Below are 57,671 nucleotides of genomic sequence, written 5' to 3'. Positions count from 1 at the left end.
GCGCTGGTATTCCACCACCGGGTCGCGCTGGGCGTACGCCCGGAGGTTGATGCCCTCCTGGAGGTAGTCCATCTCGTAGAGGTGCTCGCGCCACTTACGGTCGATGACCTGGAGCAGCACCATCCGCTCGAGTTGGCGCACCCCCTCGGTGCCGACCTGCTCCTCGCGCCGGTCGTACGCGGCGTTCGCGTCGTCCTTGAGGCGGGAGACCAGGAAGTCGGCGTCCATGCCGGCCCGGGAGCCGCCGGCCTCCTCCTCAAGCTCCTCGATCGTCACGCCGACCGGGTAGAGCTGCTTGAGGCTGGACCAGAGCTGCTCAAGGTCCCAGTCCTCGCCGTAGCCGTCGGAGGTGGCACCCCGCACATACGCCTCGACGGTATCGTCGATCATGTTGCGGACCTGGTCGGAGAGGTCCTCACCGTTGAGCACCCGGAGCCGCTCGGCGTAGACGACCTGGCGCTGCTTGTTGAGCACCTCGTCGTACTTGAGCACGTTCTTGCGGATCTCGGCGTTCTGGCCCTCGATCTGGGCCTGGGCGCTCTTGATCTGCCGGGTGACCATCTTCGACTCGATGGGCACGTCCTCCGGGATGTTGAAGCGCTCCATCACCGCCTCGACCGCGCCGGCCCGGAAGCGCCGCATCAGCTCGTCCTGCAGGGACAGGTAGAACCGGGACTCGCCCGGGTCACCCTGCCGGCCAGCGCGACCGCGCAGCTGGTTGTCGATCCGCCGGGACTCGTGCCGCTCGGTGCCGAGCACGTAGAGGCCACCGGCGGCGGAGACCTCGTCCGCCTCGGCGTCGCAGGCCTGCTTCCAGTTGGGCAGGACCTCCTCCATCGCCTTGGCGTACTCGTCCTCGTTTTCCAGCGGGTCGAGGCCGCGCTGGCGCAGCTCGTTCGCGGCGAGGAACTCGGCGTTGCCGCCGAGGAGGATGTCAGTGCCACGGCCGGCCATGTTGGTGGCCACGGTGACCGCGCCCTTACGCCCGGCCTGGGCGACGATCTCGGCCTCCCGTGCGTGGAACTTGGCGTTCAGCACGTTGTGCGGGATGCCCCGCCGCCGCAGCAACTGGGAGAGGATCTCGGAGTTTTCCACCGAGACGGTGCCGACCAGCACCGGCTGGCCCAACTGGTGCCGCTCGGCGATGTCCTCGATGACCGCGTTGAACTTGGCCTTCTCCGTCTTGTAGATGACGTCCGGCCGGTCCTCGCGGACCATCGGGCGGTGGGTCGGGATCGTCACGACGCCGACCTTGTAGACCTTGTTGAACTCGCCTGCCTCGGTCTGCGCCGTACCGGTCATCCCGGACAGCTTCGCGTAGAGGCGGAAGTAGTTCTGGAGGGTGATGGTGGCCAGGGTCTGGTTCTCCTGCTTGATCTCCACCCCCTCCTTGGCCTCGATCGCCTGGTGCATGCCCTCGTTGTAGCGGCGGCCGTGCAGGATGCGACCGGTGAACTCGTCGACGATCAGGACCTCACCGTCGCTGACGATGTAGTCCTTGTCCCGCTTGTAGAGCTCCTTGGCCTTGATGGCGTTGTTGAGGTAGCCGACCAGCGGCGTGTTCACCGACTCGTACAGGTTGTCGATGCCGAGTCGGTCCTCAACCTTGGCGACACCACGCTCGGTCACCGCGATGGTGCGCTTGGAGTGGTCGACCTCGTAGTCGCCCTCGCCGTCGGTGCCGGCCTGAAGCCGGGCGACCACGCCGGAGAACTCGCCGTACCAGCGGGCCGAGTGCTCGGCCGGGCCGGAGATGATCAGCGGGGTCCGTGCCTCGTCGATCAGGATGGAGTCGACCTCGTCGACAACCGCGAAGTTGTGCCCGCGCTGCACCAACTCGTCCTTCGACCAGGCCATGTTGTCGCGCAGGTAGTCGAAGCCGAACTCGTTGTTGGTGCCGTAGGTGATGTCGCAGTCGTACGCGGCACGGTGGTCGGTGGCCGGCCGGTTGGGCAGCACCACGCCGACGGTCAGCCCGAGGAACTCGTGCACCCGGCCCATCCAGGCGGCGTCCCGCTGGGCGAGGTAGTCGTTGACCGTGATCACGTGCACGCCCTTGCCGGACAGCGCGTTGAGGTAGACGGCCATGACCGAGGTCAGCGTCTTGCCCTCACCGGTCTTCATCTCGGCGATGTTGCCGAAGTGCAGCGCCGCACCGCCCATCACCTGGACGTCGTACGGGCGCTGGCCCAGCACACGGGCGGATGCCTCGCGGGCCACCGCGAACGCCTCCGGCAACAGGTCGTCGAGGGTCTCCCCGTCGGCGAGCCGCTCCCGGAACTGTTCGGTCATGCCGGCCAGTTCCTCGTCGCTGAGGTTGACGTAGTCGTCCTCGATCGAGTTGACGGCGGCGGCGATGGCCTTCAGCCGGCGCACCATACGGCCCTCGCCTGCGCGAAGGACCTTTTCCAAAATCGACACGGATCAACGCTCCCCTAGACGGTCTCGAACCATCGTAGGCGCTCCATCGGCGTGATGGTCACTGGTAGCGGCGGTCCATGTCGCCGAACCCGACATAACTCACGTACCAGATGCGCCTCGGACGTAATCCGGTTACGCCGTCGGCGAACGTTGCGGCACGATGCACGAGTGGAGCCCGTCGAGATCACCGAGGACGGCGTGCTGCTGCGGCCCTGGCGGGACGCCGACGCCGACGCCGTGCACAAAGCATGCCAGGACCCGGACATTCAGCGCTGGACGACCGTGCCGCGCCCGTATCTACCCGAACACGCTCTCGGCTTCGTCACCGAGATGAGCAGGACGGCCTGGGCGGAGGGCACCGGTGCGCCGTTCGCGGTCTGTGATCCGGCGACGGGCGAACTGCTCGGCTCGTGCGGGTTGATCTCCATCGACCGCGCCGGCACCGGTGAGATCGGCTACTGGACGGCCCCCTGGGCGCGCGGCCGGGGAGTGCTGGTCCGGGCCACCAGGGCGGTGGCCCGCTGGTCCTTCGACACCCTCGGGCTGCGCCGGCTGATCTGGCAGGCCGAGGTGGGCAACCACGCCTCCCGGCTGGTCGCACTCCGGGCCGGCTTCCGGATCGACGGCCGGCTGCGGCTGGCCGACCCGGCGTTGCCGTCGGGCGCCGACGGCTGGATCGGCTCGCTGCTGCCCGGCGAGGTGCCCGCGCCCGGGTCGACCGGGCCGGCCGGTCCGGGCACCCTCGCCGCCCGGCGGGCCGCCGTCTTCGGCCGCCCGCAGCCCATCCTGTTCGCCACGGCCGGGGCTGGCGAGCTGCGCCTGCGGCCGATGGAGGAGCAGGACCTCGACGCCGTGGTGCAGACCTGCCGGGACCCCGACACCATCCGCTGGACGACCGTGCCGGACCCGTACGAGCGCGCCGACGCGCAGGGATACCAGGTCTACAGCCAGGAAGCCTGGGCCCGGGGCGACGCCGCCTGCTTCACGATCGGCGACCCGGACGACCGGTACGCGGGCTCGCTCGACCTGCGGCTCTCCCCCGCCGACGCGCTGCTGGCCGACGTGGGCTTCATGGCCGCCCCGGCGGCCCGGGGCCGGGGCTACCTGCCGGCCGCGCTGGTCGCGCTCTGCGCCTGGGGCTTCAGCACGCTGGGCCTGGCCCGGATCGAGTGGAAGGCGAACGTGGGCAACAACGCCTCCCGCCGGGTGGCGGAGAAGGCGGGCTTCACGTTCGAGGGCACTGCCCGGGACGGGGTGCAGCACCGGGGCGAACGGGTCGACGTGTGGGTGGCCGCGCTGCTCGCCGGGGACCTGTGATGGCCCTGCGGCAGGTCATCGAGGCGTACGGGGTGCGGCTGCGTCCCTTTCGCGCCGAGGACACCGCCGACGTGGTCGACGGCTGCGCGGACCCGCGGACCCAGCGGTTCATCTCGGGCCTGCCGACGCCGTACACCGAGACCGACGCCCGCTGGTGGATCGACGCCGGCGCCCCGGCGGTCTGGGCCGGCGGCGGTGCCGCGTACGCCGTGGCGGACCCCGCCACCGACCGGATGCTCGGCGCGGTGGGGCTCAGCAACCCGGTGCCCGCTCGGCGTCAGGCCGAGATCGGCTACTGGGTGCGGCCGGCGGCGCGCGGGCGCGGACTGGCCGCCGCAGCCACCCGCGCGCTGAGCGAGCACGCCTTCGCCACCGGGACGGTCCGACTGGAGTTGCTCACCCACCCAGAGAACGGCCCGAGCCAGCGGGCCGCGCTGGCCGCCGGCTTCCGCTACGAGGGTTTGCGCTGGTCAGCGGGTTCGTCCGGCGACGCGGGCCGGCATGATCTGCTGGCCTGGGTGCGCCTCACCGACGATCCGGCCGGCCCGACCGCCCGACTGCTGCCCGACCTGCCCGGCGGGGTGCTCACCGATCAGGTGGTGGCCCTGCGCCGGCTCGCGCCCAACGATGCGGACCTGATGTACCGGCTGCACAGCCGACCCGACGTGGTGGCGAACCAGGCACCGCCCGTGCCGCCGACGCGGGAGGCGATCGAGCGACGCTGCCGCTTCACCGAGAGCGGCTGGCTGACCGGCGAGATCGCCCGGCTGCTGATCACGGACGTGGCCAGCGGGACGCCGGCGGGCAGTTGCGGGTTGTCGTTCACCGACGTGGCCGCTGGCGAGGCGTCGGTCGGCTACGCGCTGCTGCCCGACTGGCGCGGCCGGGGGTACGCGACACGGGCGGTCCGCCTGCTCGCGGGCTGGGCCTTCGGTCCGGCCGGTATGGCCCGACTGACCGCCGGCACGGTGCCGGACAACACCGCGTCGCATCGCGTGCTGGAGCGGGTCGGGTTCCAGCGTGAGGCTCTGCAGCGCGGCCGTCTGCCCGGGCTGGCCGGGGCCCGGCTGGACGACCTGACCTTCGCGCTGCTCCCCTCCGACCTCCGCTGACAGATCGTGGAGTTGTGGTGGGAGCTCCCACCACAACTCCACGATCAACGCGGTCGGCTACCGGTCAGGTGGCGAGGGAGATGATGCCGTAGTCGTACGCGTGGCGCCGGTAGACGACGCTGGGGCGGCCGGACTCCTTGTCCTGGAACAGGTAGAAGTCGTGACCGACCAGTTCCATCTCGAACAGCGCGTCGTCGATCGTCATCGGCTCCGCCGGGTGCACCTTCTCCCGGGCGATGTGCCACGGCTGCTGGTCGTCGTACTCCTCCTCGACCCGCTCGATGACGGTGGTGCCGGCGCGGGCGCCGTCACCCGGCGCGCTCAACTGTGGGGTGGCCACCAGGTCCGCGACCGGCAGGCCCGCGGTGGCCTCGGCGACGGAGATCGGCGCGTGCCGACCCCGGTGTACGCGGCGGCGGTCGGCCGCGCGGCGCAGCCTGGTGTCGAGCTTCGCGATGGCCGCGTCGAGCGCGCTGTAGAAGTCGTTCGTGCAGGCCTCGGCCCGCATCACCGGGCCCCGCGAAACGCAGGTGATCTCCACCCGCTGGCAGTGGTCGGCCTGGCGCGGATTGCGCTCGTGAAACAGCTCGACATCGACTCGGATAAGTTTGTGGTCGTAGCGTTCGATCTTTGCGAGTTTCTCGGCTACGTGCACCCGGTAATGGTCCGGCACTTCGACGTTTCGGCCCTTGACCACGATGTCCACGTGACCTCCCTTTTTCGGACGGTCTTCGATCCAGTAACCCGGTCGCACCGTGGGGAGACCCGCTGGCGTCGACCGGTTGGTACGGCTACGCCTCCTTTCACCGCCGGAGGCGGGTGGAACAACTCCTACCCCCGACAACGAAACGCTAACTCTTGTTTGCCCGCCCGTCACCCCATGTTGCCGAGACCGCCCAGGAATTTTCGCAGCTCATACACCAACGGGTGAAACGGAAACACGAACGGTTACGAGAGGTGTCTCTTCTCGGTCGCGGCGAGCACCACGGCGACTCTCGGTGCCCACCCGGTCGCCGTCAGCACCCTGGTTGCGGCGGCCAGGGTGACGCCGGTGGTGACGATGTCGTCCAGCAGCACCACGACCGGTGCCACGCCCGCGGCACGACCCCAACTCGGCGTGGTGGAGCGGGGCTGGAACGCGGCCTCGGCCGCCGCCGCCCGCCCGGCGCTGTCCAGGGTGACCGAGTCGGGCCGGGGCAGGGCACGCAGCGGACGGTGCACCCGCACCGCCCAGCCGCCCCGGTTGAGCCGGGCGGCACAGTGCCGGGCCAGCCGGTCCAGGTGATCGCCGTAACGGGACCGGGCCGCCGCCGCAGTGTCCGGGACCGGGACCAGCACCAGCGGACGAGCCACGCCGACCGCCGCCGCGACGGCCTCCGCGAGCAGTGCGCCGAGCGGGCGGGCCAACCCGTGCCGGCCGTGTTCCTTGTACGCCAGCAGAGCCTCCCGCAGCGGGCCGGCGTACGGGCCGAGTGCGACGCAGGACGGCAGGCCCGGAGGGGCGGGGGTGGGGCGGACCGATCGTGGGCGCAGCGCGCCCAACGCCGCGACGCAGGCCGGGCAGACCCCGTGCCGCAGGCCGGGCCGGCGCTCCCGACAACCCGCGCAGTCGGCGGGGAGTACCAGGTCGGCGAGGTCCGCCCAGAGCCCGCTCACGACATCAGTAGAGGAAGAACGGTGCCGACGGGTTGCTCGGGCGGACGCCGTTCGGCACCGGGGCGATGCCCCGCATACGGTCGGGCTCGATCCGTTCGAACGGGCTGCTGCGGTAGGCGACCCCGTTCGCCTCGTACATGTAGGCCCCGCTGGGCACCCGCACGCTGCGGCTGGTCGGGAACGCCGTCAGGTGGTTGACCTTGGCTCCCACGTCGGTCCGCAGGGGCGTCTCCAGGGCGCCCTCCACGCTGATCTCGTAGATCGCCTGCTGGCCCGCCGACCCGGCCACCACCAGCCGGTCCTCCCGGCCCCAGTCGACCGCCGTGAGGCCGGTCAGCGAGGTGGCCAGTTGTCTGGGCGGGCCGATGGAGACCCCGCCGCCGTCCGGGTTGACCGCCGCGACGTAGAGCCGGCCGCCGCCGATCAGCGCGACCCGCTGGCCGTCCAGCGCGGCGGCCACCGCGGTGACGTCGGCGGAGGCCAGGTTGAGCGGCACCGGGTACATCCGGGCCGCCTCATCGAACCGGAAGAGCTGCCCGTCGGCCACGACCAGGCCGCGGCCGGGGCGGGAGTCAACCGTACGCAGCCAGACCGGGCGGCTCATCGACGAGTACTCGGTGCCGCTGCGGCTGATCACGGAGACCGGTTCGGCGCCCGTGCCCACCGCCAGTCGGTACCGGTTCTTGCTGCTGCCGGTCACCACCATCGCGGCGAGGATCCGCCGATCCTTGCCCAGCGCGAGGTCGGCGGAGACGATGTTGCGGTTGACCTCGGGCGCCAGCGGCACCACGCCGCTGAGTTCGCTGCCGAAGTCGATCGGGTGGATCGCGCCGTCGTACACGCCGAACCGCTGCGGGCTCGCGGTGTTCGGGTAGAGCTGGTGGGAGTTCCGCCGCTCGTCCAGGTCCTGTACGGGCTGCGAGTTGTTGCGGATCTTCAACTCCACCTCGCCCGGCAGGTCGCCCAACGACCAGGCGAGTTGCGTGATCAGCTGGTCGATCCCGTGCTGGTCGTCACCGGACATGTCCAGGTTGATCTCCCACCGACCGTTGGCGCCGGTGGCGTTGTTGATCAGCTCGGTGCGGTCGGGTAGCCCGACGACACCCGGGCGCAACCAGTCGGACGGACCGCCGACCAGCCATTTCACCACTTCGTTGACCCGGCGCTCGTTTGGCACCGCCAGCGGCCGGTAGCGCTGGTCGGGCACCAGCCGGGTGCGGTCGGAACTCCAGAAGTAGATCGACTCGTCCTGGTAATACTGTTTGAGGGCGTCGTCGCTGAGCAGCAGCACGTTCGGCGGGTTGAGGACGTACAGGCCGGCCCGCTCGTCGTTGGCTCCGTTGTCGAACGTCGCGCTGCGGAGCCCGAACTCGTACTGCGTCTCGGTCGCCACCGGCGGAGCCAGGATGCCGTTGGCCCGCAGCACCCCGATCTGCTGCACCGTGATCTTCACCGTGGTGGTCGAGTCGCTGTTGAGGGTGTAGACCGCCTCGCGCAGCCGGACCACGTTCAGCGCGACCTCGCTGCCCTTCTTGTCCTGCAGGCGGGGTTTGTCCTCCGGGGCGATGAACGCCTTGACCCGCTCGTACGCCCGGTCCGGCTCGCCGGCGGCGGCGGACAGGAAGTTGCGCACGAACACCTCGTTGAGGCTGCCGCTGGCCGTCCGCGTCGGCGGCTCACTGCCCGGGCCGTCGACCACGCCGGCCTCCGTCGCGGCCCCGACCTTGCCGTCCACCCGCACGTCGGACGCCGCCGGGATGCCGCAACCGGCACCCAGCAGCAGCAACACCACACCGAACGCCCCGAGCAGAGTCAGCCGTCTCACGAGCGCACCTCCGCCCGCTGCCCGTCCCCGCCCGAAGCTGGGCCGATCGCCAACGCCCCGTCGGTGCCGGGCCCGATGGCCAGCGGACCACCGTCGCGGGGGCCGAACGGCAGCGCGGCGTCGGCCGGCACCAGCCGCAACGGCGAGGTGGTCAGCCGGTCACCAGCCCGGGCTGGCAGCGTGAGTCGGAACTGCGCGCCCTGCCCGGGAGCACCCCACGCCTCCAGCCAACCACCATGCAACCGGGCGTCCTCCAGGCTGATCGACAGGCCCAGCCCGGTGCCCCCGGTCTGCCGAGCCCGGGACGGGTCCGCCCGCCAGAACCGGTTGAACACCAACTTCTCCTCGCCCGCCTTGAGCCCCACACCGCGGTCGCGAACGGTGATCGCCACCGCGGTCTCGTCGAGGCCGAGGGCGATCAGCACCGGGCGGGCCTCGCCGTGCTCGACGGCGTTGCCGACCAGGTTGCGCAACACCCGCTCGACCCGGCGCGGGTCGACCTCGGCGATCACCGGCGTGCCCGGCAGGTCGAGCTCGATTGGCACGCCCACGCGCTCGGCCAGGCCGGCCAGCCGATCGACCACCCGGTGCACCACCGGCACCAGGTCGGTCGGCTCGGAGTCCAGCATGGCGAAGCCCGCGTCGAAGCGGCTGATCTCCAACAGGTCGGTGAGCAGCTCCTCGAAGCGGTCCAACTCGGTCTGGAGCAGCTCGGCGCTGCGGGCCACCGCCGGGTCGAACCCGTCGCGCTCGGCGAAGATCAGGTCAGCGGCCATCCGGACCGTGGTCAGCGGGGTACGCAGCTCGTGCGAGACGTCGGACGTGAAGCGGCGCTGCAACCGGGACATCTCCTCCAGGCGCAGGATCTGCCGTTGCAGGTTGGTGGCCATCTGGTTGAACGAGGCCGCGAGCAGGGCGAGGTCGTCCTCACCGTTGACCACCATGCGCTGGTCGAGCAGACCGGCGGAGAGCCGCTGGGCGGTCCGTGCGGCCACCCGGACCGGGTTGACCACCAGCCGGGTGACCAGCGCCGCGAGCAGCCCGAGCAGGATCACCAGGGCGACCCCGGTGGCCACCACGGTGGCACGGGCGTCGGCGGCGGTGACGTCCTGCCGGCTCAACGGCACCAGGTAATAGAGCTCGATCTGACCGAAGCGGGTGGGCACCGGTGAGCCGTAGACCAGATATTTGGTCGACTCACCGGTGAGCCGCCCGGTGCGGATCTGGCTGGCCACCTTGCCGTCGGCGATCGCGGCCCGCAGCTCCGGGCTGATCAGCAGCTGGACGTTCGCGGATGGCGCGGTGCGCGTCTGGATGTCGTTGGGATAGCCGTCGGCCGTGATCGCCACCACCACCCCGCTGGTCTGCTGGGGGTCGCCACCGGCCAGGTAGTTGACCGTGCCGTCGATGGTCTGCTGGAGCTGCGCCTCCTGCGGCTGGCCGTAGAGGGAGACCTGCTTGGCCGCGTAGCTGGCGCCGCTGGTCACCCGCTGCCGGACGTCGCTGCGGGCGTTGTCGAGCAGGATGGTGGTGATCTTGTCGGCGATCAGGAACGCGAACCCGCCGACCAACAGACTGGACGCGACAAGCGTGATGGTCACGACCCGGACCTGTAGCGAGCGGCGCCAGGTCTGGTGCACCCGGGCCACGACCCGGGCGACCCGGCCGCTCACGGCGTGCCACAGGTCCCCGCCGGCGCTGGGCCGGCGGGCAGCCGTGCTCGGGGGGTGCGGGGGCGGGGAGGTCGACACAGTGCGACCAGGCTATCCGGTCCCCGCCTTGTAGCCCACGCCCCGCACGGTGAGGATGATTTCCGGTCGCTCCGGGTCCGGCTCGATCTTGGCCCGCAACCGCTGGACGTGCACGTTGACCAGACGGGTGTCGGCCGCGTGCCGGTAGCCCCAGACCTGCTCCAGCAGCACCTCGCGGGTGAAGACCTGACGTGGCTTGCGGGCGAGCGCGACCAGCAGGTCGAACTCCAGCGGAGTCAGTTTCACCTCCTCGTCGTTGCGGCTGACGGTGTGCGCGGGCACGTCGATGGTGATCTGGTTGTCGGGCGGCCCGATGGTCAACATCTCGGGGGCCACGTCCTCGCCTCGGCGCAGCCGTGCCCGCATGCGGGCGACCAGTTCCTTGGGCTTGAACGGCTTGACCACGTAATCGTCGGCACCGGACTCCAGACCGAGCACGACGTCCACGGTGTCGCTCTTGGCGGTCAGCATGACGATCGGCACTCCGGACTCCGTCCGGATCGACCGGGCGACGTCGATACCACTCATACCGGGCAGCATCAGGTCAAGCAGCACGATATCGGGACGGCTGTCGCGAAATGCGGCCAACGCTCGCTCGCCGTCCGCCACGAACGAGGGCAGGAAACCCTCGCTGCGCAGCACGATGCCGAGCATCTCAGCGAGCGCAGGGTCATCGTCGACCACCAGTACGCGGGCTCTCATGGGATTAATATTGCATCCTCATTCAGTTCGGTGGGACCGACGTCTGCCGGTTGACGCATAATGCCGCCGAGGAACCTGTCACCGCGACCCGCGGCGGCGGCGCCACGTGCTGCGGTGCCGGGCGCACGGATGAATCCCGGGCCGGGCTGCCACCATGATCCCCCTTCGGCGGTGCCCGGCGCCACCGCAGCCCGGGCCGATCCCGCTGTCGCCAACCGGACGACGGTCAGCCGAAGAGCGCCCGCCCCCAGTGGTCCCCGCCGTCGCGTACCCCCGGTGGGCAGGCGAACACCCCACTGGAGACGTGCCGCAGGTACTCGTTCATCACGTCATGCCGAGCCAACTGGGTCTGGATCGGCACGAACTGGCGGCGCGGATCGCGCTGGTAGGCGATGAAGAAGAGGCCAGCGTCGAGCCGACCGAGACCGTCCGAGCCGTCGACGAAGTTGTAGCCCCGGCGCAGCAACTGGGCGCCGTTGTTCCGACTCGGGTGGGCCAACGTGACGTGGGCGTGCTCAGCGATCACCGGCTTGCCGTCCGCGCGGTGCGCGGCGAAGTCCGGCTCGTCGAACTCGTTGGTCCGACCGAGCGGGGCACCGCTGCCCTTGGCGCGGCCGACGATCTCCTCCTGCTCGGCCAGCGAGGTCCGGTCCCAGGTCTCCACGAGCATCCGAATCTTGCGGGTGACCAGGTAAGAACCTCCGGCCATCCAGTCCGGCCCGTCGCCCGGCTGCACCCACAACTGGTCGCGCAGCAGGTCGGTGTCCTCGGCCTTGAGGTTGGCCGTACCGTCCTTGAACCCGAACAGGTTGCGCGCGGTGGCCTGGTCGCGGGAGGTCGACGAGGTGCGACCAAAGCCGAGCTGCGACCAGCGGACGCTCACCACGCCCATGCCGAGCCGGGCCAGGTTACGGATCGCGTGCACCGCCACCTGCGGATCGTTGGCGCACGCCTGCACGCAGAGATCGCCGCCGGAGAGCTGCGGCTGCAACGCGTCGCCGGGGAACTTCGGCAGCTCGGCAAGGGCGGCGGGTCGCCGATCGGCGAGGCCGAAGCGGTCCCGTCCGTCGGCGTCGCGAAACAGCGTCGGCCCGAAGCCGATCGTCAGGGTGAGCTGCGACGGGGGCAGGCCGAGCGCCTCACCGGTGTCGTCCGGTGGGGCCTCCGGCATCCCGCCGACCGCGCCGAGCACCCCGGCGTCCCGCCCCGAGGTCATCCGGGCGGCGGCGGCCGTCCACTCCTCGAGCAGCCCGACCAACCGGGCCCGGTCCTTGGTGATCACGTCGAAGGCGACGAAATGCAGCCGGTCCTGCGCCGGGGTGACGATGCCGGCCTGGTGCTCACCATGGAACGGCACCGCCCCGGCCAGGTGGTCACTCGCTGCGGCCGGGCCACGGGAGCCGTTCACCAAGGCTCCCGCGCCGACCGCCACCCCGGCGACCCCGGCCACTCCGGCGCCGGCGAGCGTGATCGCCCGGCGCCGGGTCAACCTGCTCCCGCTCATCGACTCGACCCTTTCTGCCATGTGGTCACTTTGCGACGGCCGCGGCGACCTTGCTGATCGGCTCGGCGAGCGCGTTGATCCCGTCAGAGAGCTCCTTGAGCTCGGTCTTGCTCAGCGCGGTGTGCAGCTTCCACCCGTCGCCGTCCCGGTGCTTGCCGAGCAGTGCCTCGACGTTGGCGAACTCGGTGTCCAGCTGCGTGACCAGCTCCGGCGAGCGCTGCTGCAGCGCCGGGCGGAGAGCGGACACGGCGGCCTTGGAACCTTCGAGGTTGGCGGCGAAGTCCCACAGGTCGGTGTGCGAATAGCGGTCCTCCTCGCCGGTGATCTTGCCGCTGGCCACCTCGTCAAGCAGTTCCTTGGCACCGTTGGCGAGCTGGAGCGGGGAGAGCTTCTCGGCGTTGGCCTTGGCCACGATCTCCTTGACGTCGGCCAGCAGGCGGTCGGCGATCGGGCCGTCCTTGCTGATGTCGCCGGACTGCCAGAGGTCCTTCTCGATCCGGTGGAAGCCGGTGAACTCCATCCCCTCCTCGACGACCTCCTCGCGGCCATCGATCTTGGGGTCGAGGTCGCCGAAGATCTCGGCCACCGGCTCGATCCGCTCCCAGTAGGTGCGGGCGACCGGGTAGAGCGCCTTGGACTTCGCGACATCCCCGGCCTTGACCGCGCCGACGAACTCCTCGGTCTTGTCCAGGAGCGCAGCGGTCTGGCTCTTGATGTAGCGCTGGTAGTTGTCCGTGGCATCAGCCAGCGCTGCGTCGGCGGTGAGCGGCTGCGCCGACCCGCTGACCTTGAGTGCACCCCGGATGCCCTTGCCGCTCATCCCGGGCTTGCAGGCCGTCTCGTACGTGCCGGCCGGCAACTCCACGTGCAGCTCACGGCTCAACCCGGGGGCGATGTTCTCCACCTCGCCCAGCACGCGGTCACCGTCGGCATACACGTAGAACTCGGTGACCTTCGCACCCGAGTTCGTGATCTTGAAGGTGACGGTGCCGGCACCCAGCTCGGTCGAGCCGACCTCGCAGGCGGTGTCGCTGGCCTTGACCACGATCGGGCCGCCGGCCCCAGCCGAGTCACCCTTGTCGGAGTCGGAGCAGCCGGCCACACCGGCCGTCGCCAGCACGCCGGCGGCAGCCAGCGCGAAAAACTGGGTGGTACGCATCTGAGCTGTCTCTCCTCGTGGGGTCAGCCGCGCTGCGGCGTGGACGCCGACTCGGCCTCGGTGCCGGTGTCGGCTCCGCGCTCGGTGACGGGGGTGGTGGTCGCGGTGGGTGCCGGCTTGCGCCGGGCCGGTCGCAGGAAGAGCAGAAGGACCGGCACGGCGTACCCGACCCAGGCGATCGTCTCCAGCACGGTGGGCGCGGGAGTCACGTTGAACATGCCGGCGAGCAGGGCGGCGTACCAGGTGCTCGGGTCGAGCGTGGTGGTGATGTCGAAGGCCAGGTTGTTCAGGCCGGGTAGGACACCGGCCTCCTGGAAGTCGTACACGCCGTACTTGAGGATGCCGGCGGCGACCAGGATCAGCAGCACGCCGGTCCAGGTGAAGAACCTGGTGAGGTTGATCCGCAGGGCGCTGGCGTAGAGCAGCACGCCGAGCACCACGGCGGTGCCGATGCCGCCGATCAGCGCGAGCAGCGGCCCGCTGTCGCCGGACGCGCCCTGGGCGGCCGAGTAGAAGATCAGCGCGGTTTCCAGGCCCTCGCGGATCACCGCGAGGAAGGCCATGCCGGCGACCGCGAGGGACCCGACGGCCAGCGCCTCGGTGAGCTTGCCCCGCAACTCACCGGCGATGGTCCGGGCGGCCCGGCGCATCCAGAAGATCATCCAGGTGACGAAGACCACGGCGGCGACGGAGGTGATCGCCTCGAACAACTCCCGGTCGTCGGAGCGGGCCAGCAGCGAGGTGGACGTGTATTCGATCAGCCAGCCGAAGAGCACCGACAGCGCCACGGCCAGGCCGACGCCGGCCCAGACCTGGGGCAACCGGTCCCGGCGCTGCGACTTCACCAGGAAGGCGACCAGGATGCTGACCACCAGGGTCGCTTCCAGGCCTTCCCGCAGGCCGATCAGGTAGGTGGCGAACATCCGGGCTCCGAGTTGATAGGCATGCCTCAGCTAACTTAGGGCAGGCATACCTTTCTCCCGACCCGGGGCCCTCGTCAAGTCGTTCACGACAAGCTCACTCACCCGAGAAGGTCTCCTCGACCGCCCGGACGGCGGGCCACCCCCCCCATCGGCTGTGGAAGGATCTCCGCCGTGAAGGGATTCCTGCCGTGGCTGACGGTGCTGGCCGTGGTGCTGCTGCTCAGCGCGCTGCGCCTGCGAGCGCTGGCCACCGTCGTTTCAGTCGGCTGGCTGGCCTGGTGCGTCTGGACATGGTTCCGCCCCGCCCGCCGCGGCCCTCGTTCGGGCTGAGCCCGCGACCCACAGGCGGAAACGACGAACCGGGCCGGCTGCGAACAGCCGACCCGGTCGAAGAGACGTCGATCAGTAGCGGTAGTGATCCGGCTTGAACGGACCCTCCGTGGAGACACCCAGGTACGTGGCCTGTTCCTTGGTCAGCGTGCTCAGCTTGGCGCCGAGCGCGCCCAGGTGCAGCCGGGCCACCTTCTCGTCCAGGTGCTTGGGCAGCACGTAGACGCCGATCGGGTAGTCCTCGGTCTTGGTGAACAGCTCGATCTGGGCGATCGTCTGGTTGGCGAACGAGTTCGACATCACGAAGCTCGGGTGCCCGGTCGCGTTGCCCAGGTTCAGCAGACGGCCCTCGGACAGCACGATGATGGCGTGCCCGTCGGCGAAGCGCCACAGGTCGACCTGCGGCTTGATGTTGACCCGCTCGACGTCGGAACGCTTGGCCAGGCCGGCCATGTCGATCTCGTTGTCGAAGTGGCCGATGTTGCCGACGATGGCCTGGTGCTTCATCCGGGCCATGTGCTCGTTGGTGATGACGTCAAAGCAGCCGGTGGCGGTGATGAAGATGTCCGCCTGCTCGACCACGTCGTCCAGGGTGGCGACCTGGTAGCCGTCCATCGCGGCCTGCAGCGCGCAGATCGGGTCCACCTCGGTCACCACGACCCGGGCGCCCTGGCCGCGCAGCGACTCGGCGCAACCCTTGCCCACGTCGCCGTAGCCGAGCACGACCGCCATCTTGCCGCCGATCAGCACGTCGGTGGCCCGGTTGATGCCGTCGATCAGCGAGTGGCGGCAGCCGTACTTGTTGTCGAACTTGCTCTTGGTCACCGAGTCGTTGACGTTGATGGCCGGGAAAAGCAGGGTGCCAGCGCGGTGCATCTCGTAGAGCCGGTGCACGCCCGTGGTGGTCTCCTCGGTCACGCCCTTGATGCCGGCGGAGATCCCGGTCCAGCGCTGGCCGTCCTCGGCGAGCGAGCGGTGCAGCACCTCGAGGATGACCGCGTACTCCTCGGAGTCGGCGGACTCGACCGGCGGGACGACACCGGCTCGCTCGAACTCGGCGCCCTTGTGTACGAGCAGGGTGGCGTCACCGCCGTCGTCGAGAATCATGTTCGGGCCCTGGCCGTCCGGCCACACCAGCACCTTTTCGGTGCACCACCAGTATTCCTGCAGGCTCTCGCCCTTCCAGGCGTACACCGGGACACCGGCGGGGGCCTCGGGGGTGCCGTTCGGGCCGACGACGGTCGCCGCAGCGGCGTGGTCCTGGGTGGAGAAGATGTTGCACGACGCCCAGCGCACCTGCGCGCCGAGCGCGACCAACGTCTCGACCAGGACGGCAGTCTGGATGGTCATGTGCAGCGAGCCGGTGATCCGCGCGCCGGCGAGCGGCTGCGCCTCGGCGAACTCCCGACGGATCGCCATCAGGCCGGGCATCTCGTGCTCGGCAAGCTGGATCTCTTTACGCCCAAACTCGGCGAGCGACAGATCCGCCACCTTGAAGTCGCCGTCGGCAAGCGTGCTCGGCCTGGCCGGGAGGGTGCTGGTCATAAAAGCTCCTGTCGAACGATGTCTGCGCCGACTCTCCACCTTACGCGCGCCGACGACCGGCATCGGCGACGGTCCACGGACAGCGCACGGGGCGGTCGGTGATGAACGGACTTACCCGCCCACGTCCCGCCCGCCCCGCGCATCCCCCCGGTTTGGTTCCCCCGCACGTTCTCGGACCGTCGTCACGATAACGCTGCGTATTCATAGAGTCACACTCGGGCAGGGTGACGTCAAGCTATTCCGGGAAAGTCGGACTTGTGTCGGTGTCAGTGCAGCCCGGACGTCGCCACGTACGCCTCGCCGGCGCCGCTGATCCGCAGCGGCTCGCCGGCCGCGTCGCCGATCGCCGCCTGACCGGACGCGAGCGTCAACGCCCCCGCCCCATCGTCCACCGTGATCGAGCCGGAACTGCAGAGCACCACCCGGGGACCGGGCAGCGGCAGCGTGACCGAGAGCACCGCCGCGCCGACCCGGACCCGGTGCAGCGCGAAGTCGTCCACCGGCACCGGCCACCAGTCCACCCCAGGGCCGACCGGCTGCGCGGCCCGGACCGGATCGTCGAGCACCTCGAAGCGCAGCACCCGCAGCAACTCGTCGACGTCCACCCGCTTCGGGGTCAGACCGCCGCGCAGCACGTTGTCGCTGGCCGCCATGATCTCCACTCCACAGCCACTCAGGTAGGCGTGCAGATTGCCGGCGGGCATCCAGATCGCCTCCCCCGGCACCAGCCGCACGTGGTGCAGCAGCAGCGCCACCAGCGCGCCCGGATCCCCCGGGTACGCCGTGGCCAGACGACGGACCAGCTGCGCGTCCGGGCCGCCGGCCGACGCCGCCAGCACGGAACCCAACAACTCGTCGCGCTCCGCGACCGGCCAGCCGAGCAGCGTCCGCATCGCCGTCCGCAACCCCTCCGGCCCGGCGTGCAACGCGGCGACCACCGGCGCCAACTCCGGTACGCCGAACGCGGCGAACGCCTCGGCCGACTCCGCCGGGGCCCGGAAACCGCACAGCGCCTCGAACGGGGTGAGCGCGACCAGCAACTCCGGCTTGTGGTGCGGGTCGGAGTAGTTGCGCCGCCCTTCGGGACGCCCCGCCTCCGCCGCGTAGCCGGCCCGGGCCTGCTCGGCGTCCGGGTGGGCCTGCAGGCTCAGCGGAGCGTCGGCGGCGAGGACCTTGAGCAGGAACGGCAGCCGGCTGCCGAACCGCTCGGACACCCGCTGGCCGAGCCACTGCCCCGGCTCGTCGCGCACCAGGTCGCAGAGGCTCACCCGCAGACCAGCACGGTCCACGCTGGCCGGAGCGCCCGGGTGGGCACCCAACCACAGCTCTGCCTCCGGGCCCTCGCTGGGCACCGGCCGCCCCTGGAGAAGAGCGATGGCCGAGCGGGACCCCCAGGCGTAGTCCCGGATCGGTCCGTACAGTGGCTCCACCCGTCAGCCCTCGGGCCGTCCGGTCGCCTCGCCCGACGCATCCTGCTGCTGCGGCACCGCGGTGTCGGCGGCAGCGCCGGTGCCGGCCTTGGCTGCGGCGACGCTGTAGATGTCCGGCTCCAGGTAGATGACCCGGGCGATCGGCACCGCCGCGCGGATCCGGGCCTCCACGGCGTTGATGCCACTCGCCAGGTCGTGAGCGCTCTCCCATTCCGGGACGGCGATCTTCGCGGCCACCATCAGCTCTTCCGGCCCCAGGTAGAGCGTCTTCATGTGGATGATCCGCTCCACCTCGGGGCCGTCGGTCACGGCCCGCTCGATGGCGGCCAGCTCGGACGCCTCCGCGCCCTCACCGAGCAGCAGGCTCTTCGTCTCGATGGCCAGCACGATCGCGATGACCACCAGCAGCACGCCGATCATCGCGGTGCCAGCGGCGTCCCACCGGCCATTGCCGGTGATCAGCGTCATGCCGACGCCGAACAACGCGAACACCAGGCCGACCAGCGCGCCGAAGTCCTCCAGCAACACCACCGGCAACTCCGGTGCCTTGGCCCGGCGGATGAAGCGCACCCAGGACTGGCTGCCCCGGATGTGGTTGGACTCCTTGATGGCCGTCCGGAAGGAGAACGACTCCATGATGATCGCCGCCACCAGCACGACGACCGGCAGCCAGTGCCAGGACTTGATGCCCTCCTTGTGGTCCCACTTGTGGTACGCCTCGTACAGCGCGAACAGGCCACCGATGCTGAACAGCACGATGGACACGATGAACGCGTAGATGTAGCGCTCACGGCCGTACCCGAACGGGTGCTCCGGGGTGGCCGCCCGCTTCGCCCGCTTGCCGCCGAGCAGCAACAGGGCCTGGTTACCGGAGTCGGCGACGGAGTGGACCGACTCGGCCAGCATCGACGACGAGCCGGAGAGCAGGAACGCAATGAACTTGGTGACGGCGATGCCGACGTTGGCCAGCAGGGCGGCGACAATCGCCTTCGTCCCACCGTTGGCGCTCATGCGACCGCTCCGCTCCGCCGAACGAAGCCGATCGGTCCGCGCATGGCGCACCGCCCCCTACGTTCGCTCACTGGTTCGACAGCTCCTTCATCTCGGTGATGGCCGGCACGGCCATCGGGTCCAGTCCGTGGGCCAGGGCAAGATAGACCGAGGCGAAATCCGGCACGGCGATCAGCGAGGCCAGCCGCTCCAGTGCGGAGCCGCCCTCGGCGGTCACCACGTCGCACCGCACGCCGCGGCGCTCGGCGAGGGTCTGCACCGCGTCCGCGCGGCGCTCCTCGACGGCGAAGGGCTCGTCGGTGTCGTCCTCGGCGTTGAGCCCGCCGTCGCGCAGCAGCACCAGCCGCAGCCGGGTGCCCTCGCCGTCGTCCTCCGCCGGGTCGGCGAAGATGTCCCGCTCCCCCTCGGCCAGGCCGCCGAAGACGCCGTCGAGCAGCCCGACCCGGCCCCGGCCGGCCTCACCGAGCGCTCCGGTGACCACCGGGTAGCGGGCGTTGGCCGAGAGGGTGTCGCCGAACCGGCGGGCCGCCACGGTGGCCAGCGGGGACGAGCCCCAGACGATCGGGATCGAGCCGGCCAGCGCCAGGGCCAGGGACTTCGCCGGGTTGACGAAGGACTCCGCGGCGGACCGGCAGCGGTCGGCATCCGCGTCGAGCCGGGCCGCGGTCTCCGCCAGGTCCGCCTCGTTGACCTTCACGAGCCCAAGGGAACGGGCGGCGAGCAGGACCGGCACGGTGAGCGCCCAGAGGCTGGCCCGAGCCGGGGCTCGCCGGGGCACCGGGATGAACGGCGCCCGGGCCTGCTCGGCGATTGATTGCAGCTGCGAGTCGGGGGCACCCACGGCGACCAGTCGGGCACCACGTCGGTGCGCCGCCTCGGCGGCGCCGAGCGCCTCCGGGCTACGACCGGACGCGCTCACCGCGATCACCACGTCGGCCGCGCCCACCCATCCGGGTACGCCGGCGCTGCGGTGCGCGATGACCGGAACGGGGCAGCGTGGCCCGGCGACCGTGGCCAGCACGTCCCCGGTACGCCCCGCGGTGCCGATGCCGGCGATCACGACGGCTCGGGGCCGCCCGTCGTCGGCGAGCACCGCCAGGTTCGCCTCGGCGGCCAGTGCGGCACTCTCGCGGACCTGCGCACCGGCCGACGCCGTGTGCCGGAGCATGCCGCCCGGGTCGTGCTCGGCCAACGCCTCCGGGTTGTCGAGCAGGGCCTCGTCCGCGTCCCGACGTCCGCTGACCCCGGCCGTACCGTCGATCATGATTGCTGCCCAGGGCCGCCGCGCGCCTCGTCGAGCAGCAGCACCGGCACGTCGTCGCGGACCTCGAAGATCCGGCCGCACTCCGTGCAGGTCAACGTCTGCGCCTCGGCGTCGTAGGTGAGCGGGGCGTGGTGCGTGTCCGGACAGGCGAGAATCTCGAGCAACTGCGGATCCAGGGCCATGGCCCGGCTCCTTCCACGTGTGCGGCTTGACCGGCGGCGGTGCCGACCGGCGCAGGCGATCTTATCGGCGAACGCGGTCGAGCACGTCGTCCCGGAGCGAGACCATCCGATCCCGGGTGGGCGCCTCGACGTTGAGCCGCAGCAGCGGCTCCGTGTTGGAGGCGCGCAGGTTGAACCAGGCACCGTCGGGGAAACGCAGGGTGAGCCCGTCCATCTCGTCGGTCACCGCGTCGGGGTACGCGGCCCGCACCTCGGCCACCGCCCCCGCCTGGTCGGCCACCGTCGAGTTGATCTCGCCGGAGGCGATGTAGCGCTCGTACTCGCCGGCCAGCACGGACAGTGGCAGCGACTGTTCGCCCAGCGCGGCCAGGGTGTGCATCGCCGCGAGCATCCCGGTGTCGGCGAACCAGAAGTCCCGGAAGTAGTAGTGCGCGGAGTGCTCGCCGCCGAAGACGGCATTGGTCCGGGCCATCTCCGCCTTGATGAAGGAGTGCCCGACCCGGGCGACGACCGGCTGCCCACCGTGCTCACGGATGATCTCCGCAACCGCGCTGGAGGTGATCAGGCCGTGGATCACCGTGGAACCCGGGTGCTTGGCCAGCTCACGCGCGGCGACCAGGGCCGTGATCGCCGACGGCGAGACCGGCTCCCCGCGCTCGTCCACCACGAAGCACCGGTCCGCGTCACCGTCGAAGGCCAGCCCGATGTCGGCCCCGTGCTCGACCACCGCGCGCTGGAGGTCGACCAGGTTCGCCGGATCCAGTGGGTTGGCCTCGTGGTTGGGGAAGGTGCCGTCCAGCTCGAAGTAGAGCGGCACGATCTCCAGCGGCAACGGCGACAGGGCGGCGTCGCCCAGCACCGAGGGGACGGTGAAGCCGCCCATCCCGTTGCCGGCGTCGACGACCACCTTCAACGGCCGGATGCCCGCGAGGTCGACCAGCTTGCGCAGGTAGCCGGCGTAGTCGGGGAGCAGGTCACGCCGCTCGGCCGGCCGGGTCGGCTCACCGGCCGGGCGGGCTTCGCCCGAGTCCAGCAGGGCCTGGGCCCGCTCCCGGATCTCCGCCAGACCGCTCTCCTGGCCGATCGGACGGGCGCCGGAGCGGCACATCTTGATGCCGTTGTACTGCGCGGGGTTGTGGCTGGCGGTGAACATCGCACCAGGCAGGTCGAGCGAGCCGGAGGCGAAGTAGAGCAGGTCGGTGGAGGCGAGCCCGATCTCGATGACCGAGCGCCCCTCGGCCCGTACGCCGGCGGCGAACGCGGCGGCCAGCCCTGGCGAGGTGGCCCGCATGTCGTACCCGACGACGACCGCGTCACCCGGCTCGTCGGTGGAGTTGAGCAGCTGGGTGAATGCGGCTCCCAGTGCCTCGGCGACCCGTTCGTCCCACTGGTCCGGCACCGTCCCTCGGACGTCGTACGCCTTCACAATCTGGGACAGATCAGACACGTGTTCCACTCCTTGGCCGCAGGTCGACACCGAACCTGAGCCTAACGGAGGGCCCAGCTCAAGCCCCGCTCAGCCGGGGAGCCTGGGCATGAAAACAGTGTGACCGTCGTCGGTAGGTGGATCCCCGGGCAGTTTCCCTGGCAGCGGACGGGCTCCGGGTGACCCCGGCATCGGCTGCGTCGCCTCCGGGGCCGAACCGGGACCATCTGGCCGGGCACCGTAGACCCCGCCGGTGGCAGGGCGCGGGGATGGCACGGCACCCCATCCTGCGGCCGGTTGCTGCTGGCCGTACACCTGACCAGGGCGACCGGGCGCGGCCGGCGACCCACCGCCGGCGCGATAGGTGGTGCCGCCGGGGTTGCCCGGCAGGGTGCCGGGCGGCTCGTCGGACGGCGTCCGGTCCTGTCGCGAGCGACGGAACAGCAGCACGATGAGGAGCAGCCCGACCGCCACCATCACGATGCCGAAGAACATCACCAGCGATCCGCCGCCGGACGATTCGGCGGCGGTTGCCGTGGTGTTCGGCGCGGCGGACACGCCACCCAGCGCCGCCGGATTCACCGCGTCGTTGGCGGTCGCGGCCTCGGTCGGACTTGGAGTGGGCGTCGGCTTCTCAGACGGCGTCACAGTCGGCGACGGGGTGACCCGCGCTCCGGTCACCTTCGCCGAGTCGCTGCCCCGACCCAACTCCTGACCGAGCGCACTGACACCCACGCCGGTGACGGCGAGCCGGCCACCCGGGACACCCGGGGCGAACGCCACCCGGTACCGCACCGTGATGCTCTTGCCCTTGCACAGCTTCGGCTTCGCCGGTGACGTCTGCGCGGTCCCCACGCTGCCGGCACCGCCGGTGAGGGCCACCGGGAACCAGCGCTTATCCGCGTTGACCTCGACCGTCACCTGGTTCGGCTGGAGACCCTCAAGGCTCAGCACCAGCGCGGTACGCAGCAGGACGCACCCGTCGGTGCGCTTGCGCACCGCGACGTTCACCCCCTGCGGGGAGCCACCGGCGGCGAAGCTGCTGGCCGCACCCACCCGGACCGAGTCCTCGTCAGCCAGCGCCGGCGACGCACCGAGCATCAGCAGGCCGCCCACCAGACCACAGACCGTCGCCAGCCGTGCCACGCGTCGACGCACCGTCATGGTCACCTCACCGTCCTCCCCGGGTGGGGTTCGCGGGTCAGGTTACTACCGGCCCACCCACCCCGCCGCTGATAGAGCGGCCCGGATGTGTGCGGCGTTACGGTTTACGGCCCGGCCCGCCGACCTGCTGCGGAAGGTGTATCGGTCGGGCTGTCCGCGCGATCAGTCGGCCTGCTCCGCGCGATCAGTCGGCCTGCCCCGCACGGGCGAGGGCGTCGCGGCAGAGTCGGTCGGCGGTGCGGGTGGTCTCCGGCAGGCGGTAGCGCGGACTCAGCGCGAGCACCTGTGCGGACGCGTTCTCCAGGCTCATCCGATGGCCGACGCTGACGAAGACCGGTTTCACCCCGTCCCGTGTTCGCAACACCCGGCCGACGACGTCGCCGCCGTCGCGCAACGGCGACCAGGCACCCCGCTCGACGGCCGGCGGATCCCACGTCCCGACCAGCGGCGTCTTTCCCACCCCGATCGCGGGCAAGCCGGTGACCACCCCGAGGTGACAGGCCAGCCCGAACCGGCGCGGATGGGCCAGCCCGTGCCCGTCGCAGACCAGCAGGTCCGGGAGGGTGGTGAGGCGACCCAGCGCGGCGAGCAACGCGGGCAACTCACGGAACGCGAACAGCCCCGGCACGTAGCCGAACGCCGGCCGACCCACGCTGACCGCGGAGTCCACCACGGCCAACGTCCGGGCGTCCAGCACCGTCACGGCCGCGGCCAGAAGGTCACCACCCTCGGCGTACGCGACGTCCAGGCCGGCCACCGTCGCGGGCGCACTCGGCCCCGGCCCGACCAGGTCGACCAACGGCCGCAACTCCTCCTGTACGGCCATCGCCTTCACAACACTGCCCGGCACCACCACACCCCCCGGCACCGCCGCCGCTCGCCATGATCCACTCGGCATCACGGATATCGGGCTATCCCCCAGACCTGGATGCCCCGATATCACCAAACCGGAGTCGATCTTCGCTTCCCACGACTGCGGGGACCCACGATCAGGCAAGGCTCGCCCCCATGCGGATTGACGAATAGCGACCTGCTCCCTTCGCATCGCGTGACACGCCTGGACGCCTGCCGGATCCACATCTGCCTCACCGCTGACCGAACGGCTGTCGACCACCGCCCCCGGAAGTTGCCGCGAACATGGCGCGGATCCCCTCCTCGTCGGGCAACGCGGTACCACCGGTGACGGTCACGGCCACGTTCTCGGCCGTCGCACGATCAACGGTCTCGAAGCGGTCAATATTTCGATAGTCATTCACGAAGCGCACAACAAGCCCCGGATCGAAGGCCCAACCCCGGCTGCGGTGATCCCAAAGGATCGCCTTGCCTGCACCCACATCCATGATGAATAGACCTGCGGGCCCTCCCACCCTTTCGTCATTCCGGTAGATCACGTAATACGTCAACAATTTCCTTCTCCAACTGAACGGCGACGTCTCCTGCTACTGGGAAGTCGTGAGACCCGAGTCCCAACTCCCGCACTACCTGCGCAAAGCTAGTCCCTTGCCGGTCGAGCCAAGATCGATACTTCTGCCAGGCATCTCCGTTCCGACTCAACCACTTGGCAAAGCTGGCGTCCTTAGTCGGGAACTGATCGTCCAATCCGGGGGGTACGCACTCCGACATCCGGCGCTCACGGTTTGTGGCAAGCATCCGCAGGAACGCTTGCACATGCTCCTCCGGCCTGCTCGAGACCTGGCGCAGGATCTCGTAGTCGCCGTGTGTCTGCATCCACGCTTCCCTCGACTCGCGTGTGTGCATCTGCAACTCAAGGAGGAACCCGTCCGGCGATCGGAGGGTGCAGTTGAATCCATAGAACCTGTTACCTGCCCGCCAGAAGTTCTTGAGGTCCGACTGTGAGACGTTGAAACCAGCCTCCACGAGGCCCACGAGCACCAGTTGGACACCGTGCCGATAGTTCTCCCCAGATGGCATCTCGAACAAGAACCTCAGGACGTCGTTCACTGTCTCCGCGAATTCCTCGACTCCGATGTCCAGACCCCGTGCCTCATCGAGGTACTTCCTTGCCAGTGAATCCAGCCCTTTAACGCGAAAGTCGCGATCGCGCAGTTGAACCGGCTCGCTGAGGCCCATAGTCTCCGTCACGTTCCGCCCGACCTGAGCCAAAGCGTCCTCGACTCGATCAGCAACCCCGAGCGCGCGATCACGAAGGCCGGTCAACGCCTCCCACTCCGCAGTAGCGAGCTGCGCCAACTCACCGGTCAGAGGATCCGGCTCGCCGTTTCCGGCCTCGCCGCCGTCCGACGTGACGGGGTGCTGCACCGACCCCGGGCCGTCCAGCAGCAGGTACATCCGGTTGATGTACGGGTCACCATGGCCGCTGTCGTCCTCCGTCGGCGGGTGGTCCGGCAGGTCGGGCCGCTCACTGAACCGGCCCCGGGCAAGCCCTCCGAGCGGCATCGGCCGGCCGTCCCCGCTCAGCACCAGCGCGTCGATGCCGACCACATCGGGGTACAACGGCCGGTCCCGGACCACGCCGTTCTGCGGGTCGACGTAGAGCACCGTGCCGTTCTGGTTGAGCGCCACCCAGGCGTGCGAACCGCCGTGTGGCCACTCGGTGACCAGGAACGCGTAGCTGCCGTGGCCTCCCAGCAGCAGTTGGTCGTGCAGGTTGCGGAAGCCCCGGTCGGCGGCCTGCCGCGCCTGCTCGGCGTGCGGGCGCTGGTCGGACGGCGGGGCGAGGAGTTGCTGGAAGCGCCCGCCGGTCACGTCCTCGACCCGGCCCGGGCCGCCTGCCTCGCCACGGATGGGGCGCTGGATGTCACCGTCCAGGTAGCCGTCGAAGGTACGCGGCGCCGACACCCGTGGCCGCCCGTGCACCCAGGTCTCGAACAACGACAGCGTGCAGTCCAGGCAGTTGATGCCCCGGGTGGCGTCGGCCGCGGGACCTCCGTCGTTCAGGAGCCGGAACCAGCCGCCCTGTCGGGGGTCGGCGGTGCGTGTGATGGTGCCATTCGATTCGCGGGGCATCTGCCGTTCGACGTCGACCTGGTGCAGGGCGAGCGGTGGGCGCAGTCCTCCGGGCCGCCCGTACGGCCGGGAGTCATCGATCGGCGGGGGACCGTCGTCGCCGGTGAGCCGGGACGGACCGGTGGTCTCCACCGCGCCGAGCGCGAGCGCGCCCACGTCCCGGTTGGCGTATTCGAAGGTGGCGGCGTCGATGTCCACGACCAGCGGCGCCGTGGTGCCGGCCAGCACCGCGTCTGCCAGGTCACGCCATTGGCCGTACGCGCGTGTCTCGGCGTTCGCGGCCCGCTGCCAGCCGTCGGCCCACTGCCGGTGACCGGTTTGGTGCAACTGTCGAGCATAGGCGGAGTATTCGACGGCCCTGCGATCGTGCTCCGCCGCCCGGGCGCGCATTCGAGCGGCCTCTGCCTGCCGGCGATTGTTCTCGAATCCGTTTCGCTGCGACTCGTAGTGGCTCTGGTAGCGCCGCCGCTCGGCGGCTTCCGCCTCGGCGGCCCACTGCGCCGCGTACCAGGCGTTGGTTTCGGGGGTGGGCACCGGCGGATCGCCGAACGCCGCTACATCGACGGGAATCGACGCCCTGCCCCGAGCCGGATGGGCCGGCGCTCGCATCGGCGCGAGCAGGTCGGGCGTCGGGACGCGCGATGGCACGGCGTATCGGCCCACCACCGGTGCAGTGTTGGTGCCCGGCAGCGTGCCGTTGGTCGCGGTTGGGGCGGCGAACGTGACCGGCGCTGTCGGGCCGGGGGCGGTAGTCGGCGCTGGCGTGCCAGTCGACGGAGACCAGGCGGTTGGGGCTGAGGTGGCGGCGTGCTGGCCCGGCGTGACACCGGTGGCCGGCCCGCTGGTCGGTTCGAGGGTCCCGGCCACGGGTGCGACCACCGACGAGAGCGTCGGATCGGTGGCCACTGACGAGAGCGTCGGGTCGGCGGCCACCGGAGGGAGCGTCGGATCGGCGGCCACCGGAGGGAGCGCCGGATCGGCCGCGACCGGGTGCGTTGTGTCGGCCCGCTCCGGGAGAGGCCCGTCCGCGACCGGCAGCGACTCGGACGGACGCAGTGAACGCTCAGCAACGTCCGCGTCGGACAGTGCGCCGACCGGCATCGGCGACGACGAACCGTTCACGTGGGAGTCGCTGAAGGACGGCAACTCGGCACCCTGCGACAGCTCAGGCAGCACCACCTGGTCCGGTGACGACGAGGCGGCCGCCGCCTGCACCGCAACGCCTGGAGACGAAACCACCCCATCCGCTGTCGCCACACTCGCGGCCACCTGAGGTGGAGCCGCCGTGAACGCAGCCCCGGTAAAGGACGACGCAGAGGATGCCGAGTCGCCCGCGAGAGGCGCCACGGAAGGAAGGGAGGGGCCGGCGAGTGATGCCCCGGCGAGGGCGTTGGCCTGGGCGTCGAGCCGGGCGCGTAACGCGTGGTCGGTCTGGCCGGTCGCCGATCCGGTGGCCCCGGACGCGGCAGCGCGTACCACGTCCTCCACCGAGGTGAGACCCTGACCGGTGGCCAGGCTTGCGGCGCTCTCGGCGAGCACCTCGCCGGTCATCTCCCGCCCCAGATGTTCCCCGGCTCGCGCCGCTCGCCCGGCCGTGCGCCGGCCCAGGCCGGCCAGCGGTGCCACCGCCCCGCCGGCGAGCCCGCCGACCGCCGACGCGCCGAGGTCGGTCAGGTCCAGGCCGTGCGCCCGCCCGGTGGAGTTCTGGTAGGCCTGGGTGGCCAGGGTGACCCCGGCCTCCTCGGCGGCCTCCTCCGCCCCTTCACGGGCGGCGCGCTTGGCGAGCCCGCGCACGCCACCCCGCGCGACCTCCTTGGCGGCCCGCTCGCCGGCCTCCTTGAGCCCGTGTTTGAGGGATTTGCTGGCCAGTTGGCCCATCAGCCGCTTGAGGATCTGTTGAACCAGCAGCCGGGTCGCGGTGATCGCCGCGCCGGCGGCCGGCGTGGCGGCCCCGGCCGTGAGCACCGCCACCACCGCCACCGAGAGCAGCTCGACGACCAGGATGCCCAGCTCGATCCAGATTTCCAGCTTGGCGCCCTCGATGTCGCAGCCGCACTCCTCGACAAGCCGGCCCAGGTCGGCGGTGACCGCGAGCAGCACCGGGAGCGGCGCGTCGGCGCCTTCGGCGATCCCCCGCCAGGCTGCCTCGAAGGCCGCGTCGACCGCCCCGACGCCGCCGTACCCGCTGTGCACCTCCATGGCGGCCGCAGCCGCATCAGCGTGCGGGCCGGTGAGTACGGAGGCGACGGCGTACCACTGGTCGGCGACGTCCCAGACGGCCCGCTCGTTGCCCTCCGGCCACTGCACGCCGACCACCCAGTCGAGGGCGTCGTAGATCCAGCCCGGCGCGTCCCAGGGTGCGTAGTCCAGTGGATGCGGAATCGGGCTCGGCAGCACGCTCATCGGGATCGCCGGCCGTCAGCGCTGGTCGGCGGCCCGACCGAGCCGGGCGGCGCTGGCCCCGTCGGTCTGCACGCTCGCATCGACAGCGCCAACCACGTCGTCGCCCAGCTCGGTGAGCCGGTGCCCGACGCCCGCCCAGGCCCGCAGCACGGTCTGCTCGAACCTGCGGTAGTTGCGCTCGAACGCGGCGCCGATGTCGTCACGACCCCATGGCCTGGCACCGCTGGCGGTCTCGATCGCACCACCTTCCGCCGCCCGACGGGCCGTCACGGCCTCGCCGGCGAGTGCCAGGTCGGCACCGCCCCGGCAGGCCCGGGACGGGTCGAGCCAGAGCTGCCCGTCGGTCATGCCGTCCCCTCGCCCCTGCCGAGCGCGGTGTCGGCGCGGCCGAGCAGCGCGCCGTAATCTCCGGTACGCAGGAAGTCCACCGACCCGGAGCCGGTCGGCATGCTCTCGGCGACGAGGTCGCGGGTGGCGTCGGTGGCAGCGGTCGCGGCGGCGCGGATCGTTTCGGTGATTTTTCGGCTGAGCGCTCCGACGTCCCGGTCCCGGTAGACGGCGGGTGCCAGCTCGACCTCGATCAACTGGCCCTGGGCGCCCACGGTCGCCGTCACCTGCCCGTCGGCCGACCGCCGGGTCACCCGCAGCTCGGCGAGCCGCGCCTGCAGCGTGTCCAAACCGGACCTGAGCTGCTGGTATTGCCCGTACACCTCGTCGAATCGGGCCCTTAGCTCACGATTGGCGCCCCGGTCCACGTGATCGCTCACCGCCGCCCCTCCCGTCACCGTCGGTAGACCGAAACCATACCGGCCGCCATCGATTCGTGTAGTCCGGTAGTTTCAGTGCGTGATCGACCGTCGACAGGCCGAGCAGCTCGCGGCCACCTGGGCTCGCCGTGATTCGCAGCGCCTCGGCCACGAGTGCACGCCAATGGTCGACGAGTTCGACCTCGGCTACGTCATCACGTCAGTCGTGCCCACCGAGGTACGCACGGTCCCCGGCGATTTGCCGACGAGCGTCATCGACAAGCAGACCGGCAGAGTCACCACCTGGCCCCGGGTGCCGAGCACGGTGGTGGCCGAGTTATATCGGCGCAGCCAGCCCGCGGGGCCGACCGCTCCCCGTACTGTCGATCCAGCCAGTCTGCTGGTCCGGGAAATCCATCGGGTAGCTACCCCGAACACCGCGGCGCACCTGACCGTCGACGGACGAATCTGGACGGCCCAGGGCGCGAAGGGCGGCGTGCCGCTGAATCATCACCCGCTCGTCCGCACCTATCTGGACCAGCTGCCCCCTGGGGATCTGGTCCGTGGCGGGGAAGCTCACGCCGAGCTGATCGTGGTCTCCGACGTGCTGCACGAATACGACCACCGCCGGGCCGCCGAGGGCATCGCGCCAATGGGTCGGGCCGAGGCGGCGGCCTTGCTGGAGGACGCCCCGTTCGAGATTGTCCGGATCCGAGAGCCGGATGATCCCGCTGGTGGCCCCGCCGAGCTGCCCTGCGACTCGTGCATCACCTTCCTGGTGCGCGCCAACGTCCTGCCGGAGTCGGCTCGGGCCTACACCGAAACCTGGCGGGCGCCGGCGCAGCCCGACCCCGATCCTGGGCGCTTCCCGGCGGAGGTCGCCAACGCTCTGGTCGCGGCCGGGTGGCGTCCGCACATCGGGGACCAGATCATGGCTGCCGCAGCCGTGCGGGATGTCACCGCGGTGCCGGGGCTGACCCACCAGCACACGGTCTTTCCCGCCGCCGTGGAGGCGCTGACCGCGTTCCCCAGCCTGGTCGGTGCCCGCCGCGGCCGGGGCGAGCAGGTGTGGATTTCCCGTTTCGACATCCGCCCGCACACCATCGCGCACACCGCCGACACGCTGGCGGACTTCGGCGCGGTGCTCGGCGTGCGACTCTTCCCGATCGGCACCGAGCAGCAGGACAGCATCCTGGCGGTGGACGAGCGCGGCCGGGTCTTCGCGCTCGATCAGGCCGGTGAGTGGTTCCTCGGCGACACCATCGACGCCGCACTGACGACTCTGCTGCTCGGCCGCGCCCCCGCAAGGGTCCGCGACGACGGCACCTGGCAGGCCGACTGAAGCGGGAGGCCGATCACAGCGCCAGGCCGGTCAGCATCATGACCCGGGGCTCGGTGTAGTCGTCCATCGCGCTGCGCAACCCCTCCCGGCCAACCCCGCTGCCCTTCACCCCGCCGTACGGCATCTGGTCGGCGCGGTAGGACGGCACGTCGCCGATGATCACCCCGCCCACCTCGAGTGTGCGGGCGGCGGAGAAGGCGACGTCCAGCCGGTGGGTGAACACGCCGGCCTGCAACCCGTACGCCGAATCGTTGACCGCGGTGAACGCGGCCTGGTCGTCGGCGACCGGGGCGACCACCAGCACGGGCCCGAAGACCTCCTCGGCGACGACCTTGGCGGTGGCCGGCACGCCGGTGAGCACGGTCGGGGGATGCGTCGCGCCGTCGCGGTCGCCACCCACCTCGATGGCGGCGCCGGCGGTGACCGCCTCGGCCACCCACGTCTCGACCCGGCGGGCCGCGTCCTCGGACACCATCGGCCCGACGTCCGTCAGCTCGGAGGTGGGGTCTCCGGTACGCAGCCCACGCACCGCCGCCACCAACCGGGGCAGAAAGTCGGCGTAGAGCGCGTGGTGCACGTACACCCGCTGGACGGCGATGCACGACTGGCCGGCCTGGTAGTTGGCGAACGTCGCGATGCGCTGCGCGGCGAAGCCCAGGTCCTCGTCGGACGTCCAGTCCGCGCAGATCACGGCCGCCGCGTTGCCGCCCAACTCCAGCGTCACGTGCTTCTCCGGCACCGCGCGGCGGATGGCCGCGCCGACCGGCCCGGAGCCGGTGAACGACACCACCGGCAGCCGGGGATCGGTGACCAGCTCGGCGGCACGGTCGTTGGGCAGCGGCAGCACCGAGAACATCCCGACCGGAAGATCGGTCTCGGCCAACAACTCGCCGAGCAGCAGCGCGGACAGGGGCGTCGCGGGTGCGGGCTTGACGATGATCGGCGCACCGACGGCGATGGCCGGTGCCACCTTGTGGGCGACGAGGTTGAGCGGAAAGTTGAACGGCGTGATGCCCAGCACCGGCCCTCTCGGCACCCTCCGGACCAGCGCGATCCGACCGCCGGCGGCCGGGTCCGTGTCGAGTCGTTGCAACTCCCCGGAGAAGCGGCGGGCTTCCTCGGCAGCCCACCGGAAGGTCGACACCGCCCGCCCCACCTCGGCCCGCGCCCACTTGACCGGCTTGCCGTTCTCCGCGGTGATCAGGGCGGCGACCTCTTCGGCGCGCTCGGCGAGCCGTCGGGACACGTGGTCCAGGGCCGCCGCGCGGCCGTGCGCGGGCAGGGCCGCGGCCTGCGCGGCCACCTCGGCCGCCGCGGCGATGGCGGCTTCGACCTGGTCGGGCGTGGCGAGGGTGGTACGCCCCACCGGGCGCCCGTCGTACGGGTGGTGGACGGTCAGCTCCCCCTCGCCGGTGGCGGGGCGGGAGGCGACGAAGAAGGCTGCGGGCTCCACGTCGAGCAGCGTAGACGAGAGCACGGCCGACGGAAACAGTTGCCCCAACCCTTGTCTGCCGCGAATTCAGTAGCCAAGATGGCAGACAGATTGCGATAACCGCCGCAGAACGGCACCCCCGGCCCCCTCGGAGAGATCCAGTCATGAGTGACCAGCAGCAGCTGCGCAACTTCGTCAACGGCTCCTACGTCGATCCGGCCGATGGCGGCTACGCCGACCTGGTCGACCCCTGCACGGGTGAGGTGTTCGCCCAGGCCCCGGTCTCCGGTCCCGCCGACGTGGACGCGGCGATGAGTGCCGCCGCCACCGCCTTCGAGAGCTGGCGGGAGGTCACCCCCGCCGAGCGGCAGAGGGCGCTGCTCAAGCTCGCCGACGCCGTGGAGGCGCGTGCTGCCGAGCTGGTCGACGCCGAGGTCCGCAACACCGGCAAGCCGCGCCAGCTCACCGCCGAGGAGGAGCTGCCGCCCGCGGTGGACCAGTTCCGGTTCTTCGCCGGCGCCGCCCGAATGTTGGAGGGGCGGTCCGCCGGGGAGTACCTGGCGGGGCACACCTCGTACGTGCGGCGCGAGCCGATCGGCGTCTGCGCCCAGGTCACCCCCTGGAACTACCCGCTGATGATGGCGGTCTGGAAGATCGCCCCTGCGCTCGCCGCCGGCAACACGGTGGTGCTCAAGCCGTCGGACACCACGCCGGTGTCGACGCTGCTGCTCGCCGAGATCGCCGCCGAGTTCTTCCCGCCGGGGGTGTTCAACGTGGTCTGCGGCGACCGGGACACCGGTCGTACCCTCGTGTCGCACCCGACCCCGCAGCTGGTGTCGATCACCGGCTCGACCCGCGCGGGCATGGAGGTCGCCGCCGCGGCGGCCCCCGACCTGAAGCGGACCCACCTGGAGTTGGGCGGGAAGGCCCCGGTGGTGATCTTCGACGACGCGGATGTGGAGGCGGCGGCCGAGGCCATCGCGGTGGGCGGCTACTTCAACGCCGGGCAGGACTGCACCGCGGCCACCCGGGTGCTGGCCGGCCCGGGCATCCACGACGACTTCGTGGCGGCACTCGCCGAGCAGGCCCGCGGCACGAAGACCGGCGCACCGGACGACGCCGACGTGCTCTACGGTCCGCTGAACAACGCCAACCAGCTCGCCCGGGTCAGCGGCTTCGTCGACCGACTGCCGGACCACGCGGCGATCCAGACCGGTGGTTCCCGCCAAGGTGAGCGCGGCTACTTCTACGCGCCGACCGTGGTCTCCGGGCTGCGCCAGGCCGACGAGATCATCCAGGACGAGGTGTTCGGCCCGGTCATCACCGTGCAGCGCTTCACCGACGAGGACGAGGCGGTGCGCTGGGCCAACGGCGTCGACTACGGCCTGTCGGCGTCGGTCTGGACGAAGGACCACGGCCGGGCGATGCGGATGACCCGGCGACTGGACTTCGGCTGCGTCTGGGTCAACACGCACATCCCGTTCGTCTCCGAGATGCCGCACGGCGGCTTCAAGCACTCCGGGCACGGCAAGGACCTGTCGGTCTACAGCCTGGAGGACTACACCCGGATCAAGCACGTCATGCACAACATCGAGGGCTGACCCATGCCGTCGAGCGAGGAACTGCACAAGCGGCGCGGCGGTGCCGTCGCCCGGGGTGTGGGCAGCGTCATCGGGTCCTACGTGGACACCGCGTCCGGCGGGACACTCACCGACGTCGACGGCCGGGAGTGGATCGACTTCGCCGCCGGCATCGCCGTGACCAGCGTCGGCAACTCGGCGCCAAGGGTGGTCGAGGCGGTCCGGGCGCAGGTCGAGCGGTTCACCCACACCTGCTTCATGGTCGCGCCGTACGAGTCGTACGTGGCGGTGTGCGAGCAGCTGAACGCGCTGACGCCGGGCGGGTTCGAGAAGCGCTCGGCGCTGTTCAACTCCGGCGCGGAGGCGGTGGAGAACGCCGTCAAGATCGCCCGACACGCGACCGGGCGGCCCGCGGTGGTGGTCTTCGACCACGCGTACCACGGCCGGACCAACCTGACCATGGCGTTGACCGCGAAGAACATGCCGTACAAACACCGGTTCGGGCCGTTCGCCGGGGAGATCTACCGAGTGCCGATGTCGTACCCGCTGCGCGACGGCGGGCTCTCCGGCGCAGAGGCGGCGGCACGGGCAGTCGAGATGATCGAGAAGCAGGTGGGCGCGGACAATGTCGCCGCACTGCTCATCGAGCCGATCCAGGGCGAGGGCGGCTTCGTCGTACCCGCGCCGGGTTTTCTGCCGGCGCTGCGCGCCTGGGCGACGGCGGCCGGGGTGGTCTTCGTCGCCGACGAGATCCAGACCGGTTTCTGCCGCACCGGCGACTGGTTCGCCTGCCAGCACGAGGGCGTCGAGCCCGACCTGGTGACCCTGGCCAAGGGCATCGCCGGTGGCCTGCCGCTGGCTGCGGTGACCGGTCGGGCCGAACTGATGGACGCGGTGCACGTCGGCGGCCTCGGCGGCACGTACGGCGGCAACCCGATCGCCTGCGCCGCCGCGCTGGCCACCATCGAGACCATGCACGAGCTGGACCTGGCCGGTGCGGCGCGGCGGATCGAGTCCCTGCTGGTCCCCCGGCTACGGGCCGTCGCCGAACGGGATCCCCGGGTCGCCGAGGTACGCGGCCGGGGCGCAATGCTCGCCGTGGAGCTGGTGCAACCGGGCACGCTCACCCCCGACCCGGTCGCCGCCGCGGCGATCTCCGCCGCCTGCCACGCCGCTGGTCTGCTCACCCTGACCTGCGGCACGTACGGCAACGTCCTGCGCTTCCTGCCACCGCTGGTGATCTCCGACGCGCACCTCACCCGCGGCGCCGACATCCTCGACGCCGCCTTCGGCTGAGCCATGGAGGGGCCCGCATGGGCCCCTCCGAACGTCAGCGCAGCACCTCGACGGTGTTGCGACGGATCAGGTTCTTGCCCGGCTCGCGGATCTGGTCCATCGCTGCGGAGTTGAGCAGCACACAACTGCCCGACGGGCCGGTCACCGTCACCGTCGTCGCCCGGTTGTTGTCCAGGTTGGTCACCCGCAGCCGCGTGCCCACCGGGAACTGCCCGCTGGTCGCCGCCGGCACCCCGCCCTCGGCGAAGAAGGTGATCGACCCCGAGCAGGCCGAGCGCGGTGCCGGACCGGGTGCGCCGGGCGACGCGACGCCGGGACGGACCGTACCGGCGGGCGGCTGCGCGACCGGAGGCGCCGCCCCGTCCAGCCGTTCCACCACGTTGCGGCGGATCACGTTCTTCCCCGGCTCCCGGACCAGCTCCATGGCCGCCGCGTTGAGCAGCACGCAACTGCCCGACGGGCCGGTCACCGTCACCGTGGCCGCCCGGTTGTTGTCCAGGTTGGTCACCCGCAGCTGGGTACCCACCGGGAAACGGTCGCTGGTCGCCGCCGGCGCCCCGCCCTCCGCCGAGAAGGTGACGGAGCCGGAGCAGACGGATGACCGTGCCGGGGCGGTGTCAGCGAACCCGAAGCTGGTCCCCACCGCCACACCCGCCGCGGCGAGCACCGCCACGCTCGCCGCCAGCACGTGCCTGCGCCGCACCCTCATCGCCGTCACTCCCGTCCTCGGTGGTGTCCTTCACTCCCCTGGTACGGGCGGGAGCCTCCTACCGTTCAGCCGGCACGAGTCTCGATCGCGCGACAGCCAGGTCCACCGGCCCATACCGGGTGTGCGGCGCACCGGTGATCAGCGCCCAGTAACGGTCCCCGTACGACCAGTGCCACCACTCGGTGGGGTAGTTCACCATCCCCGCACCGCCGAGAGCGTCCACCATGATCTGCCGGTGCCGGCGGGCGGTTGCGCCGATGGTGGGCGCGTCAGTGAAGCACGCGTCGGCGCTGTCCTCCGGGGTGGCGTCGATGGCCGTGCCCAGGTCCAGTTCCACGCCGTCGTCGGTGCACAGCGTCAGGCCCACCGCCCCGCCCGTGCTGTGCGGGGCCACCTCGACCGGCGAGACGAACTTGGTGGTCTCCCGGTGCAGCCGCTCCGGCGACCAGTCCGGGTGCCGTCGGCGCAGCTCGTCCCGGTAGCCGGTGAAGATGGCCAGCTGCGCCTGGTACGGCCGGTAGCCCTCGACGACCAGCAGGCGCATCCCGCCGGGCAGGGCACGCTGCGCGGCCAGCAGGCGGTCCACGACTCCGGCGCGCAGCCGGGCGTACGCCCCGACGGGGTCGACCGCCCGGCTGTCGAGCCGCAGCTCCGGCAGCTCGCGCAGGTCCACCAACGGATCGCCGTCATCGGCGCTGGGCACGGCCGCCACCCGGGGATCGGAGAGCAGGATCATCGGACGCGCCCCGCAGTGGTCGCGGACCGTTCGGCGTGCCGGGCACGGGCCAACTCGACGAGTCGGTCCACCACCTCCCGGTAGCCGACACCGACAGCCGCCCACACCTTCGGATACATCGAGTGCGCGGTGAAGCCGGGCATGGTGTTCAGCTCGTTGACGTACACCTCACCGGTCGTCTCGGCGTAGAAGAAGTCGACCCGGGCCAGGCCCCAACCGCCGATCGCGGCGAACGCGCGCAGCGACAGCTCGCGGACCCGCTCGGTCACCTCGTCCGGCAGCACGGCGGGGACGATCATCGGGTCGGCGTCGCCGAAGTACTTCTGCTGGTAGTCGAACCAGCCGCCAGCGACCCGTACCTCGCCCACCGCCGACGCCTCGGGGCGCCAGCCACCGAGCACCGCGCACTCCAACTCCCGGCCGGTGACCCCCTGTTCGATCATGACGAGCTGGTCGTGGCGAAGCGCCTCCTCCACGGCAGCGGCCAGGTCGTCGCCCGCACCGACCCGGGAGATGCCGATCGAGGAGCCCATGTTGGCCGGTTTGACGAAGAGCGGCCGGCGCAGCCCGACCACCAGCTTCTCCGGGTCATCGGCCGCCCGGTAGGTCTGCGCGTCGAACGCGACATGCGGGGTGACCGGGATGCCCTCGGCACGCAGCGCCCGCTTCATCGCCACCTTGTTCATACCCACCGCCGAGGCGAGGATGCCGCACCCGACGTACGGCACGTTCAGCGACTCCAGCAGCCCCTGCACCACACCGTCCTCACCGAACGGGCCGTGCAGTACCGGGAAGACCACGTCAAGCTCGGCGTGCACCGCGCCGGGGGCGTTACCGGCGGACACCTGCACGACGCCCGGACGCGGACCGGCCCGCAACTCGACGGCCGGCCCGGTCACCACCAGGCGGTCGTCGATGGCCCGCTCGCCGGCCGGCCGGTCCCGCAACTCGGCCAGCAGCGCGTCGGGCATCAGCCGAAACCCGCCGCTGCGGGTGACGCCGATGGCGACCGTGCGGTAACCGCCGCCAGCCAGCGCCCGGGCCACCCCGAGCGCGGACGCGCAGGACACCTCGTGCTCCGCCGACGGTCCACCGAACAGGATTCCGATCCGAGTTGGGGCGCTCACGCCGCCGCTCCTTCCACAGTCGTCACCTCGGCGGGTCGCCCCACCGTCAACCGGGCCACCAGCGCCGCCTCGACGTTGCCGCCGGTCAGCACCACGCCGACCGTCCGCTGCCGACCAGCTTCGGGGGCGAGCCGGAGCGCGCCGGCCAGGCCAGCCGCCCCGGACGGCTCGGCGAGCACCTTGAGTTCCATCAGGATCAGCCGGAACGCCGCCCCGATCTCGTCGTCGCCGACCCGGACGACCCCGCGCAGCACGTTCCGCACGATGGCGAACGGCAGCTCACCCACGCAGGACGGCCGCAGCCCGTCCGCGATCGTCGGCGCCGGCACGACCGGGACGCGTTCACCAGCCGCCAGGCTGCGGGCGAGCGAGTCACAATCCGCCGGTTCCACGCCGTACACCTCGATGCCGGTGCCGGCGGCGGCCAAGCAGGCGCCCGCCACCCCACCACCACCACCGACCGGTACGACCAGCGCGTCCAGCGGTGTGCCCGCGCGCTCGGCTTCCTCGACCAGCTCCAGGCTGGCGGTGCCCTGCCCGGCGATGACGTCCGGGTGGTCGTACGCGTCGATCACGGGGTGACGGCTCTCGTCGCTGAGCCCGTTGGCCACCGCGACCCGCTCCCCAACGTCGGTGCCGGCGAACACCACCCGCGCCCCCGCCGCCCGCGCCCGGTCGACCTTCGTCGGCGCCGCGTCGACCGGCAGCACCACCGTCACCGCCAGCCCGTGCTCCCGGGCCGCCAACGCCACCGCCACCGCGTGGTTGCCGGTGCTCTGCGCGATCACCCCGGTGTGTCCGGCCAGAGCGAGCCGGCCAACGGCCCGCAGCGCGCCACGCATCTTGTACGAGCCGCCGTTCTGGAGGTTCTCCGCCTTCAGCAGGACGCGAGCCCCGGCCAGTCCGTCGATCACCGAGGACCGCAGCACGGGTGTGCGGACCACACGGCCGGAAAGCCAGCGGGCGGCCTCCTCGACATCGGCCCGAACCTGGCCAACGGTGCGTGACATCGTTCCTCCTTGGTGTGCGGGTGTGGTCAGCGCCGGTGCGACGCGGGTAGGTCGAACAGCCAGCTCGCACGGGCCGCCAGCAACCCGCGGTGCACCGCCAGGCTGAGCGCAAGCACCGCCGCGGTGAGCAGGACGGGATAGCCGGCCACCAGCAGCGCCTGGCCGGGCCCGGCCAGGTCGGCGACCGGGCCGGCGAGCAGCCGGTGCAGCAGCGCGAGGACCGGCATGTGAATGACGTAGACCGGCAGCGTCCGGCGACCCAGGTCGGCCAGGGCGCCGCCGATCAGGGGCCGGTCCGCCACTCGGGCGGCGGCGGTGACACCGAATGCCACCGCGGAGAGGGACACCAGCAGGCCAACGCCGAACCACCGCTCGGCACCAACCGCCGCTACGGCGGCCATCGCCACGGCGTACAAGGCGAGGGTCCACACCAGCCGGCGCCGAGTCGCGGTGGCGGCCCACCGTTGGGCAAACGGCCGCAGGTGCAGGCCTGCGAGGAAGAACACCAGGTTCTGGTAGACCCCGCCGCGGTTGCCCGGGGTGTCCAGCACGCCGGCCGCGGCGATCGCCGACAGCACGCCGGCGGCCGTGATCAGCACCGCTGGGTACACCCGGCGCAACACCTTGGCCAGGACGAAGTAGAGGGCCAGCGCGTACAGGTACCAGAGGTTGGACGGGGTGACGGTCAACTGGGCCAGCAGGCCCCCGACGTCGGTGGCGCGATCGGTGGGGAAGCCCGGGACGAGGGCCAGCACGGCGGTGTGGATCAGCAGCCAGGTCGCGTAGAGGTAGAACATCCGGCTGACCCGGGAGCGGCGGGCCACGCGCCACGGCCGGTGGACGGCGTTCGCGGCGAAGATCCCGGAGATCGTGAAGAACAGCGGCATCCGCAGCGGCAACAACTGCTCCCCGAGCAACCCCCAGGCGCCCGGCACCGGCAACCCGACCCGCCAGTCGATCTGCAGGTAGTGCTTCACCACGACGTGCCAGAGCACCACGAGGATGAGGCAACCGCCCTTGGCGACGTCCGCCCACACCACGCGCGCCGCCTGCGCGCCGACGATGGGCGCGATTGGCGCGGCCAGTTCGGTCGTCACGGGTCTCTCCTCTCTATTTTCGGGCACACCACAGGTGGGATCCAGCGATACGCGGACCCCGAGGACAGTGGGTGGGAGCGCTAGGTCGAGTGGGGCAGCTGGACGTCGACCCGCAGGCCGCCGTGCTCGGCGGGCCGGGCCGCGATGATGCCGTCGTGCGCCTGGGTGATCGAGCGGGCGATGGCCAGACCCAGGCCGGCGCCTCCGCCATGCGAGGTGCGGTCCCGGGCCAGCCGGCGGAACGGCTCGAAGAGACCGGCCACCGCTTCAGCCGGCACGGGCTGGCCGGTGTTGACCACGGACAGCGCGGGCGCATCGCTCACCACGACAGTCAGCGAACCGCCGGGCCGGTTGTACTTGAGCCCGTTCTCCACCAGGTTGGTGACCAGGCGCTCCAGCAGCACCCGCTCGCCGACGACGACCCGGGGCCCGAGATGGGCGTCGATGGTGACCCCGGCTTCCCGGGCGCGGTCCTGGTAGCCGGGCAGCACCGCCGCGACGATGGTGTCGAGCCGCTGCGGTATCCGCGAGCGCAGACCCTGGTCGCTCTCGCTGAGCGCGAGCAGACCCTCGATCAGCCGCTCGTTGCGCTCGTTGGTCTCCAGCAGCTGGCTGGTCAACAGCTCCAACTGCTCGCCGGTGAGCGTCCGGGCCATGCCGACCTCGATGAGCGTCCGCTGCACCGCCAGCGGGGTACGCAACTCGTGCGAGGCGTTCGCCGCGAACCGTCGCTGCCCCTCGTAGCCGGCGGAGACCCGTTCCATCATTTCGTCGATCGCCCGGGACAGCTGGGCCAGCTCATCGCGGCCCCGAGGCCGGATCCGGTGGCCGAGGTTCTGCGGGCCGAGGTGCCCGATCGGCCCAGCCAGGTCACGGACTGGGCGCAGGCACCACATCGCGCCGAACCAGAGCGCCACCAGGGCCCCCAGGGTCACGAGCAGTACGGCCACCAGGGGCAGCACGAACGCCCCCCGGCTCGCATTCCCGCACACCGTCATCAGCCCAGGCACGGGCAGGGGGCACAACTGCTGTGCCCAGCTCCAGGTCGCCCCCGTCAGCCACTTGCCCGCCACCGGCAGCACCGGCCCGGCCAGCAGCGCCAGCAGGCCCACCAGCAGCACCCGCCGTCGGGGAGTCCAGCTCACGCCGTGCCGCCGATGCGGTAGCCGGCCTTCGGAACCGTGTGAATGATCGCGGGATCGCCGAGCTTCTTACGCAGGGTCATCACCGTGACCCGTACGGCGTTGGTGAACGGGTCCGCGAACTCGTCCCAGGCCTGCTCCAGCAGGTCCTCGGCGCTGACCACCTGGCCTTCCGCCCGCAGCAGCACGTGCAGCACGGCGAACTCCTTCGGGCTCAGCGCCAGCGGGCGGCCGTCCCGGGTGGCCACGTGCCGGCCCACGTCCAGCACCAGGCCGTCCTGGGCCAGCACCGGCGGCAGCGCCGGGGTGGACCGTCGACCGAGAGCCTGCACCCGGGCGACCAGCTCGGCGAAGGCGAACGGCTTGGTCAGGTAGTCGTCCGCGCCGAGGCCGAGACCCTCCACCCGGTCCCGGATGCCGGCAGCGGCGGTGAGCAGCAGCACCCGAGTGCCGACCTGTGCGTCGGCGATGCTGCGGCACACCTCGTCGCCGGTGTGCCCGGGCATGTCCCGGTCCAGCACCGCGACGTCGTACCGGTTCACCCCGATCCGCTCCAGCGCGCCATCGCCGTCGTAGCAGACGTCGACGGCCATCGAAAAGCGGCGCAGGCCTTCGGCCACCGTGTCCGCCAACAACCGCTCGTCGTCCGCCACCAACACCCGCACGATTTCCGCTCCCCCGAGTTCGACTTACCCGGCATACCGTCGCAGGCCAGGGTTAAGGGTTCTGTAAGCACCCGCCGAAGCCATCTTCCACGGCAGCACTCGACGGACAAACCACGCAACCCAGACTGTGGGCTTCGTCCCCGTCTCATGCCGTCTGCGTGCACCGTCCCGACCGGATCGAGCGGTTGACGATCGAGGGTGAGCTGCGCCACGAGGGGCGCCGAGGAGGTCGCCCGATGGCTGACCCGTGGCTCGCCCTGGAGTTCGGCGCGGACCCGGCGGAGCGGATCGCGCAGGTGGGTGCCGCCCACGAGGCGTTCCTCGCCGCCGGGGCCGGGGGGCGGGGGTGGGGTGGGGTGGGATCAGTCGCAGGCGACGCCGTCGCCGTCGCGGTCCAGGTCGTAGATGTCGTCGCCGATCACCCGGATGGGTCCACTGACGTAGGCGGGTCCGTTACCACTGCCGCCCGCGCAGTCGACGTCACTGGCGATCGGGACGCAGCCGCTGTAGTTGGGGTCGCATTTCGACGACTGCGCCTTCTTGGTGCCGACGGCGACGACCTGGGTCACCGCCTGTTTCGTCACGGCGGATTTGACGAGCTTCTTGGCCGTCCGCACCCCGTCCGTGGTGGTCACCTCGTACGTCAGCGTCCGTACACCGTTCACGCCCTTGGTGCGGGCGACCCGCTTGCCCTCGGCCAGGGACGAGTCCTTGACGGTCCGCTCGCCGTACCTGATCGCGGCCTGCTCGGTCACGGTTGTCACCTGCACCACCGGTGGGGGTGCGGCACTGGACGGGCTCGGCGAGGCCGGCGGCGTAGTGGTGGGTGCGGCGACTGGCGACACCTCCTGGGCGGGAGTGCCCTCGGTCGGCTCGGCGGGCGCCGCCACGATGGGTTGCTGCGCCTCGGCCGCGGTGCCGGTACGGGTGGGCTCCGGCTCGCCGGTCAGCGCGCCGATGATCGCACCGCCCGTGCAGCAGAGCAGCAGGCTCGACAGGGCCACCGAGCCGAGGATCACGGCGACGCGGCGGCCTGGGCTGGCCCGGCGGAACCAGTTCGGGGCGGCGGGTGGTCGCGGCCCCGGGCCGAAGGACGGCAGGTGCGGTGGCCCAGGATTCTGCGGTGGCATAGTCACGGCGATGAGTGTCGTCGCAAACACTGCGTGCAATATCCCCCGTCGCGCTTGTCACCTGCACCTTTCGCCTTGCCGGACGGATCGGTGGGCGCTTTCTTTGGCGACGAGTCGGCACCTGCGGCAACCCTCCAGGCTGGCCGGGCAGGGCCGATCGGCGGCTGTCACCGGCCTACGAAAGCCGCGAATCCCCGCAGATCCGCGCACATCGCGTCATCCCATAGTCGATCCTCAGGGCGCGACGAACGATGTGTCGAGATGTCGTCAGCAGGCGGGCTCAACGCTCCTCGATGCCCCAGGGCGAGCCGTAGCCGTTCAGCAGGTCGAGGAAGGGCGTCGGGGGCAGCGCCTCCGGCCCGAGCACCCCGACGCCGGACCACGCGCCGGTGGCGAGCAGTTCCAACGCGACGACCGGGTTGACGGCGGTCTGCCAGACCACCGCCTGGTGCCCGTACTCCCGCATCGACCACTCGTTGTCGACCACGTGGTAGAGGTAGACCTCCCGGGGCTGCCCCTGCGGGCCGAGGCCGCGCACCCAGGTGCCGGCGCAGGTCTTGCCGCGCATCCGGTCGCCGAGGGTGGCCGGGTCGGGCAGGCAGGCGGCCACCACGTCGCGCGGGGACACCTCGACGCCGCGTACCCGCACCGGGGAGACCGCGTCCAGGCCGAGCTTGTGCAGTGTCTTGAGCACCTCGATGAATTCGTCGCCGAGGCCGTACTTGAAGGTGACCCGCCTGGCCTTGACCCAGCGCGGGATCAGCAGCACCTCCTCGTGCTCGACGTTGACGCACTCGACCGGGCCGATGCCCTCCGGGAAGTGGAAGACCTCCGGCTCGGAGAACGGTTCGGTGGTGAACCAGCCCCGGTCCTTCTCCCAGACCACCGGCGGGTTCAGGCACTCCTCAATGGTGGTCCAGATGGAGAACGAGGGCGCGAAGTCGTAGCCGTCGACGGTGAGATTCGCCCCGTCCCGGACGCCGATCTCGTCGATCTCGCTGAAGAGCTCATCGGCGGCGTAGCGGGCGAACACGTCGGACAGGCCGGGCTCGACGCCGATGCCGCACAGCGCCAGCCGACCGGCCGCCGACCAGGCGTCGGCCAGGGCGAACTGCTCGTCGCCGAGCATCACCCCGATCTCGGCGTACGGGCGGATCGGGTGTGGGTGCGACAACGACATCGCCATGTCCAGGTAGTCCGCGTCGGCCGCGAACGCACCGTTGAAGATCGGCATGACGAACCGTGGGTCGACGGCGTTGAGCACGTGGGTGATCCGGTGTTCCCGGCACAGCGCGGTGACCGCGTCGACCGAGGACGCGTCGACCTGGGCTGCGACGAAACGGTCACCGTGCCCGGCGACCGCACGCTCGGCGCGCGCGAAGTCGTGGTCGGCGACCACCATGGTCTCGAAGAAGGACCGTCGGGCGGCGATGGCTACAGCGGCGGAGCCGACGCCACCGGCGCCGACGAGCAGGATACGCATCAGGAATCAAACCCCAAACCGAGACGATCGAGAGTACGGAGCCAGAGGTCGCGCCGGCCCTCGCGCGCGTCGGCGCGGGCCAGTGACCAGCGGGTGAGATTGATGCCGATCGCACGGACGGGTTCCGGTGGGAACGGCAGTGGCTTGCGGCGCACCAGGTCGAGCCCGGTCAGCGGGGTGTCCCCGCCGGCCAGCAGGTCGAGGAGCACCCGGGCACCGAAGCGGGTGGCTCCGACGCCGAGCCCGGTGTAGCCGGCGGCATACGCGAGACGACCGCCGTACGCGGTGCCGAAGAACGGGCAGAACCGGGTGCAGGTGTCGATGACGCCGCCCCAGCGGTGGCTGAAGCGCACGTCGGCGAGCTGCGGAAACGTGGTGAAGAAGTGTTCGGCGAGGGTGGTGAAGGTGGCGGCGCGCTGCTCCAGCTCCGGCGCGACCCGGTTGCCGTAGTGGTAGACCGCGTCGTAGCCGCCGAAGAGGATCCGCCCGTCGGCGGTGATCCGGTAGTAGTGGAACTGATTGGCCGTGTCGGCCAACCCCTGCCGGTTGTGCCAACCGATCGCGTCGCGCTGGGCCGGGGTGAGCGGCTCGGTCATCAGCACGTGGTCGTAGACCGGCACCAGGTACGCCCGCAGTCGCCGTAGCAGCGGCGGGAACGCGTTGGTGGCCAGCACCACCCGCCGCGCACGCACCGAGCCGGGTGCGGCGCCCGGTCCGCCGGCCGTCCGCGCGTGCAGAGCGGCACCGTCGGCGCGCAGCCCGGTGACCCGGGTGTGCTCGTGCACGCGTACGCCGAGGTCGAGGCAGGCGCGGCGCAGCCCCCAGGCCAGCTTCGCCGGGTCCACCATGGCCACCCGGTCGGCGTCGAACATCCCACCCAGGTACGTCGGCGAGTGCACCTCGGCACGCACCTCGTCCCGGTCGAGCAGCCGCACCTGGTGGCCGTACCGGCGGGCCAGCTCGGCGTCGGCGGCCAGCCCGTCGAGTTGGTACGGCTCGACGGCGACGGCCAACTCGCCGGTGCGTTCGAAGTCGCAGTCGATGCCGAGATCGGCGACGGCGGCGGCGATGGCGTTCAGGTTCTCCCGGCCGAGGCGTTCCAACTCACCGACCTCGTCGGGGAACCGGTCGACGCCGTTGGAGAGCCCGTGAGTCAGCGAGGCGGCGCAGAACCCGCCGTTGCGCCCGGACGCGGCCCACCCGCAGGTCCCGGCGTCGAGCAGCAGCACGTCACGGTCGGGGTCGGCCTGCCTGGCCAGCAGGGCGGCCCACAATCCGCTGTAGCCACCGCCGATCACCAGCAGGTCGGCGGTCTGCCTGCCGACGAGTGGCGGCAACGGATCGGGGCGGTCCGGGCGGTCCAGCCAGTAGGGCACGGGCGCCGCGTCGGCGAGCGCCCGGCCGGTATGCGGGAGGGTCATGACGTACGACGTGCCGGACGGGCGTGCGCCGGGCCGGCCAGCAGGTTGGCGCGACGGGCCTGCCGACCGCGCAGCGAGCTGAGCCCGACGAGCAGCAGCGCGATCGCGAACATCGCGGTGCCGATGACGTTGACCTGCGGTGGGATGCCCCGCTGGGCAGCACCCCAGACGTACATCGGGAACGTGACCGTGGTGCCGGCGTTGAAGTTCGTGATGATGAAGTCGTCGAAGCTCAACGAGAAGGCGAGCAGCGCGGCGGCCACGATGCCGGGCAGCACCAGCGGCAGGGTGATCCGCCGGAAGGTCTGCCACTCGTTGGCGTAGAGATCCATGGCGGCCTCCTCCAGCCGCCGGTCCATGCCGGCCAGCCGCGCCTTGACGGTGACCACCACGAACGACACGCAGAACATCACGTGCGCGATCACGATCGTCCAGAAGCCCTGCGGCACCCCGGCGGACACGAACAGGGCCAGCAGCGACGTGCCCATCACCAGCTCCGGGGTGGCCATCGGCAGGAAGATCAGCACGTTGATGCCGGACCGGCCACGGAAGCGATGCCGGACCAGCGCGAACGCCATCAGGGTGCCGAGCACCGTGGCGACCACGGTGGCGATGAAGCCGATCTGCACGCTGCGGACCACCGCGTCACACATGTCCGAGGTGGCACACGGCTGACGCCAGTTGTCCAGGGTGAACTCGTTGAAGTCGTACGACAGCCGGCTCGACGGGCGGTTGAACGACAGCGCGGCCACCACCAGGACCGGCAGTGCCAGGTAGCCGAGCACCAGCAGCGCCACGACCATCACCCAGCGGTCGGCCAGCCAACGGGAAACCCTCACAGCACCTCCTCCGTGCCGGCCCTGCGCAGGTAGACGAAGACCACCGCGAGGATCGCCGCCATCAGCAGGAACGACAGCGCCGCGCCCTGCGGGTAGTCCAGCCGGACCAGGAACGCCGAGTCGATGACGTTGCCGATCATGTACTCGCTCGGGGTGCCGAGCAGTACGGCGTTGATGTAGTCGCCGGTGGCCGGGATGAAGAAGAGCAGCGTGCCGGCGATCAGGCCGGGCATCGACAGCGGCAGGGTGACCCGGCGGAACGCCTGCACTCCACTGGCGTACAGGTCACTGGCCGCCTCCAGCAGCCGGTAGTCCAGCCGCTCCAGGCTCGCGTACAGCGGCAGCACCAGGAAGGGCAGGAAGTTGTACGTCAGGCCGAGGATCACCGCGACCGGGGTGGCGAGCAGCCGGCCGTCGGCGCCGAGCAGGTGCACGTCGCGCAGCAGCCCGACGACGGCGCCGTTGTCCGACAGGATGGTCTTCCAGGCCAGGGTGCGCACCAGGAAGCTGGTGAACATCGGGGCGACCACGCAGACCAGCAGCAGGTGCTTCCACCGGCCGGCCTTCTGGGCGATCGCGTACGCCAGCGGATAGCCCATCAGCAGGCCCAGCACCAGCGCGATCCCGGCGTAGAGGAAGGAGCGGAGAAAATGCGGCCAGTACGCCTGCAACGCGTCCGGGTAGTTGCCGAACGCCCAGGTCAGCGCGTACCCGGTGGAGAGCGATCCGGTGGGGTCGTAGAGGCTGGCCGCGGCGAGTTGGAGCAGCGGCAGGGCGAAGAAGACGAACAGCCAGGCCGCGCCGGGCAGCAGCAGCAGGTACGGCAGCAGCCGGTGCCGCCCGCGTCGGGGCGGCGGTGGTGCGGCCGCCGGCCCCGACGCGGTGGGTACCTGGGCGAGCGCGGTCATGACGGCGCACCCACCGGCTCGTCCAGCAGCGGAGCGGTGCGGTCGTCCTGGCCGGGCTCGCGGGGCAGCAGGAAGGCGTGCCGGGGATCCCAGTACGCCACCACCGGCGCACCGACCGGGAGCTGTCGGCCGGCACCGCTGTTCGCCGCGAACGCGGAGAGTTCGCTGCCCCAGCCGGTCCGGATCAGGTACTGGGTGCTCACTCCCACGTAGGAGGCGTCGGTGACCACCCCTTCGAGGTGCTGGTGGCCGCCGGGAACCTGCTCGGCGGAGCCGACCAGGTGCAGCTTCTCCGGGCGTACTCCCAGGTAGACCGCGCCCTGGTCGGCGCGGGCACGGTCGGCGGGCACCGAGAAGCGGGCGCCGTGGGCGGTGACCGGCACGTCGGCGCCGGCGATGCCCGCGGCCTCGGCGGCGAGCAGGTTGGACTGACCGAGGAAGTTCGCCACGAACGCGGTGGCCGGGAACTCGTAGATGTCGGCCGGGGCGCCCAGCTGCTCGATCTTCCCGGCGTTCATCACCGCGACCGTGTCGGCCATGGTCATGGCCTCCTCCTGGTCGTGGGTGACGTGCACGAAGGTGATCCCGACCTCGGTCTGGATCCGCTTCAGCTCGATCTGCATCTGCCGGCGCAGCTTCAGGTCCAGCGCGCCCAGCGGCTCGTCGAGCAGCAGCACCTGGGGGTGGTTGATCAGGGCGCGGGCCAGGGCGACGCGCTGCTGCTGCCCGCCGGAGAGCTGGGCGGGACGGCGGCGGCCGTAGCCGTCGAGCTGCACCAGCGACAGCATCCGCTGGACCTGGTCGTCCACCGTGCGGATGCCGCGCCGGCGCAGCCCGAAGGCCACGTTCTCCGCGATGTCGAGGTGCGGGAAGAGCGCGTAGCTCTGAAACACGGTGTTCACCGGTCGCTTGTACGGTCGCAGCCGGGCGATGTCCCGGTCGCCGAGAAGCACCTGCCCGCTGGTCGGTTCCTCCAGGCCGGCGATCATCCGCAGGGTGGTGGTCTTGCCGCAGCCGGACGCCCCGAGTAGGGCGAAGAACGAGCCCTGCGGGATGGTCAGGCTGAGGTCGTCCACCGCGGTGAAGACGCCGAACCGCTTGGTGAGGTCGGCCAGCCTCAGGTCGCCGGCCGGTGACTCGTGTCCCATCGTCATCACGCCCCGATGACCTGCTGGAACTTGGACTCGTACTCCCTCTCCTGCTTCTCGTCCAGGGCCATGAACGCCCTGGACTTCGACAGCATCGCCTCGTCCGGGAAGATCAGCGGGTTCTTGGCCAGGTCCGGGTCGATCTTCTCCATCTCGGCCTGCGCGCCCTTGACGGGGCAGATGTAGTTGACGTACGCGGCGAGCTGCGCGGCCACCGCCGGGTCGTAGTAGTGGTTGATCATCTCTTCGGCGTTGGCCTTGTGGCTGGCCCTGTTCGGCACCAGCATGTTGTCCGACCAGAGCATCACGCCCGACTCCGGCGCCACGAACTTGATCTTCTCGTCCTCGAAGCCGAGCTGGACCACGTCGCCGGACCAGGCGATGCAGGCGGCGATGTCGCCCTTGGCGAGGTCCGGGGCGTAGTCGTTGCCGGTGAACTTGCGGATCTGCTTGGAGTCGACGGCCTTCTTGAGCTTGCTGAGCGCGTCGTCGAACTGGGCGGTGGTGAAGTTCGACGGGTCGTGCCCGTTGGACTGCAGCAGCAGGCCCATGGTGTCCCGCATCTCCGACAGCGCGGTCACCTTGCCCTTGAGGTCGGGCCTGGTGAGCAGCTCGTCGACGGTGCGGATCTCCTTGGTCACCTTGGCGTTGTAGGCGAGGCAGGCCAGGCCGGACTGCCACGGGATGGCGAGCTGGTTGTCCGAGTCGAAGGCGCGGTTGCGCAACGACGGCAGCAGGTTGGCCTCGACGTTCGGCAGCTTCGCCTTGTCCAGCTTCTGGATCCAGCCGAGCCGGATCATCCGGGAGGCCATCCAGTCGGTGAGGACCATGACGTCCCGGCCGGTGCTCTGACAGGCGGCGAGCTGGTTCTGCACCTTGCCGAAGAACTCGTTGTTGTCGTTGATGTCCTCGGTGTACGTGACCTGGATGCCGGTCTTCTTGAAGAAGGCGTCGAGGGTGGGCCGCTTCGACTCGTCCTTCTCGTCGGCGTCCAGGTACTGCGGCCAGTTGGCGAAGGCCAGCTTCTTCTCCGTGGCCGAGAGGTCCTCGCTCTTGCAGCCCTCCTCGGTCTGGGTCGCGGCCTTGGTGCCGCAACCGGCCAGCGCGCCACCCGCGGCGAGCAGGGCCGCCGAACCGAGGGTCCCGGTGAGCAGTCCACGCCGGGTGAGGGGCTTCAGGGGAGTTCGCATATGACGACTCCTAGGGGGTCGTCCGTCGGCGGCGGTAACGGGGGTGACGCGCCGGCGGGAGGGGTCAGGTGCCTGGGACGACTGATCCTGACATGAGGTGACGACCCCCACAAGGGATTCCGTTGCGGGAATAGCAATGGACGACGAATTACGCCACACTGCCCGATGGCATTAGGCTCAGCCCGGGGAATGGACATGGGGAGCGATCGATGACGAACCGGCAGCAGGAGAGCAACACCGGCGGGCGGCGCGTCGCCGTGCGTGAAGGATCCGGTCACATTCTGTTGGACGACGTGGCGAAGCAGATCATCGAGCAGCTCCAGGAGGACGGCCGCCGGCCGTACGCGACGATCGGCAAGGCGGTCGGGCTCTCCGAGGCGGCGGTACGACAGCGGGTGCAGCGGCTGCTCGACGCCGGGGTGATGCAGATCGTCGCGGTGACCGATCCGCTCCAGCTCGGCTTCCCCCGCCAGGCGATGATCGGCCTGCGTACCGACGGCGACCTGGAGGCGGTGGCCGACCGGCTGGCCGAGCTGGAGGAGGTCGACTACGTGGTGATCACTGCCGGGTCGTTCGACCTGCTCACCGAGGTGGTCTGCCGCAACGACGACCACCTGCTGGAGATCCTGCAGAAGCTGCGCGCCGTCCCCGGAGTGCTGGCGACCGAGGCGTTCGTCTACCTCAAGCTGCGCAAGCAGACCTACACCTGGGGCACGGCCTGACGCTCACGGCCTTGATCCACTCGGCTTTCAGGAAGTCGCGGTGTCCCGGTGGTCCCGACGCCCCGACTTCAATGAACCCGAGTGGATCAACGAGGGTTCTGGCGGAAGGCGCCGACGAAGGACGTCCAGGCGGCCGGCGCGAAGGCCAGAGTGCCGCCGTCGCGGTCCTTGCTGTCCCGCACCAGCACCCGGCCCGGCAGATTGTCGGCGACCTCGACGCAGTCGCCGCCGTTGTTGCTGCTGCGGGTCGCGGTACGCCAGCGGGCGTCGGTCATGTCCATGTCTCGGCCACTTCCCTGATCAGCTCGGTTGAGCGTCGCCGGGGCAGCGCCTCGCCTGCGACGCTCTCCCACCTGCGTCCCAGGTTAGCGATGTCGATGGGATCGGTCACCACCTGACCGCGCAGCTGGTTGTCGAGATACGCCAATTCCGTCCCGTCGGGCAGGCGGCCCAGCACGAAGGGCCCGGCCAGGCCGGTGTGCCACGGGCTCTCGGCCGGGATCACCCGAACCTGCACGTGCTCCCACTCGGCCACCGCCGCGAGGTGCTTGAGTTGCCCGGCCATCACCGACCCGTCGCCGACCGGCCGGCGCAGCACCACCTCGTCGATCACCGCGACGAGTTGCGGCGGGGCGTCGCGGCACAGGACCGCCTGCCGCTCCAGCCGGCTCACCACTATCTGGTCCACCTCGGCCGGTGCCACCAACCCGCCGGTGGCCAGCACCGCGCGGGCGTACCTCTCGGTCTGGAGTAGGCCTGGAACCAGCAGCGGCTGATACGACCGCAGCGAGGTGGCGTCCTGTTCGAGTTCGGCCCAGGGGCGGAACCACGGCAGGTCGCGACGGCGAAACGGCTCGGGCCAGAGGTCGGCGGCGTCGCGGCTCAGGACGTGGGCCACCGCGATCCGGGTACGCGGATGCGGGATGCGCCCCGAGGCGAGCCACCGCGCCGCCGTCTTCGGGTCGACGCGGACCTTCACGGCCAACGACTCGACCGTCTCCCCCGCCTCGGCCATCGCCACCCGCAACGCCTCGTTCGCCACCGGATCCTCCCGCCCGCCAGGTACACGCTGCGACTACGCTCGATGCACCCTGCGGCGCAGGATAGCCACGCTGCGTGTCGATGTCCCCCGCCTACCGGCGTGTTGTGGTGGACGTGTTGGCGCCCACCCGAAACGCTCCGCAACTGCCCCAGAGACGCCCCGCCCCCGTCCCGGCTGATCGACTCGCTTGATCCACTCGACATCAACCGGGCCGACCGGGCCATCGTGGCGTCCTTTGCTCTGCTTCACCCGGCGCAACACCCGGTGTCCGAATACCGGACGTGCGGCGTTGCGTCCGTTGAAGCAGAGCAAGGACCGCGAACCAGGGTCACCAGTCCTGCGCCGGGCGGCGACGAGCAGGGCCGAGTGGATATGCGGATTCCGTCGCCACCAAGCCTCACGCTCGCTGAATTCGTCGCTGGCAGGCCTGAGTACAACCGATCACACTTGCGTCGCCAGTCATACTGTGCGATAACCGTGGGCAGAGCGGCCGGCGTCACCCCTTGAACCGGCCCGACGACCGATGGGGCTGACATGGCCAACGCCACCGACCACCTCTGGATGCACTTCACCCGGATGGCGAGCTACTCCGCCGGCGAGGTGCCAACCATCGTGCGCGGCGAGGGCGCGTACGTGTGGGACGCGCAGGGTCGCCGCTACCTGGACGGGCTCGCCGGGCTCTTCGTGGTCAACGCCGGCCACGGCCGCACCGAATTGGCCGAGGCCGCCGCCAAGCAGGCCGGCGAGCTCGCCTACTTCCCGCTCTGGTCGTACGCCCACCCGAAGGCCGTCGAGTTGGCCGAGAAGATCGCCGCGCTCACCCCCGGCGACCTGAACCGGGTCTTCTTCACGACTGGCGGTTCCGAGGCGGTCGAGGCTGCGTGGAAGCTGGCCCGGGCATACTTCAAGCGCACCGGCCAGCCCAACAAGTACAAGGTGATCAGCCGTTACATCGCCTACCACGGCACCTCGATGGGCGCGCTGTCGATCACCGGCCTGCCCGGCATCAAGAGCGACTTCGAGCCGCTGGTGCCCGGCGCGATCAAGGTGCCGAACACCAACTTCTACCGGGCACCCGAGCACGGCGACGACGCCGAGGCGTTCGGCCGCTGGGCCGCCGACGAGATCGGTCGGGCCATCGAACGGGAGGGGCCGGACACGGTCGCCGCGGTTTTCCTGGAGCCGGTGCAGAACTCCGGCGGATGCTTCCCACCCCCGCCCGGCTACTTCGCGCGGGTCCGGGAGATCTGCGACGCGTACGACGTGCTGCTCGTCTCCGACGAGGTCATCTGTTCCTGGGGCCGGCTGGGCGAATACTTCGGCGCCGTGCGCTACGGCTACCAGCCGGACATCATCACCACCGCCAAGGGCATCACCTCCGGGTACGCGCCGCTCGGCGCGATGATCGCCAGCGACCGGCTGATGGAGCCGTTCCTCACCGAGACCGGCATGTTCGCCCACGGGGTGACCTTCGGCGGGCACCCGGTCTCCTGTGCCGTGGCCCTGGCCAACCTGGAGGTCTTCGCCCGCGAAGACCTGGTCGGGCACGTACGCGCCAACGAGGACGCCTTCCGATCGACCCTGGAGAAGCTGTACGACCTGCCGATCGTCGGCGACGTCCGCGGCGACGGCTACTTCTACGGCATCGAGCTGGTCAAGGACAAGACGACCCGGGAGACCTTCGACGAGGCCGACTCGGAGCGGTTGCTGCGCGGCTTCCTCTCCACGGCGCTGTACCAGGCCGGCCTCTACTGTCGTGCCGACGACCGGGGCGACCCGGTCGTGCAGCTCGCCCCGCCGCTGATCGCCGAGCAGCAGCACTTCGACGAGATCGAGCAGATCCTGCGCACGGTCCTCACCGAGGCATGGGCACGGCTCTGAGCGGCGACCCCGTCGGGCACTACCGGGATCTGTCGTACTGGCTGTCCACCCTGGACGGCCCGCTGACCCCTCGTCCCGCACTGCCGGGCGACGCGGACGCTGACGTGGTGATCGTGGGCGCCGGCTACACCGGGCTGTGGACGGCGTACCACCTGGCCCGCGCCGACCCGGCGCTGCGGGTCATCGTGCTGGAGATGGAGATCGCGGGGTACGGGGCATCCGGCCGCAACGGCGGCTGGTGCTCGGCGCTCTTCCCCACCTCGCTGACCGGGCTGGCCCGCCGGCACGGCCGGGACGCGGCGGTCGCCATGCAGCGGGCCCTGCACGGCACGGTCCGCGAGGTGGGCCGGGTGGTCACGGTGGAGGGCATCGACTGCGACTGGGCCGACGGCGGCACGGTCACCCTGGCCCGCACCGGCCCACAGCTCGCCCGGGCGCGGGCCGCCGTGGACGAGGCCCGCGCGTTCGGCTTCGGCGCGGAGCACCTGGCGCTGCTCGACGCCGGCGAGGCCACCGCCCGGTGCGCCGCCGAGGGGGTACGCGGTGGGACGTACACCCCGCACTGCGCTGCGGTGCACCCGGCGAAGCTGGTCCGCGGCCTGGCCCGGGCCGTGGAACGGCTCGGGGTGACGATCCACGAGCGCACCCCGGTCACCGCGATCCGGGCCGGCGCGGCGATCACCGCGGCTGGCACGGTACGGGCGCCGGTGGTGGTCCGGGCGACCGAGGGGTACACGCCCATGCTGCCCGGTCAGCGACGCGCCGTGGCACCGGTGTACTCGCTGATGGTGGCCACCGAGCCGCTGCCGGCGGAGACCTGGGCCAGGATCGGGCTGGCTCAGCGTGAGACGTTCTCCGACCACCGACACGTGATCGTCTACGGGCAGCGCACCGCGGACGGCCGGTTGGCGTTCGGCGGGCGCGGTGCTCCCTACCATTTTGGGTCCCGGGTCTCCCCCGGCTACGACCGCGAGCCACGGGTCTTCACCACGCTGCGGCGGACCCTCGGTGAGCTGTTTCCGGTGCTCGGCCCGGACCTGCGAGTTACGCACGCCTGGGGCGGCCCGCTCGGGGTGACCCGGGACTGGGCGGCCTCGGTCGGCTTCGACCGCGCCAGCGGGCTGGCCTGGGCGGGCGGCTACGTCGGGGACGGTGTCGGCTCCAGCAACCTCGCTGGCCGCACCCTGGCCGACCTGATCCGTGGTGAGCGCACCGAGCTGACCACCCTGCCCTGGGTGAACCACCGTTCACCCCGCTGGGAACCCGAACCCCTGCGCTGGCTGGCCGTGAACGTCGGCCTACGGGTCATGGCCTCCGCCGACGGGGTCGAATCCCGCACCAACCGCCCCTCCCGCCGAGCGGCTACCTTCTCGCGCCTCCTGGGCAACTAACTCGGAAGTAGACCTACTTCCTCCCGATCAGGGCCGCTTCGCGAAGCCAAGCAGCAAGGACCAACCCTTGGCGGCGGGTCAGTGGTTCGGGGGGATGACGCGGAGGTGGCCTCGACGGCCGGTGGAGTGGGACTGGTCGGGGTGGGACCGGTCGGGCGTGCCCTCCGGCGGCCTCGGGGCTGGGCGGGCGGCTTCGCGGACCGCCTCGGCCAGTGCGACCAGGTCGTCGGTGGTGGGCGGCGGCGGCTCGAACTCGCCCTCGTGCCGGACCACGTCCCAGCCACGTGGTGCGGTCAGGCTGCGGGCGTGCGGCTCACACAGGTCATAGGTGTGCGGCTCGGCGAACGCCGCCAGCGGTCCCACCACCGCTGTCGACTCGTTGTAGACATAGGTCAATGTGGCGACCGCTTGCCGGGGGCAGCCGTTACGGGAGCAGCGCCGTGGTGACCTCACGTGCGGCAGGGTATCTCCATTACCGGGTCCGGCGCATCGCTTCGCGTTGCGACACGCCCGTCATGGTGATCACAGTTGGCCGTCCCGGGCGCGCCGCGCCACAGGAGCGGCGCTGCCGGTGACCAGCCCGGCGCGGGCGCTACCCTTTGCCTCATGACGAGCCCGAACCCGGAACACCGCCGCCCCGGCTCCGGCCGGCGTGCGCATCGTGACCGGCACGGGCGTGGCCTGCGCGGGCGGCTGGTGCCCGCCACCGTGCCGCTGGCGCGGACCAAGGCCGAGGTCTTCGACGACCTGGTCCTGGACACCGTCGAGACGCTGGAGCGCCGGTTCGCCAAGGAGTTGGCAGGGGTCGAGTTCGCGGTCGAGGACGTCCCGCCGGACCTGAACGTCTACGACACCGACGTGTTGGAGGACGGCGAGGTCCCGCTGGCCCGGCTGCTTCCCGGCCGCCCAGGCCGGCAGGAGGTGCCGCCGCGGATCGTGCTGTACCGACGGCCCTTGGAGTTCCGGGCGATGGACCGTGAGGACCTCGCCGATCTCGTGCATGACGTGATCATCGAACAGGTGGCGAACCTCCTCGGGATCGACCCCGACGAGCTCGCCTGAGCCGAGCCCCCACGCGGGAAAGTCGGACGGCCCCCACCGCCCCGACTCGCACCGCTCAGGCGGCCCGCCGCTTCAACTTGCGCCGCTCCCGCTCGGAGAGCCCACCCCAGATGCCGAACCGCTCATCGTGACCCAGAGCGTATTCGAGGCATTCGGTCTTGACCTCGCAACGCGAACAGATCCGCTTCGCCTCGCGGGTCGAGCCGCCCTTCTCGGGAAAAAACGCCTCGGGGTCGGTCTGCGAGCACAACGCCCGCTCCTGCCACTCCGGCGCGTTTCCGAGCAGGTCGGCCACCTCAAGCTGGCCGTCCATCAAATGCCTCCTTGTCGCGCACCGGCGTCATCGCCGCTGCAACCCCCCACGCGAAAGGCGTGCTTGTCCGTCCGGTCCGTTTTGTTGCGTTCCGTGCGAACAACCCCATTCAAATTACACGCGTGTAATGCGTGCGCCGTCAAGCCAAACTTGATAATGGAGTCGCTCTCCCGACACCCCCGGTCGGCCACTCGGGCCGTCCAGCCTCGCAACCTGCCCTATCGATTCAGACCCCGGCCGAGTAACGCCCTCTCCGGCGAGTTGCCCGACTTTTCTGCCGTGGCGCTCCCCCGACGAGTCGCCGCCATGGCCGCATAGGACACACCAGACGACACCTTCCCCCAAAGCTGATCTTGGTGGGGGAAAGGTTAACGCGGCGCGGCGCAGACTGCCCGCCGAGCCGCGAACAGCGCCTGCGCCCCGCCCACAATGTGGACGGGGCGCGACGGGAAACTCGGTGTTTCGAGATCAGCCAGCAGCCCCAGAACTGCTGCTCGGCCAGACGAACTCGGCTATTCCTCCACCATGGACAGATACCGTGCCGGCGGGCGTACTCTGGTCCCACCAGATGGTATAAGTTCCCTCGGGCAGATCGGGATAGACCGCACCGTGGATCGAGCCATCCCGCACCCGGCGCTCCCGCACCGCCGAGTGGACCCGCCGGTCATCGCCCCGGCTGATCTCGATCTCCCGGCCGTGCAGATCCCGGCCCGTGTAGACGATCAGGGCACCGGTGTCGCCCCCCACATCGAGGACGACACTCCCGGTCTCCGACGGCCCGTACGCGTGCTCGTGCATTCCCTGCTCCCCCGCGCCGATCAGGACGCCGCCGGCGGGTTGTTGAACCCGTCGTACGGCGTACCCAGGTAGGGGAAGTTCTTAAGGAACGGTGCGGTCACGTCGGCGGCGCTCAACCCCGGGGTGACCGCGGCGGCCGCCGCGTCCGGGCGGAACGCCTTGTCCACCAGCGGGACGGTCACCCCGGCGATCGCCCGCAACGCGATGCTGACCACGTCGTCGCCGACCCTCCGCCCGTTCGGGAATCCGGCCAGGTCCCCACCGAGCACCCCGAACCGGTCCGGACGGGGGGTCGGCGGGATCGCGGTGTTCAGCCGCAGCATGTCAGCCTGCACCTCGCCCGTGGCGTTGGTGAAGCCGTCGATCAGGCCGGCCGGTACGCCGGTGAGCAGGATCGCCACCAGGTCGGCGCGGGCCTTCTTCGCCTTGGTGAGCCGGTCCAGGTTGGGGAAGACATTCGGGTAGAGCGCCGGCAGCAACGCGGCCAGCTCCGGCTGCTCGACGAACTGCGCGAACCGCTTGTCCTCGGACGGCGGCAGCGAATTCCACAGGTCCTTCTTGGACATCGGCACGATAACCTCGTTGAACAGCGGATTTCCCAGCCGGGAAACCTGAGTGAACGGGCCGGTTGCGGTGTCCGCCCCGCCCCGGTCGCCGAGCACCCGCACCTGCCGGCGCGACGCCGACGTCCACACCCCGATCACCGACGCCCGGTCACCGGCACCGTAACGGTTGGCGCGTCGCCGCACCCGGTCCAGCGGCACCTGGACGGCGATGCTGTGCACGTTCATCCGGTCGGTGGCGTTGACCGGCTCCCCCTCGGCCTTGAAGATCTTCTTGCCAGCCACGTGCAGCTGCTGGAACGGCCGCAGAGTGCCGAGGTCGAAAATCGCACCCAGGTCGACGAAAAAGCCGTCCGCGCGCTGCCCGGCGAAGACCCGCTCCCCCGTGGAGAGCGAGTAGGTGGCCTGCCGCACCAGCTCGGCGTACTTCGGAGTGGACAGCGGGCCGACGTTGCACGGCGGGCAGGGCAGCTTGTGTGCCAGCCGGTGCTCACGGCCGTCGGCCACCCGGGTCAGGCTGTAGAACTGCCGCCGGTTCCAGTCCTTGCTGTCCAGCGAATCAATCGGGCCGGTGTTGTAGAGAAAACTGTTCGGATTGGTGATCTCGGTGGTGAATTCGAACCGGTAGGTGACATCCGGACGGCCGTCGCCGTCGTTGTCGATATGGATCTCGTAACGCACGTCGTCGCCGAACTCGAAGAAGTTCGGGCCCCCGGAGGGGAGCTGCAACGGTACGTAGTTGGCGATCAACGTGACCGTGTCGCGTTTGTCGGGGCTGACGAACG

At 70.9% G+C, this 57,671-nt stretch carries 52 protein-coding genes (2 of these 52 running past the window's edge); 10 read left to right on the top strand and 42 right to left on the bottom strand.

Annotated elements, in window-relative coordinates; all coding sequences use genetic code 11:
* On the bottom strand, nt 1–2,421 hold the 5' portion of the coding sequence (secA, locus tag OG811_RS15735) for a preprotein translocase subunit SecA (protein WP_406075211.1). 507 nt of this gene lie to the left of the window's left edge; the window shows 2,421 of its 2,928 coding nt (coding positions 1–2,421); it begins with the start codon at nt 2,419–2,421; its stop codon lies off the left edge, out of view.
* Nucleotides 2,422–2,589: 168 nt separating this feature from the next.
* On the opposite strand from secA, the gene OG811_RS15730 reads away from it, so the two are divergent.
* Together OG811_RS15730 and OG811_RS15725 are read left to right on the top strand one after the other, a co-directional pair.
* Nucleotides 2,590–3,738, top strand: a complete 1,149-nt coding sequence (locus OG811_RS15730; protein WP_406075209.1) for a GNAT family N-acetyltransferase — start codon at nt 2,590–2,592, stop codon at nt 3,736–3,738.
* Nucleotides 3,738–4,850 (top strand): GNAT family N-acetyltransferase, encoded by a 1,113-nt coding sequence (locus OG811_RS15725; RefSeq protein WP_406075207.1) that lies wholly within the window; start codon nt 3,738–3,740, stop codon nt 4,848–4,850. Before OG811_RS15730 ends, OG811_RS15725 begins: the two co-directional genes overlap by 1 nt.
* 64 nt (nt 4,851–4,914) lie before the next feature.
* Here OG811_RS15725 and hpf read toward each other — a convergent pair whose 3' ends face one another.
* The 8 genes from hpf to efeU all read right to left on the bottom strand — a co-directional run bounded on the left by hpf (nt 4,915) and on the right by efeU (nt 14,370).
* A complete protein-coding gene (gene hpf / locus OG811_RS15720) occupies nt 4,915–5,556 on the bottom strand; it encodes a ribosome hibernation-promoting factor, HPF/YfiA family (protein ID WP_406075205.1) in 642 nt (213 codons plus the stop codon).
* A gap of 242 nt (nt 5,557–5,798) precedes the next feature.
* Complete coding sequence (locus OG811_RS15715) at nt 5,799–6,506, bottom strand: ComF family protein (protein ID WP_406075203.1); 708 nt, start codon at nt 6,504–6,506, stop codon at nt 5,799–5,801.
* A 4-nt stretch (nt 6,507–6,510) separates the two neighbouring features.
* The gene (locus OG811_RS15710) at nt 6,511–8,331 is read right to left on the bottom strand and encodes an LpqB family beta-propeller domain-containing protein (RefSeq protein ID WP_406075201.1); all 1,821 of its coding nucleotides are present in this window, start codon (nt 8,329–8,331) and stop codon (nt 6,511–6,513) included.
* On the bottom strand, nt 8,328–10,082 hold the full coding sequence (gene mtrB / locus OG811_RS15705) for an MtrAB system histidine kinase MtrB (protein WP_406075199.1): 1,755 nt from the start codon (nt 10,080–10,082) through the stop codon (nt 8,328–8,330). The genes OG811_RS15710 and mtrB overlap by 4 nt, the downstream gene beginning before the upstream one ends.
* A 12-nt stretch (nt 10,083–10,094) precedes the next feature.
* On the bottom strand, nt 10,095–10,784 hold the full coding sequence (gene mtrA, locus OG811_RS15700; RefSeq protein ID WP_406075197.1) for an MtrAB system response regulator MtrA: 690 nt from the start codon (nt 10,782–10,784) through the stop codon (nt 10,095–10,097).
* A 226-nt stretch (nt 10,785–11,010) separates the two neighbouring features.
* Nucleotides 11,011–12,309: an iron uptake transporter deferrochelatase/peroxidase subunit gene (gene efeB / locus OG811_RS15695; RefSeq protein ID WP_406075195.1), complete on the bottom strand. Its 1,299-nt coding sequence runs from the start codon at nt 12,307–12,309 to the stop codon at nt 11,011–11,013.
* 4 nt (nt 12,310–12,313) lie between these two features.
* Entirely contained in the window at nt 12,314–13,447 is a 1,134-nt protein-coding gene (efeO, locus tag OG811_RS15690) for an iron uptake system protein EfeO (protein WP_406075193.1), read from the bottom strand.
* A 23-nt stretch (nt 13,448–13,470) separates the two neighbouring features.
* Nucleotides 13,471–14,370 carry an iron uptake transporter permease EfeU gene (gene efeU / locus OG811_RS15685; RefSeq protein WP_406075192.1) on the bottom strand — a complete coding sequence of 300 codons (900 nt, stop codon included), beginning with the start codon at nt 14,368–14,370 and terminating at the stop codon, nt 13,471–13,473.
* Nucleotides 14,371–14,541: 171 nt separating this feature from the next.
* Between efeU and OG811_RS15680 the strand changes: the two genes are divergently transcribed.
* A complete protein-coding gene (locus OG811_RS15680) occupies nt 14,542–14,700 on the top strand; it encodes a hypothetical protein (protein ID WP_406075190.1) in 159 nt (52 codons plus the stop codon).
* A 72-nt stretch (nt 14,701–14,772) separates the two neighbouring features.
* On the opposite strand, the gene ahcY is transcribed toward OG811_RS15680, so the two are convergent.
* The 12 genes from ahcY to OG811_RS15620 form a co-directional block, all read right to left on the bottom strand.
* Complete coding sequence (gene ahcY / locus OG811_RS15675; RefSeq protein WP_406075188.1) at nt 14,773–16,245, bottom strand: adenosylhomocysteinase; 1,473 nt, start codon at nt 16,243–16,245, stop codon at nt 14,773–14,775.
* Between the two features lie 266 nt (nt 16,246–16,511).
* On the bottom strand, nt 16,512–17,675 hold the full coding sequence (gene manA, locus OG811_RS15670) for a mannose-6-phosphate isomerase, class I (RefSeq protein ID WP_406075186.1): 1,164 nt from the start codon (nt 17,673–17,675) through the stop codon (nt 16,512–16,514).
* 3 nt (nt 17,676–17,678) lie between these two features.
* Nucleotides 17,679–18,686: a cation diffusion facilitator family transporter gene (locus OG811_RS15665; protein ID WP_406075184.1), complete on the bottom strand. Its 1,008-nt coding sequence runs from the start codon at nt 18,684–18,686 to the stop codon at nt 17,679–17,681.
* 67 nt (nt 18,687–18,753) lie between these two features.
* Nucleotides 18,754–19,950, bottom strand: coding sequence for an SIS domain-containing protein (locus OG811_RS15660; RefSeq protein ID WP_406075182.1), 1,197 nt, complete (start codon nt 19,948–19,950; stop codon nt 18,754–18,756).
* Nucleotides 19,947–20,132: a Trm112 family protein gene (locus OG811_RS15655; RefSeq protein WP_007455824.1), complete on the bottom strand. Its 186-nt coding sequence runs from the start codon at nt 20,130–20,132 to the stop codon at nt 19,947–19,949. Before OG811_RS15655 ends, OG811_RS15660 begins: the two co-directional genes overlap by 4 nt.
* A 61-nt stretch (nt 20,133–20,193) precedes the next feature.
* Nucleotides 20,194–21,579, bottom strand: a complete 1,386-nt coding sequence (locus OG811_RS15650; protein ID WP_406075179.1) for a phosphomannomutase/phosphoglucomutase — start codon at nt 21,577–21,579, stop codon at nt 20,194–20,196.
* A gap of 69 nt (nt 21,580–21,648) precedes the next feature.
* A complete protein-coding gene (locus tag OG811_RS15645; RefSeq protein WP_406075755.1) occupies nt 21,649–22,722 on the bottom strand; it encodes a hypothetical protein in 1,074 nt (357 codons plus the stop codon).
* A gap of 184 nt (nt 22,723–22,906) precedes the next feature.
* A complete protein-coding gene (locus OG811_RS15640; RefSeq protein ID WP_406075177.1) occupies nt 22,907–23,620 on the bottom strand; it encodes an endonuclease V in 714 nt (237 codons plus the stop codon).
* A 187-nt stretch (nt 23,621–23,807) separates the two neighbouring features.
* Nucleotides 23,808–24,125, bottom strand: a complete 318-nt coding sequence (locus tag OG811_RS15635; protein WP_406075175.1) for a hypothetical protein — start codon at nt 24,123–24,125, stop codon at nt 23,808–23,810.
* A complete protein-coding gene (locus tag OG811_RS15630) occupies nt 24,097–28,113 on the bottom strand; it encodes a toxin glutamine deamidase domain-containing protein (protein ID WP_406075173.1) in 4,017 nt (1,338 codons plus the stop codon). Before OG811_RS15630 ends, OG811_RS15635 begins: the two co-directional genes overlap by 29 nt.
* Before the next feature lie 15 nt (nt 28,114–28,128).
* The gene (locus OG811_RS15625) at nt 28,129–28,461 is read right to left on the bottom strand and encodes a hypothetical protein (RefSeq protein ID WP_406075171.1); all 333 of its coding nucleotides are present in this window, start codon (nt 28,459–28,461) and stop codon (nt 28,129–28,131) included.
* On the bottom strand, nt 28,458–28,880 hold the full coding sequence (locus tag OG811_RS15620; protein ID WP_406075169.1) for a YbaB/EbfC family nucleoid-associated protein: 423 nt from the start codon (nt 28,878–28,880) through the stop codon (nt 28,458–28,460). Before OG811_RS15620 ends, OG811_RS15625 begins: the two co-directional genes overlap by 4 nt.
* A gap of 79 nt (nt 28,881–28,959) precedes the next feature.
* Between OG811_RS15620 and OG811_RS15615 the strand changes: the two genes are divergently transcribed.
* Nucleotides 28,960–30,201 carry an SUKH-3 domain-containing protein gene (locus OG811_RS15615; protein WP_406075167.1) on the top strand — a complete coding sequence of 414 codons (1,242 nt, stop codon included), beginning with the start codon at nt 28,960–28,962 and terminating at the stop codon, nt 30,199–30,201.
* Nucleotides 30,202–30,214: 13 nt separating this feature from the next.
* On the opposite strand, the gene OG811_RS15610 is transcribed toward OG811_RS15615, so the two are convergent.
* Nucleotides 30,215–31,654: an aldehyde dehydrogenase family protein gene (locus OG811_RS15610; protein WP_406075165.1), complete on the bottom strand. Its 1,440-nt coding sequence runs from the start codon at nt 31,652–31,654 to the stop codon at nt 30,215–30,217.
* Nucleotides 31,655–31,797: 143 nt separating this feature from the next.
* On the opposite strand from OG811_RS15610, the gene OG811_RS15605 reads away from it, so the two are divergent.
* A complete protein-coding gene (locus tag OG811_RS15605; RefSeq protein WP_406075163.1) occupies nt 31,798–33,234 on the top strand; it encodes a gamma-aminobutyraldehyde dehydrogenase in 1,437 nt (478 codons plus the stop codon).
* Between the two features lie 3 nt (nt 33,235–33,237).
* Nucleotides 33,238–34,509, top strand: coding sequence for a 4-aminobutyrate--2-oxoglutarate transaminase (gene gabT / locus OG811_RS15600; protein ID WP_406075161.1), 1,272 nt, complete (start codon nt 33,238–33,240; stop codon nt 34,507–34,509).
* Nucleotides 34,510–34,543: 34 nt separating this feature from the next.
* Here the strand turns inward: gabT and OG811_RS15595 are convergent, their stop codons facing one another.
* The 14 genes from OG811_RS15595 to OG811_RS15530 all read right to left on the bottom strand — a co-directional run bounded on the left by OG811_RS15595 (nt 34,544) and on the right by OG811_RS15530 (nt 49,114).
* Nucleotides 34,544–35,218, bottom strand: coding sequence for a hypothetical protein (locus tag OG811_RS15595; RefSeq protein ID WP_406075160.1), 675 nt, complete (start codon nt 35,216–35,218; stop codon nt 34,544–34,546).
* 58 nt (nt 35,219–35,276) lie between these two features.
* Nucleotides 35,277–35,954, bottom strand: coding sequence for a M15 family metallopeptidase (locus tag OG811_RS15590; RefSeq protein ID WP_406075158.1), 678 nt, complete (start codon nt 35,952–35,954; stop codon nt 35,277–35,279).
* Nucleotides 35,951–37,081 (bottom strand): D-alanine--D-alanine ligase family protein, encoded by a 1,131-nt coding sequence (locus tag OG811_RS15585; protein WP_406075157.1) that lies wholly within the window; start codon nt 37,079–37,081, stop codon nt 35,951–35,953. The genes OG811_RS15590 and OG811_RS15585 overlap by 4 nt, the downstream gene beginning before the upstream one ends.
* On the bottom strand, nt 37,078–38,091 hold the full coding sequence (locus OG811_RS15580; RefSeq protein WP_406075156.1) for a threonine/serine dehydratase: 1,014 nt from the start codon (nt 38,089–38,091) through the stop codon (nt 37,078–37,080). The genes OG811_RS15585 and OG811_RS15580 overlap by 4 nt, the downstream gene beginning before the upstream one ends.
* Nucleotides 38,092–38,117: 26 nt before the next feature.
* On the bottom strand, nt 38,118–39,188 hold the full coding sequence (locus tag OG811_RS15575) for an acyltransferase family protein (RefSeq protein WP_406075154.1): 1,071 nt from the start codon (nt 39,186–39,188) through the stop codon (nt 38,118–38,120).
* A gap of 80 nt (nt 39,189–39,268) precedes the next feature.
* Nucleotides 39,269–40,333 (bottom strand): ATP-binding protein, encoded by a 1,065-nt coding sequence (locus OG811_RS15570; protein ID WP_406075152.1) that lies wholly within the window; start codon nt 40,331–40,333, stop codon nt 39,269–39,271.
* The gene (locus OG811_RS15565) at nt 40,330–40,995 is read right to left on the bottom strand and encodes a response regulator transcription factor (RefSeq protein ID WP_406075151.1); all 666 of its coding nucleotides are present in this window, start codon (nt 40,993–40,995) and stop codon (nt 40,330–40,332) included. The genes OG811_RS15570 and OG811_RS15565 overlap by 4 nt, the downstream gene beginning before the upstream one ends.
* 362 nt (nt 40,996–41,357) lie before the next feature.
* Nucleotides 41,358–42,125 (bottom strand): G5 domain-containing protein, encoded by a 768-nt coding sequence (locus tag OG811_RS15560; protein ID WP_406075754.1) that lies wholly within the window; start codon nt 42,123–42,125, stop codon nt 41,358–41,360.
* 280 nt (nt 42,126–42,405) lie between these two features.
* Nucleotides 42,406–43,608, bottom strand: coding sequence for a saccharopine dehydrogenase family protein (locus tag OG811_RS15555; RefSeq protein WP_406075150.1), 1,203 nt, complete (start codon nt 43,606–43,608; stop codon nt 42,406–42,408).
* Entirely contained in the window at nt 43,608–45,029 is a 1,422-nt protein-coding gene (locus tag OG811_RS15550; protein WP_406075149.1) for an NAD(P)/FAD-dependent oxidoreductase, read from the bottom strand. Before OG811_RS15550 ends, OG811_RS15555 begins: the two co-directional genes overlap by 1 nt.
* On the bottom strand, nt 45,026–45,868 hold the full coding sequence (locus OG811_RS15545; protein ID WP_406075148.1) for an ABC transporter permease: 843 nt from the start codon (nt 45,866–45,868) through the stop codon (nt 45,026–45,028). The genes OG811_RS15550 and OG811_RS15545 overlap by 4 nt, the downstream gene beginning before the upstream one ends.
* Nucleotides 45,865–46,776, bottom strand: a complete 912-nt coding sequence (locus OG811_RS15540; RefSeq protein WP_406075146.1) for an ABC transporter permease — start codon at nt 46,774–46,776, stop codon at nt 45,865–45,867. The genes OG811_RS15545 and OG811_RS15540 overlap by 4 nt, the downstream gene beginning before the upstream one ends.
* Nucleotides 46,773–47,930, bottom strand: coding sequence for an ABC transporter ATP-binding protein (locus OG811_RS15535; protein WP_406075144.1), 1,158 nt, complete (start codon nt 47,928–47,930; stop codon nt 46,773–46,775). Before OG811_RS15535 ends, OG811_RS15540 begins: the two co-directional genes overlap by 4 nt.
* Nucleotides 47,930–49,114 (bottom strand): PotD/PotF family extracellular solute-binding protein, encoded by a 1,185-nt coding sequence (locus tag OG811_RS15530; protein ID WP_406075143.1) that lies wholly within the window; start codon nt 49,112–49,114, stop codon nt 47,930–47,932. Before OG811_RS15530 ends, OG811_RS15535 begins: the two co-directional genes overlap by 1 nt.
* Nucleotides 49,115–49,323: 209 nt before the next feature.
* Between OG811_RS15530 and OG811_RS15525 the strand changes: the two genes are divergently transcribed.
* The gene (locus OG811_RS15525) at nt 49,324–49,836 is read left to right on the top strand and encodes an Lrp/AsnC family transcriptional regulator (protein WP_406075141.1); all 513 of its coding nucleotides are present in this window, start codon (nt 49,324–49,326) and stop codon (nt 49,834–49,836) included.
* A gap of 86 nt (nt 49,837–49,922) precedes the next feature.
* Here the strand turns inward: OG811_RS15525 and OG811_RS15520 are convergent, their stop codons facing one another.
* Nucleotides 49,923–50,117 carry a DUF397 domain-containing protein gene (locus tag OG811_RS15520; RefSeq protein ID WP_406075139.1) on the bottom strand — a complete coding sequence of 65 codons (195 nt, stop codon included), beginning with the start codon at nt 50,115–50,117 and terminating at the stop codon, nt 49,923–49,925.
* The gene (locus OG811_RS15515) at nt 50,108–50,851 is read right to left on the bottom strand and encodes a Scr1 family TA system antitoxin-like transcriptional regulator (protein ID WP_406075752.1); all 744 of its coding nucleotides are present in this window, start codon (nt 50,849–50,851) and stop codon (nt 50,108–50,110) included. The genes OG811_RS15520 and OG811_RS15515 overlap by 10 nt, the downstream gene beginning before the upstream one ends.
* 561 nt (nt 50,852–51,412) lie before the next feature.
* On the opposite strand from OG811_RS15515, the gene OG811_RS15510 reads away from it, so the two are divergent.
* Both OG811_RS15510 and OG811_RS15505 read left to right on the top strand, forming a co-directional pair.
* A complete protein-coding gene (locus OG811_RS15510) occupies nt 51,413–52,759 on the top strand; it encodes an aspartate aminotransferase family protein (RefSeq protein WP_406075137.1) in 1,347 nt (448 codons plus the stop codon).
* Nucleotides 52,744–54,150 carry an NAD(P)/FAD-dependent oxidoreductase gene (locus OG811_RS15505; RefSeq protein ID WP_406075135.1) on the top strand — a complete coding sequence of 469 codons (1,407 nt, stop codon included), beginning with the start codon at nt 52,744–52,746 and terminating at the stop codon, nt 54,148–54,150. The genes OG811_RS15510 and OG811_RS15505 overlap by 16 nt, the downstream gene beginning before the upstream one ends.
* Before the next feature lie 78 nt (nt 54,151–54,228).
* On the opposite strand, the gene OG811_RS15500 is transcribed toward OG811_RS15505, so the two are convergent.
* Nucleotides 54,229–54,603: a DUF3499 domain-containing protein gene (locus OG811_RS15500; RefSeq protein ID WP_406075133.1), complete on the bottom strand. Its 375-nt coding sequence runs from the start codon at nt 54,601–54,603 to the stop codon at nt 54,229–54,231.
* A 153-nt stretch (nt 54,604–54,756) separates the two neighbouring features.
* Here OG811_RS15500 and OG811_RS15495 point away from each other — a divergent pair, with 153 nt between their 5' ends.
* On the top strand, nt 54,757–55,212 hold the full coding sequence (locus tag OG811_RS15495; RefSeq protein ID WP_406075132.1) for a metallopeptidase family protein: 456 nt from the start codon (nt 54,757–54,759) through the stop codon (nt 55,210–55,212).
* Between the two features lie 55 nt (nt 55,213–55,267).
* On the opposite strand, the gene OG811_RS15490 is transcribed toward OG811_RS15495, so the two are convergent.
* The 3 genes from OG811_RS15490 to OG811_RS15480 all read right to left on the bottom strand — a co-directional run.
* Entirely contained in the window at nt 55,268–55,525 is a 258-nt protein-coding gene (locus OG811_RS15490) for a WhiB family transcriptional regulator (protein ID WP_007455784.1), read from the bottom strand.
* A gap of 468 nt (nt 55,526–55,993) precedes the next feature.
* On the bottom strand, nt 55,994–56,323 hold the full coding sequence (locus OG811_RS15485) for a phospholipase (RefSeq protein WP_406075130.1): 330 nt from the start codon (nt 56,321–56,323) through the stop codon (nt 55,994–55,996).
* A 20-nt stretch (nt 56,324–56,343) separates the two neighbouring features.
* Nucleotides 56,344–57,671: the 3' portion of a DUF4331 domain-containing protein gene (locus OG811_RS15480; RefSeq protein WP_406075128.1), read on the bottom strand. 67 nt of this gene lie beyond the right edge of the window; only the last 1,328 of its 1,395 coding nucleotides appear in the window; the start codon falls outside the window, past its right edge — the gene reads right to left on this strand; it ends in the stop codon at nt 56,344–56,346.

Source organism: Micromonospora sp. NBC_01638 (genome assembly GCF_045209745.1).
Taxonomy (GTDB): Bacteria; Actinomycetota; Actinomycetes; order Mycobacteriales; family Micromonosporaceae; genus Micromonospora.
The sequence above is the reverse complement of the archived record's forward strand: the minus strand, read 5'-3'. Positions and strand labels throughout refer to the sequence as shown.

Bases quoted from the DNA above. Each gene is read 5' to 3' on its own strand.
- OG811_RS15725 (WP_406075207.1), top strand. From the start codon at position 3,738: ATGGCCCTGCGGCAGGTCATCGAGGCGTACGGGGTGCGGCTGCGTCCC.
- mtrA (WP_406075197.1), bottom strand. From the start codon at position 10,784: ATGAGAGCCCGCGTACTGGTGGTCGACGATGACCCTGCGCTCGCTGAG.
- efeB (WP_406075195.1), bottom strand. From the start codon at position 12,309: ATGGCAGAAAGGGTCGAGTCGATGAGCGGGAGCAGGTTGACCCGGCGC.
- efeO (WP_406075193.1), bottom strand. From the start codon at position 13,447: ATGCGTACCACCCAGTTTTTCGCGCTGGCTGCCGCCGGCGTGCTGGCG.
- efeU (WP_406075192.1), bottom strand. From the start codon at position 14,370: ATGTTCGCCACCTACCTGATCGGCCTGCGGGAAGGCCTGGAAGCGACC.
- ahcY (WP_406075188.1), bottom strand. From the start codon at position 16,245: ATGACCAGCACCCTCCCGGCCAGGCCGAGCACGCTTGCCGACGGCGAC.
- OG811_RS15665 (WP_406075184.1), bottom strand. From the start codon at position 18,686: ATGAGCGCCAACGGTGGGACGAAGGCGATTGTCGCCGCCCTGCTGGCC.
- OG811_RS15660 (WP_406075182.1), bottom strand. From the start codon at position 19,950: ATGATCGACGGTACGGCCGGGGTCAGCGGACGTCGGGACGCGGACGAG.
- OG811_RS15655 (WP_007455824.1), bottom strand. From the start codon at position 20,132: ATGGCCCTGGATCCGCAGTTGCTCGAGATTCTCGCCTGTCCGGACACG.
- OG811_RS15645 (WP_406075755.1), bottom strand. From the start codon at position 22,722: ATGACGGTGCGTCGACGCGTGGCACGGCTGGCGACGGTCTGTGGTCTG.
- OG811_RS15640 (WP_406075177.1), bottom strand. From the start codon at position 23,620: ATGCCGAGTGGATCATGGCGAGCGGCGGCGGTGCCGGGGGGTGTGGTG.
- OG811_RS15630 (WP_406075173.1), bottom strand. From the start codon at position 28,113: ATGAGCGTGCTGCCGAGCCCGATTCCGCATCCACTGGACTACGCACCC.
- OG811_RS15625 (WP_406075171.1), bottom strand. From the start codon at position 28,461: ATGACCGACGGGCAGCTCTGGCTCGACCCGTCCCGGGCCTGCCGGGGC.
- OG811_RS15605 (WP_406075163.1), top strand. From the start codon at position 31,798: ATGAGTGACCAGCAGCAGCTGCGCAACTTCGTCAACGGCTCCTACGTC.
- gabT (WP_406075161.1), top strand. From the start codon at position 33,238: ATGCCGTCGAGCGAGGAACTGCACAAGCGGCGCGGCGGTGCCGTCGCC.
- OG811_RS15595 (WP_406075160.1), bottom strand. From the start codon at position 35,218: ATGAGGGTGCGGCGCAGGCACGTGCTGGCGGCGAGCGTGGCGGTGCTC.
- OG811_RS15590 (WP_406075158.1), bottom strand. From the start codon at position 35,954: ATGATCCTGCTCTCCGATCCCCGGGTGGCGGCCGTGCCCAGCGCCGAT.
- OG811_RS15580 (WP_406075156.1), bottom strand. From the start codon at position 38,091: ATGTCACGCACCGTTGGCCAGGTTCGGGCCGATGTCGAGGAGGCCGCC.
- OG811_RS15560 (WP_406075754.1), bottom strand. From the start codon at position 42,125: ATGCCACCGCAGAATCCTGGGCCACCGCACCTGCCGTCCTTCGGCCCG.
- OG811_RS15555 (WP_406075150.1), bottom strand. From the start codon at position 43,608: ATGCGTATCCTGCTCGTCGGCGCCGGTGGCGTCGGCTCCGCCGCTGTA.
- OG811_RS15550 (WP_406075149.1), bottom strand. From the start codon at position 45,029: ATGACCCTCCCGCATACCGGCCGGGCGCTCGCCGACGCGGCGCCCGTG.
- OG811_RS15540 (WP_406075146.1), bottom strand. From the start codon at position 46,776: ATGACCGCGCTCGCCCAGGTACCCACCGCGTCGGGGCCGGCGGCCGCA.
- OG811_RS15535 (WP_406075144.1), bottom strand. From the start codon at position 47,930: ATGACGATGGGACACGAGTCACCGGCCGGCGACCTGAGGCTGGCCGAC.
- OG811_RS15530 (WP_406075143.1), bottom strand. From the start codon at position 49,114: ATGCGAACTCCCCTGAAGCCCCTCACCCGGCGTGGACTGCTCACCGGG.
- OG811_RS15525 (WP_406075141.1), top strand. From the start codon at position 49,324: ATGACGAACCGGCAGCAGGAGAGCAACACCGGCGGGCGGCGCGTCGCC.
- OG811_RS15520 (WP_406075139.1), bottom strand. From the start codon at position 50,117: ATGGACATGACCGACGCCCGCTGGCGTACCGCGACCCGCAGCAGCAAC.
- OG811_RS15515 (WP_406075752.1), bottom strand. From the start codon at position 50,851: ATGGCCGAGGCGGGGGAGACGGTCGAGTCGTTGGCCGTGAAGGTCCGC.
- OG811_RS15510 (WP_406075137.1), top strand. From the start codon at position 51,413: ATGGCCAACGCCACCGACCACCTCTGGATGCACTTCACCCGGATGGCG.
- OG811_RS15505 (WP_406075135.1), top strand. From the start codon at position 52,744: ATGGGCACGGCTCTGAGCGGCGACCCCGTCGGGCACTACCGGGATCTG.
- OG811_RS15495 (WP_406075132.1), top strand. From the start codon at position 54,757: ATGACGAGCCCGAACCCGGAACACCGCCGCCCCGGCTCCGGCCGGCGT.
- OG811_RS15490 (WP_007455784.1), bottom strand. From the start codon at position 55,525: ATGGACGGCCAGCTTGAGGTGGCCGACCTGCTCGGAAACGCGCCGGAG.
- OG811_RS15485 (WP_406075130.1), bottom strand. From the start codon at position 56,323: ATGCACGAGCACGCGTACGGGCCGTCGGAGACCGGGAGTGTCGTCCTC.